General features: G+C 71.7%; 48 protein-coding genes (2 of these 48 running past the window's edge). 31 read left to right on the top strand and 17 right to left on the bottom strand.

From position 1 onward, the window contains the following. Both AB0L21_RS00280 and AB0L21_RS00285 read right to left on the bottom strand, forming a co-directional pair. A protein-coding gene (locus tag AB0L21_RS00280; protein ID WP_365781337.1) for a YhgE/Pip domain-containing protein crosses the window boundary here: on the bottom strand, positions 1 to 1554 show its 5' portion. Its footprint begins 531 nt before the window's first position; 1554 of the gene's 2085 nt are visible here — the first part of the coding sequence; its start codon is at positions 1552 to 1554; its stop codon lies beyond the left edge, outside the window. Then, positions 1526 to 2332 carry an ATP-binding cassette domain-containing protein gene (locus AB0L21_RS00285; RefSeq protein ID WP_365781643.1) on the bottom strand — a complete coding sequence of 269 codons (807 nt, stop codon included), beginning with the start codon at positions 2330 to 2332 and terminating at the stop codon, positions 1526 to 1528. Before AB0L21_RS00285 ends, AB0L21_RS00280 begins: the two co-directional genes overlap by 29 nt. A 222-nt stretch (positions 2333 to 2554) precedes the next feature. Here AB0L21_RS00285 and AB0L21_RS00290 point away from each other — a divergent pair, with 222 nt between their 5' ends. The 3 genes from AB0L21_RS00290 to AB0L21_RS00300 all read left to right on the top strand — a co-directional run bounded on the left by AB0L21_RS00290 (position 2555) and on the right by AB0L21_RS00300 (position 4789). Continuing rightward, positions 2555 to 3142: an SAV_6107 family HEPN domain-containing protein gene (locus tag AB0L21_RS00290; RefSeq protein ID WP_365781340.1), complete on the top strand. Its 588-nt coding sequence runs from the start codon at positions 2555 to 2557 to the stop codon at positions 3140 to 3142. Positions 3143 to 3262: 120 nt separating this feature from the next. Beyond that, positions 3263 to 4090 carry a methyltransferase gene (locus AB0L21_RS00295; protein ID WP_365698652.1) on the top strand — a complete coding sequence of 276 codons (828 nt, stop codon included), beginning with the start codon at positions 3263 to 3265 and terminating at the stop codon, positions 4088 to 4090. Between the two features lie 315 nt (positions 4091 to 4405). Further along, entirely contained in the window at positions 4406 to 4789 is a 384-nt protein-coding gene (locus AB0L21_RS00300; RefSeq protein ID WP_365698653.1) for a DUF3040 domain-containing protein, read from the top strand. Between the two features lie 391 nt (positions 4790 to 5180). Here AB0L21_RS00300 and AB0L21_RS00305 read toward each other — a convergent pair whose 3' ends face one another. The 4 genes from AB0L21_RS00305 to AB0L21_RS00320 form a co-directional block, all read right to left on the bottom strand. Further along, positions 5181 to 7562, bottom strand: a complete 2382-nt coding sequence (locus AB0L21_RS00305) for a DUF3488 and transglutaminase-like domain-containing protein (RefSeq protein WP_365781342.1) — start codon at positions 7560 to 7562, stop codon at positions 5181 to 5183. Beyond that, positions 7559 to 8920: a DUF58 domain-containing protein gene (locus tag AB0L21_RS00310; protein ID WP_365698655.1), complete on the bottom strand. Its 1362-nt coding sequence runs from the start codon at positions 8918 to 8920 to the stop codon at positions 7559 to 7561. Before AB0L21_RS00310 ends, AB0L21_RS00305 begins: the two co-directional genes overlap by 4 nt. Further along, positions 8920 to 9966: a MoxR family ATPase gene (locus AB0L21_RS00315; protein WP_365698656.1), complete on the bottom strand. Its 1047-nt coding sequence runs from the start codon at positions 9964 to 9966 to the stop codon at positions 8920 to 8922. Before AB0L21_RS00315 ends, AB0L21_RS00310 begins: the two co-directional genes overlap by 1 nt. A gap of 247 nt (positions 9967 to 10213) precedes the next feature. Continuing rightward, a complete protein-coding gene (locus AB0L21_RS00320; RefSeq protein WP_365698657.1) occupies positions 10214 to 10762 on the bottom strand; it encodes a carbonic anhydrase in 549 nt (182 codons plus the stop codon). A gap of 419 nt (positions 10763 to 11181) precedes the next feature. Between AB0L21_RS00320 and rsmH the strand changes: the two genes are divergently transcribed. The 16 genes from rsmH to AB0L21_RS00400 all read left to right on the top strand — a co-directional run bounded on the left by rsmH (position 11182) and on the right by AB0L21_RS00400 (position 29317). After that, on the top strand, positions 11182 to 12138 hold the full coding sequence (gene rsmH / locus AB0L21_RS00325) for a 16S rRNA (cytosine(1402)-N(4))-methyltransferase RsmH (RefSeq protein WP_365781344.1): 957 nt from the start codon (positions 11182 to 11184) through the stop codon (positions 12136 to 12138). Between the two features lie 67 nt (positions 12139 to 12205). Beyond that, positions 12206 to 12784 (top strand): septum formation initiator family protein, encoded by a 579-nt coding sequence (locus tag AB0L21_RS00330; RefSeq protein WP_365781346.1) that lies wholly within the window; start codon positions 12206 to 12208, stop codon positions 12782 to 12784. A 313-nt stretch (positions 12785 to 13097) separates the two neighbouring features. Beyond that, the gene (locus tag AB0L21_RS00335) at positions 13098 to 15062 is read left to right on the top strand and encodes a penicillin-binding protein 2 (protein WP_365698660.1); all 1965 of its coding nucleotides are present in this window, start codon (positions 13098 to 13100) and stop codon (positions 15060 to 15062) included. Between the two features lie 31 nt (positions 15063 to 15093). Then, a complete protein-coding gene (locus AB0L21_RS00340; RefSeq protein WP_365698661.1) occupies positions 15094 to 16749 on the top strand; it encodes a UDP-N-acetylmuramoyl-L-alanyl-D-glutamate--2,6-diaminopimelate ligase in 1656 nt (551 codons plus the stop codon). Positions 16750 to 16777: 28 nt separating this feature from the next. Beyond that, positions 16778 to 18193: a UDP-N-acetylmuramoyl-tripeptide--D-alanyl-D-alanine ligase gene (murF, locus tag AB0L21_RS00345; RefSeq protein WP_365698662.1), complete on the top strand. Its 1416-nt coding sequence runs from the start codon at positions 16778 to 16780 to the stop codon at positions 18191 to 18193. Beyond that, the gene (gene mraY, locus AB0L21_RS00350; RefSeq protein ID WP_365698955.1) at positions 18193 to 19281 is read left to right on the top strand and encodes a phospho-N-acetylmuramoyl-pentapeptide-transferase; all 1089 of its coding nucleotides are present in this window, start codon (positions 18193 to 18195) and stop codon (positions 19279 to 19281) included. The genes murF and mraY overlap by 1 nt, the downstream gene beginning before the upstream one ends. Continuing rightward, the gene (gene murD / locus AB0L21_RS00355) at positions 19263 to 20705 is read left to right on the top strand and encodes a UDP-N-acetylmuramoyl-L-alanine--D-glutamate ligase (protein WP_365698663.1); all 1443 of its coding nucleotides are present in this window, start codon (positions 19263 to 19265) and stop codon (positions 20703 to 20705) included. Before mraY ends, murD begins: the two co-directional genes overlap by 19 nt. A 68-nt stretch (positions 20706 to 20773) precedes the next feature. Beyond that, positions 20774 to 22141: a putative lipid II flippase FtsW gene (gene ftsW, locus AB0L21_RS00360; RefSeq protein ID WP_365781348.1), complete on the top strand. Its 1368-nt coding sequence runs from the start codon at positions 20774 to 20776 to the stop codon at positions 22139 to 22141. Positions 22142 to 22147: 6 nt separating this feature from the next. Then, entirely contained in the window at positions 22148 to 23236 is a 1089-nt protein-coding gene (gene murG, locus AB0L21_RS00365; protein ID WP_365698665.1) for an undecaprenyldiphospho-muramoylpentapeptide beta-N-acetylglucosaminyltransferase, read from the top strand. A gap of 29 nt (positions 23237 to 23265) precedes the next feature. Next, complete coding sequence (locus tag AB0L21_RS00370) at positions 23266 to 24060, top strand: FtsQ-type POTRA domain-containing protein (RefSeq protein WP_365781645.1); 795 nt, start codon at positions 23266 to 23268, stop codon at positions 24058 to 24060. A 279-nt stretch (positions 24061 to 24339) separates the two neighbouring features. After that, on the top strand, positions 24340 to 25548 hold the full coding sequence (gene ftsZ / locus AB0L21_RS00375; RefSeq protein WP_365698666.1) for a cell division protein FtsZ: 1209 nt from the start codon (positions 24340 to 24342) through the stop codon (positions 25546 to 25548). Beyond that, positions 25545 to 26276, top strand: a complete 732-nt coding sequence (gene pgeF, locus AB0L21_RS00380) for a peptidoglycan editing factor PgeF (RefSeq protein ID WP_365781350.1) — start codon at positions 25545 to 25547, stop codon at positions 26274 to 26276. Before ftsZ ends, pgeF begins: the two co-directional genes overlap by 4 nt. A 5-nt stretch (positions 26277 to 26281) precedes the next feature. Further along, a complete protein-coding gene (locus tag AB0L21_RS00385) occupies positions 26282 to 27001 on the top strand; it encodes a YggS family pyridoxal phosphate-dependent enzyme (protein WP_365698957.1) in 720 nt (239 codons plus the stop codon). A 128-nt stretch (positions 27002 to 27129) separates the two neighbouring features. After that, positions 27130 to 27771: a cell division protein SepF gene (sepF, locus tag AB0L21_RS00390; protein ID WP_365698668.1), complete on the top strand. Its 642-nt coding sequence runs from the start codon at positions 27130 to 27132 to the stop codon at positions 27769 to 27771. A 60-nt stretch (positions 27772 to 27831) separates the two neighbouring features. After that, on the top strand, positions 27832 to 28122 hold the full coding sequence (locus tag AB0L21_RS00395) for a YggT family protein (RefSeq protein ID WP_059248823.1): 291 nt from the start codon (positions 27832 to 27834) through the stop codon (positions 28120 to 28122). A 55-nt stretch (positions 28123 to 28177) separates the two neighbouring features. Continuing rightward, positions 28178 to 29317 carry a DivIVA domain-containing protein gene (locus AB0L21_RS00400; protein ID WP_365698669.1) on the top strand — a complete coding sequence of 380 codons (1140 nt, stop codon included), beginning with the start codon at positions 28178 to 28180 and terminating at the stop codon, positions 29315 to 29317. 177 nt (positions 29318 to 29494) lie between these two features. On the opposite strand, the gene ileS is transcribed toward AB0L21_RS00400, so the two are convergent. Then, the gene (ileS, locus tag AB0L21_RS00405) at positions 29495 to 32638 is read right to left on the bottom strand and encodes an isoleucine--tRNA ligase (RefSeq protein WP_365781352.1); all 3144 of its coding nucleotides are present in this window, start codon (positions 32636 to 32638) and stop codon (positions 29495 to 29497) included. A gap of 606 nt (positions 32639 to 33244) precedes the next feature. Here ileS and AB0L21_RS00410 point away from each other — a divergent pair. From AB0L21_RS00410 to AB0L21_RS00435, 6 genes are all read left to right on the top strand, one after another. Beyond that, the gene (locus tag AB0L21_RS00410; protein ID WP_365781354.1) at positions 33245 to 34483 is read left to right on the top strand and encodes a TraR/DksA C4-type zinc finger protein; all 1239 of its coding nucleotides are present in this window, start codon (positions 33245 to 33247) and stop codon (positions 34481 to 34483) included. A gap of 67 nt (positions 34484 to 34550) precedes the next feature. Then, entirely contained in the window at positions 34551 to 35201 is a 651-nt protein-coding gene (gene lspA / locus AB0L21_RS00415; protein ID WP_365781355.1) for a signal peptidase II, read from the top strand. Positions 35202 to 35270: 69 nt separating this feature from the next. Further along, positions 35271 to 36215, top strand: a complete 945-nt coding sequence (locus AB0L21_RS00420; RefSeq protein WP_059248819.1) for an RluA family pseudouridine synthase — start codon at positions 35271 to 35273, stop codon at positions 36213 to 36215. Continuing rightward, entirely contained in the window at positions 36206 to 36679 is a 474-nt protein-coding gene (locus AB0L21_RS00425) for a GNAT family N-acetyltransferase (protein ID WP_365781356.1), read from the top strand. Before AB0L21_RS00420 ends, AB0L21_RS00425 begins: the two co-directional genes overlap by 10 nt. 134 nt (positions 36680 to 36813) lie before the next feature. Next, on the top strand, positions 36814 to 38400 hold the full coding sequence (locus AB0L21_RS00430) for a Na+/H+ antiporter (RefSeq protein ID WP_365781358.1): 1587 nt from the start codon (positions 36814 to 36816) through the stop codon (positions 38398 to 38400). 93 nt (positions 38401 to 38493) lie between these two features. After that, complete coding sequence (locus tag AB0L21_RS00435; RefSeq protein ID WP_365781360.1) at positions 38494 to 39234, top strand: SDR family oxidoreductase; 741 nt, start codon at positions 38494 to 38496, stop codon at positions 39232 to 39234. A gap of 12 nt (positions 39235 to 39246) precedes the next feature. Here the strand turns inward: AB0L21_RS00435 and AB0L21_RS00440 are convergent, their stop codons facing one another. Next, positions 39247 to 40353 carry a mechanosensitive ion channel domain-containing protein gene (locus AB0L21_RS00440; RefSeq protein WP_365698677.1) on the bottom strand — a complete coding sequence of 369 codons (1107 nt, stop codon included), beginning with the start codon at positions 40351 to 40353 and terminating at the stop codon, positions 39247 to 39249. A 105-nt stretch (positions 40354 to 40458) separates the two neighbouring features. Between AB0L21_RS00440 and AB0L21_RS00445 the strand changes: the two genes are divergently transcribed. Then, positions 40459 to 41031: a dienelactone hydrolase family protein gene (locus tag AB0L21_RS00445; RefSeq protein WP_365698678.1), complete on the top strand. Its 573-nt coding sequence runs from the start codon at positions 40459 to 40461 to the stop codon at positions 41029 to 41031. 18 nt (positions 41032 to 41049) lie between these two features. Here AB0L21_RS00445 and AB0L21_RS00450 read toward each other — a convergent pair whose 3' ends face one another. The 4 genes from AB0L21_RS00450 to AB0L21_RS00465 form a co-directional block, all read right to left on the bottom strand. Continuing rightward, positions 41050 to 42720: an alkaline phosphatase D family protein gene (locus AB0L21_RS00450; protein ID WP_365781362.1), complete on the bottom strand. Its 1671-nt coding sequence runs from the start codon at positions 42718 to 42720 to the stop codon at positions 41050 to 41052. An 80-nt stretch (positions 42721 to 42800) separates the two neighbouring features. Continuing rightward, positions 42801 to 43613 (bottom strand): DsbA family protein, encoded by an 813-nt coding sequence (locus tag AB0L21_RS00455; protein ID WP_365698680.1) that lies wholly within the window; start codon positions 43611 to 43613, stop codon positions 42801 to 42803. 66 nt (positions 43614 to 43679) lie between these two features. After that, the gene (locus AB0L21_RS00460; protein WP_365781364.1) at positions 43680 to 44360 is read right to left on the bottom strand and encodes a hypothetical protein; all 681 of its coding nucleotides are present in this window, start codon (positions 44358 to 44360) and stop codon (positions 43680 to 43682) included. 68 nt (positions 44361 to 44428) lie between these two features. Further along, complete coding sequence (locus tag AB0L21_RS00465) at positions 44429 to 45769, bottom strand: DUF2252 domain-containing protein (protein ID WP_365698682.1); 1341 nt, start codon at positions 45767 to 45769, stop codon at positions 44429 to 44431. Positions 45770 to 45991: 222 nt separating this feature from the next. Between AB0L21_RS00465 and dnaE the strand changes: the two genes are divergently transcribed. Next, complete coding sequence (gene dnaE / locus AB0L21_RS00470) at positions 45992 to 49531, top strand: DNA polymerase III subunit alpha (protein WP_365781366.1); 3540 nt, start codon at positions 45992 to 45994, stop codon at positions 49529 to 49531. Between the two features lie 81 nt (positions 49532 to 49612). Here dnaE and AB0L21_RS00475 read toward each other — a convergent pair whose 3' ends face one another. Continuing rightward, complete coding sequence (locus AB0L21_RS00475) at positions 49613 to 49780, bottom strand: hypothetical protein (protein WP_365698684.1); 168 nt, start codon at positions 49778 to 49780, stop codon at positions 49613 to 49615. A gap of 225 nt (positions 49781 to 50005) precedes the next feature. On the opposite strand from AB0L21_RS00475, the gene AB0L21_RS00480 reads away from it, so the two are divergent. The 4 genes from AB0L21_RS00480 (at position 50006) to AB0L21_RS00495 (ending at position 53909) form a co-directional block, all read left to right on the top strand. Then, the gene (locus AB0L21_RS00480) at positions 50006 to 51229 is read left to right on the top strand and encodes an NYN domain-containing protein (RefSeq protein ID WP_365781368.1); all 1224 of its coding nucleotides are present in this window, start codon (positions 50006 to 50008) and stop codon (positions 51227 to 51229) included. 59 nt (positions 51230 to 51288) lie between these two features. Next, positions 51289 to 52302 carry an ABC transporter ATP-binding protein gene (locus AB0L21_RS00485; protein WP_365698686.1) on the top strand — a complete coding sequence of 338 codons (1014 nt, stop codon included), beginning with the start codon at positions 51289 to 51291 and terminating at the stop codon, positions 52300 to 52302. A 124-nt stretch (positions 52303 to 52426) separates the two neighbouring features. Then, entirely contained in the window at positions 52427 to 53248 is an 822-nt protein-coding gene (locus AB0L21_RS00490) for an ABC transporter permease (protein WP_365698687.1), read from the top strand. Between the two features lie 34 nt (positions 53249 to 53282). After that, entirely contained in the window at positions 53283 to 53909 is a 627-nt protein-coding gene (locus AB0L21_RS00495; protein WP_365698688.1) for an AAA family ATPase, read from the top strand. An 87-nt stretch (positions 53910 to 53996) separates the two neighbouring features. Here the strand turns inward: AB0L21_RS00495 and ybaK are convergent, their stop codons facing one another. The 4 genes from ybaK to AB0L21_RS00515 all read right to left on the bottom strand — a co-directional run. Beyond that, positions 53997 to 54497: a Cys-tRNA(Pro) deacylase gene (gene ybaK, locus AB0L21_RS00500; protein WP_365698689.1), complete on the bottom strand. Its 501-nt coding sequence runs from the start codon at positions 54495 to 54497 to the stop codon at positions 53997 to 53999. Between the two features lie 18 nt (positions 54498 to 54515). Further along, positions 54516 to 55256, bottom strand: a complete 741-nt coding sequence (locus tag AB0L21_RS00505; RefSeq protein WP_365698690.1) for an LON peptidase substrate-binding domain-containing protein — start codon at positions 55254 to 55256, stop codon at positions 54516 to 54518. A gap of 11 nt (positions 55257 to 55267) precedes the next feature. Next, entirely contained in the window at positions 55268 to 56341 is a 1074-nt protein-coding gene (locus AB0L21_RS00510; protein ID WP_365781370.1) for a hypothetical protein, read from the bottom strand. A 223-nt stretch (positions 56342 to 56564) separates the two neighbouring features. Next, positions 56565 to 57671: the 3' portion of an oxidoreductase gene (locus AB0L21_RS00515; RefSeq protein WP_365698692.1), read on the bottom strand. The gene runs 471 nt beyond the window's last position; only the last 1107 of its 1578 coding nucleotides appear in the window; the start codon falls outside the window, past its right edge; the stop codon is at positions 56565 to 56567.

Below are 57671 nucleotides of genomic sequence, written 5' to 3' on the forward strand. Positions count from 1 at the left end.
CAGCATGTAGGCCACCATCGCGCCGACCCACAGGGACAGCGGGATGAAGTAGGGGGCGAAACCGGTGCCGTAGTTCGGCGCCTTGTGCAGGTCGTGGGAGGCCAGCTGGACCGGGTCGGCCATCACGCCGGTGCGCCGGTCGCGGTCCTGCCTGTCGTAGTCCGGGATCTTCTTCGCGCCCGAGTGCAGCCCGCCGGCGAGCTTCCCGGAGCCGTCGGACAGCTTGTAGAGGCCGCCGTTGAGGGTCTCGGCGCCCGACTTCGCGGTGCCGATGCCCTTGTCCAGGGTGACCGCGCCGGTGTGGGCGGTGCCCAGTCCGGTGTGCAGCTTCTCGGCACCGGCGGCGACCTTGTGCGCGCCGGTGTTCAGCTTGTCGATCTTCTTGACGGCGTCCTCGACGTCCTCGGACAGGTGCGGTGCGCGCTCGGCCAGGGCGTCGGCCTGCTTCTGGAGCGCGCCCAGGTTGTCCCGCATCGTCTTCAGGTCGCCGTCCTGGTCCGCGATCAGCGTGTTGAGGTCGTCGGCGACGGTGGCCACCTCGGCGGCGGCCGTCCTGGCCCGCTTCAGTTCGGGGCAGGCCGGGTCGGGGAGCGTCGCGCTCTCGCAGCGTTCCTTGTACACCTCGTCCAGGACGGCGGAGGAGGCGTGCGCGGTCTTCGCGGCGCCCGGCGCGAGCTTGACCAGCACGTCGAGGTTGTCCTTGACCGCCTTGGCCGAGTCGGAGACCAGCCGGGCGGTGTCCCCGATGGTCTTCTCGTTGTTCTTCAGGAACGGGCCCGCCTCGGCGTAGACGCCGTTGACCTTGTCGGCGAGCGCCTGGTTGCCGTCGGCGACCTGCCGCGAGCCCTCCTGGAGGTCACCGGAGCCGGTGTCGAGCTTCTCCAGGCCCTTGGCCAGCTCGCCGCTGCCGCTCTTGGCGTCCTTCAGCCCGTCCGCGAGGTCCTTGGAGCCCTTCTCCGCCTTCCCGATCCCGCTGTTCAGCTTGTCGGCGCCCCGGGCGGCCGTGACGGTCTTGTCGTGGATGTCGGAGAAGGACACGAAGATCCTGTCCAGGAAGCTACGGGAGGCCTTGGTGGAGGCGGCCGAGCGCACCTCGTTGAAGACCGTGCGGGAGATCTGGCCGACGATGTAGTTGTTCGCGTCGTTGGTGCGCACCTGGAGGGCGCCGGTCTCCGGAGAGTCGCCGGAACTGGACGCGATCCGGCTGCTGAAGTCGGCCGGCATGGTCAGCGACAGGTAGTAGGTGCCGTCCTCGACGCCCGCGCGGGCCTGCTCGTCGCTCACTTCGTGCCACTCGAAGGTCCGGCTGTCGCGCAGTCCGTCGACGATGTCGTCACCGGCTGTGATCTTCTTCCCGCCCGCCGTGGCGCCCTTGTCGTCGTTCACCAGGGCCACCGGGATGCGGTCCAGACGGCCGTACGGGTCCCAGAACGACCACAGGTACAGGGCGCCGTAGAGCAGGGGCAGCACGAGCAGCGCGACGAGGGCGGCGCGGGGGAGCTTCCCGCGCCCGAAGCGCCTCAGCTCAAGCGCGGCCAGCCTCGGTGAGCGCATCACCGGCGTCCTCCTTCTCCGGCTCGGCGTTCTTCGGGCCGGCGTTCCCCGGCTCGGTCTTGTCCGGCTCGGTCTTCTCCGGCTCGGTCTTCTCCGGCTCGGTCGAGACGGCGACGCAGTCCGCGGGAGCGGTGCGGCACACGGCCACGACCGTCGTGCCCGCGCGCGTGAGCGACCGCAACAGGCCCCAGACCTCGGTGCGTTCGGCGTCCGAGAGCTTCATGTCGACGTCGTCCACCCCGAGCAGCCGGGGCCGGCCGAGCAGGGCCAGCGCGAGGGACAGGCGCAGCTCCTGCGGCCGTTCCAGGTCGCGTACGGCCGTCCGGGAGCCCTTCGGGAGCGTCTCCAGGTCGAGCCCGGCGGCGGCCAGGGCCGCGTCGACCCGCAGCCGCGCCTCGTACGCGCGCTGGGCGCGGGGGCGCAGCAGTTGACGCAGGGAGTCACCGAACCGGTGCTGCAACAGCGCCCGTTCGCGCAGGTGCTCCCCGACCGTGAGGGCCGGCTCCAGGTCGGTCACACCGGTCACGTTGGCCACCGCGCTGACACGGCGCAGGGCCGCCATCTGACGGGGGAGTTTGAACCCGGCGACGGTGGCCACTCCCTCGGTGGGCTTCATCCGTCCCGTGAGTGCGAGCAGCAGACACGTGCGGCCGGAGCCGGACGGTCCCTCGATCGCGATCAGCGAGCCGGGTTCCGCGTCCAGGGCGACGCCGCGGAAGGCCCACCCCCGCGGCCCTTTGAGCCCGAGCGCCTCGGCCCTGACGTCGGCGCCGGCCATGCCGCCCGGGTCGACGGTTCCGTCCGCGCGGACCGTTGCGTGTGCGTCGTCCACAAGCTCCCCTGCCGGTGTAGGCCGTAATTGAACTGACTGGTCAGTGCAAAAATACGCCCGAACCTACGATCGAGGCAAAAGCCCAGGTCAGACCGGATTGTCAGTGGCATACCGCACGATGGGCACATACGGCATTCGTGCCGTCACCCAGACGACAGGAGGTTCGTCATGGCCCACTCGTCCGCAGCCGCCGCCCGCCGGCGCCGCGCCACCGGCCCTGCCCCCTCACTGACCGGCCCGGCGAGCGACGTGCACCCCGTGCTCCGCCGGGCCACGGCCCCGCCCGCCGCCCTCGACCTGCTCGCCCAGGCCCGTGCCGGACTGGAGGAGGCCACCGTCCTGGACACGCCGAACGAGCGCTATGCGACGGCCCACCTCGCCGCCCTGCGCACCGCCGCCGCCGTGCTCGCCGCCCGGGGCCGGCCCGAGACCTCCCCGCGCCGCCGGGCCCGGATCCGCAGCGCCTGGGAGGTGCTGCCCGAGATCGCCCCGGAGCTGACCGAGTGGAGCGCGCTGTTCGCCTCCGGCGCCGCGCGCCGCGCCCGCGCCGAGGCGGGCATCCAGGGAGCGGCCGGGCAGCGGGACGCCGACGACCTGATACGCGACGTGGGGATGTTCCTCCGCATCGTGGAGCGGATGCTGGTCCTCCAGCCGGTCCTGCCCCAGCCCCGCCAGGACACCGCCGGCGACACCGGTGCCGTCGACGGCGGCGGGGACGGTCCGAGGAGGGGAGGCGGTCTGCCGGACGCGGGCTGACCACGGGACCGTCCGCCGGGAAGGCGCACGTGGTCGGCGCCGTCGCGGTGACCAGGCGCGGCGCGCAGGCAATAGGGTGGACTTCGCCTGAAGTCCCGCCCCGCCGAGGAGTCAACTGCCGTGTCGGACCCGATGCGCCCGCCCGTCTCCCACCACCACCCTCAGACGACGTCGCTGCGCTCCGACCCCTCCCGTCCTCGCGCCTCTCTCCGTACGGCCGTGGTCGGGGAGGTCCTGCAGGACGCCCTCGACCGCCGGGTCAAGGCCACGGGCCGGGACTCGCTGGACGTCCTGGACACCGGAGGCGGCAGCGGCAAGTTCGCCGTGCCCCTCGCCCGCCTCGGCCACCGCGTCACCGTGGTCGACCCCAGCCCCAACGCCCTGTTCGCGCTGGAGCGCCGCGCCGCCGAGTCCGGTGTCGCCGACCGGGTCAGGGGCGTCCAGGGAGACGCGCACGGTCTGTTCGACGTGGTCGAGCGCGGCGGCTACGACGCCGTCCTGTGCCACGGCGTCCTGGAGTACCTGGACGACCCGGCCGAGGGCATCCGGAACGCGGTCGCCGCGCTGCGTCCCGAGGGCGTCCTCAGCCTGCTCGCGGCCGGTCTCGGCGGTGCCGTGCTCGCCCGCGCCCTGGCCGGCCACTTCACCGAGGCCCGGCAGGCGCTCCAGGATCCCGACGGCCGCTGGGGCGCCGGCGACCCGATGCCCCGTCGCTTCACCGCCGAGCAGCTCACCGCGCTGGTCGAGGGTGCGGGCCTGCGGGTCGGCGCCGTGCACGGCGTGCGCGTCTTCGCCGATCTGGTGCCCGGGGTCCTCGTGGACACCGAGCCCGGTGCCCTCGACGCGCTGTTGCAGCTGGAGGCCGTGGCGGCCGAACTGCCCGCGTTCCACTCCGTCGCCACCCAGCTCCACGTGCTCGGTGAGACGACCGGTGCCGGCCGGGCCTGAGATCACAACGGGTACCGGAGCGCATCACCGGGATGCGGGCGCAGTGCCGTGACGCGCCGCTGATCAGCGCCTCGGCCGCAGATGGAGTACGCCACAAGCCCCCCGATCGAGGGGTTTGCGCCGTATGATCGAGGTACACCGTCCGGCATGACGGGTCGGCCGCCGGGGAATGGAAGCCTCAGCGAGCCGGACGGCCATGACGGGCTCCGGTTGGCCAATTGGCGTAGAGGGGCGGGTTTCACGGGGGCGATTCCCTGCCTATCCTGAAGGGACCCCCCGGGTCGCCCCCGGCGACTGCACGATGAGGAGGACTCCGTGCCGCTCTCTGAGCACGAGCAGCGAATGCTTGAGCAGATGGAGCGAGCGCTGTACGCCGAAGACCCCAAGTTCGCGTCGGCGCTTGAGGGAAACGGGCTGCGGACGTACACCCGGCGGCGGGTCTACCAGGCGATCGCAGGCTTCCTCGCGGGTATCGCGCTCCTCATGGCCGGAATGGTCGCGCAGCTGATCTGGGTCAGCGTGGTGGGTTTCCTCGTCATGCTGGGCTGTGCCGTGCTCGCCGTCACCGGCTGGCGCAAGGCACCGAAGCCGGGTGAGCAGCCCCCGGGCACCCCGCGCCGCCAGGCGCGGCCGAAGCGCTCCATGATGGACCGGATCGAGCAGCGCTGGCAGCGCCGCCGGGACGAACAGGGTCACTGACCGCTCCGCGCCTCCCGGCGCCGGACGAGCAGACATACGTGAGGGGCGGCCACCAGCCGGTGGCCGCCCCTCACGCATGCTCAGCCGCCCTCACGGTGCACGCGTGCCCCAGCGGGGCTGCCGTGCCGCGTCGCTCGGCCGCACTGGCGCGCGCTCAGCCCGCCCCGCTGCCGCACTGCCGTGCCGCGTCGCTCCGCCGCACTGCGAGCCCCAGCCGGGCTGCCGTTCCGCGCCGCTCCGCCGTACCGCTCAACCTCGCTGCGTGTCCCAGCCGCACTGCCGCGCCGCATCGCTCGGCCGCACTGCGTACCCCCGCCGGGCTGCCGTGCCGCGTCGCTCGGCCGCGCTGGCGCGCGCACAGCCCGCCCCGCTGGCGCGCTGCCGTGTGCGTTCAGCCTCGCTGGTCGGACGGCCGGCGCAGTGTAGGGCGGGCCGCCGCGGCCCGGGTGCGCAGGGCCGACCAGCGGGCCGACACCGTCCACAGCACCCGGACCGAAGAGGGGGGCAGGAACCGTGCCCGCAGCCGCGTCCCGGTGCTCACCGTGGCCCGCAGCCCCTCGATCACCCGGCGCACGTCCTGGGCCGTCCCCGCCGCCGGGCGCGGCCGGGGCGCGTAGAGCACCTGCTCCACCGCGTCCGCCACCCGGTGCACGGCGGCCCCGGTCGCCGGATCGAGATGGCCGAGCCGGACGATCCGGTCGGCGGCCTTGCGCAAAGTCAGCGACTCGTCCGGCGCGATGCCGTGGTCCCAGGCGCTGTCGGTCAGCTCCTGCCAGGCCGCCAGGGTGTGCGCCGCCCCGCCCCCCGCCGTCCGGGCGTGCCCGCCCAGCCGGCGCCCGCGCATCCGCTCCCGCCACAGCAGCGGCGACAGCGGCACCGCCAGGACCAGCAGCGCGCCCAGCCCGATCAGCGGCCACCGCCACCAGCCGTCGCCGCCGTCCTCGTGGTGCGGGACCGCCGCCGCGGACGGACTGCCGCAGGCCTGGAGCTTGCGCAGCTCACCGGCGCAGCTCTCGCTCGGCGAGGCCGCCGCCGAGGGCGCCGAGGACGCGCCCTTGGACGGCAGCGCCTCCTGAGGCAGCGAGCTGCCGGGCGTGTCCGACTGGGTGTACGACGGCGTGGTGCCCCGGGTGGGGGTCGGTTCGAAGCGGGTCCAGCCCACCCCCTCGAAGTACAGCTCGGGCCACGCGTGCGCGTCCTTCTGGTTCACCGCGACCGTGCCGTCGGCCTGGGGGGTGCCAGGCGCGAAGCCCACCGCGACCCGGGCCGGGATGCCGAGGGTGCGGGCCATCGCCGCCATCGCGAAGGAGAAGTGGACGCAGAAGCCCTGCTTCTTCTTCAGGAAGTTCGCTATGGCGCCGGGACCGCGGCCCACCTCCACCGAGGTGTCGTACTGGAAGCCCCCGTTGACCGCGAACCAGTCCTGGAGCTTGACGGCTTCCTCGTAGTGACTGCTCGCGTCCGCCGTGATCTCCTGCGCGGTGCGGGCCACCACCTTCGGAAGCGACGACGGCACCTTGGTGTACTCGCGCCTCAGGGCGGCCGGCGGCTGCGGCGCGCCGGCCAGCTGCTCCGCCGTCGGCTGCACGTCCAGGCTGGTCACCTGGTAGGTCTCGCCGCGCGTGGTCTGGCCGCGGTCGCCGACGAGGGTCATCCCGACGGGCTCGTACCGCCACCGGCCGCTGATCTTCACATCGCTCGGCGGGTAGGGCATCGGCAGCCAGTCCTGCGCGTACCAGTCCGCCGCCGTGACGGTCGTCGTCACCTTGCCGCGCTTGACGTCCGAGCCCAGGCCGATGGGGGTGGGGAGCTTGTCCGGCACGCCGACGATGTGCCGCTGGGCCGGCTTCCAGGTGGTCCCGTCGAAGTCGTCGAGGGAGACGATCCGCAGGTACAGGTCGGAGATGTCGTTCGTGTCCGTCCGCAGCGTCAGCACCTGGCGGTCGTCGTTCGTGTTCAGGTTGTCGCGCAGCGACACCAGCGGGTTGACCGCGGAGATCGTGCCCCCGTTGCCGTTGCCCACTCCCACGCCGGTGCCCGCGGCGTCCAGCAGGCCGCCGTCGATCGTGGGCAGGGCGAGCGGCACCACCAGGGCCACGCCGAGCGCGACCGCGCCGATCCGGCGTCCGGTGCGCACCGGAGCCACGGCGCCCTCCGGGCCGCCCGGGGTGCGGGGCGCGCCGCCGAAGACCCGGCCCCACTGGGCGAGCCGGTCCCGGCCCTCCGCGAGCAGCAGCATCAGATAGCCGGCCGCCGCCACCAGGAACCACAGCCAGTCCGCGCCGCCGCCGGACAGGCCCGCGGCCACCGAGTACAGCGCGAGCAGCGGCAGCCCGGCCGGGGCCGCGCTGCGGAGGGTCACCGCGAGCGTGTCCACCAGCAGGCCGATCAGCAGCGCGCCGCCGATCAGCATCAGCCTGATGCCGTCGGTGACCGGCGCCGGTGTCGCGTACCGGCTGACGTCGTCCGTGCCCTGCTGGAGCAGGTCGGCGAAGTACCGGAAGGTGTCCGGGCCGGGGATCAGCCCGGCGAGCGCGTGCCCCCGGGCGAAGACCAGGGTCAGCAGTACCAGGGTGACCAGCGCCTGTGCCGCCACGGTCAGTGTCCGGCCCAGCGGCACCCGCCGGGCCGCCGCGCCCACCCCGGTCTGGATGGCCACCAGCGGGACCAGTTGCAGCAGCCAGGTCGGCTCGGTGACCAGCGGCAGCAGCGCGCAGGAGGTCATCAGGGTGGCCGCCGCCGCGCACAGTGCCAGTCGTGCCCGCCCGCTCATCCCCGTGCCTCCCCGGTCACGGCGGTCAGCCCGGAGCGCTCCCGGTCCGCCTGCCGCCACAGTTCGTCCAGCGAGGCTCCGCGCGGCACGCTCAGCGCCGTCCAGCCCGCCTCGCGCAGCATCCGCAGCCGCTCCTCGTGCCGGTCGCCCGGCCGGGGCACGTCGGTCGCCTCCCGGGTCCAGGTGTCGGGGTCCAGGACGAAGGCGACGGCGCCGCCGCTGCGCCGGCTCATCTTGGCGACCGTCGTGGCCTGCTCCTCGTCCAGGTCGCCGAGGAAGGCGATCAGCAGACCCTCGTTGCCGCCGCGCAGCACGTCGTACGCCCGGGACAGCCCGGTGCCGTCGGAGTGGTCGATCACCGCGAGGGTGTCCATCATCAGTCCGGCCGCGTCCGCCGTCTCCTGGCCGGTGCCCGCGAACCCGTCGGCACCCTCGCCGGGCACCGCGCTGCCGCTGTCGGTCAGCAGCCGTACCGAGAAGCCGCGCTCCAGCATGTGCACCAGCACGGAGGCGGCACCGGAGACGGCCCACTCGAAGGCCGAGTCCGGGCCCGCGCCCTCGTAGGCGCCGCCGCGGGTGTCCAGGAGCACGGTGCACCGGGAGCGCCGGGGCTGCTCCTCGCGGCGCACCATCAGCTCGCCGTAGCGCGCGGTGGACCGCCAGTGCACCCGGCGCAGGTCGTCGCCGTAGCGGTAGCCGCGCGGGATGACGTCGTCCTCGCCGGCGAGGGCCAGCGAGCGCTGCCGCCCGTCGCCGTACCCCTTGGCCTCGCCGCCGAAGCGGACCGGGGACAGCGGCTCCACGCGCGGGATGACCGTCAGGGTGTCGTACGTCGAGAAGGAGCGGGTCAGCTCGCACATGCCGAAGGGGTCGGTGAGCCGCAGCTGGAGCGGGCCGAGCGGATAGCGGCCCCGCAGGTCGGAGCGGACCCGGTAGGACACCTCACGGCGGCCGCCCGGCTCGACCCGGTCCAGCACGAAGCGGGGCCGCGGCCCGAGGACGTACGGCACCCGGTCCTGGAGCATCAGCAGCCCGGTGGGCAGCCGGGAGACGTTGTCCATGCGCAGGTGGACCCGCGCCTCGCTGCCGGCGGGGACGCGCGCGGGGGCGAGGCGGCGGCTCGCGGCCACCCGGTAGCGCGTGCGGTACAGCACGGCCGCGCAGATCAGGGGCAGCACGGCGAGCAGCAGGCCGACCCGCAGCAGCTCGCTCAGGCCCAGCACGAACGAGCAGATCGCGGCGGCGATCCCGGCCGCGAGAAAGGAGCGGCCCCGGGTGGTGAGACCCGCCAGGGCCGTACGGATCCCGCCCGCCTCCCCGCGGTCGGCCTCCGCCGGCCCGGCCCCCCAGGAACTCATCACAGGCCCCGCGGGGGCTGCTGGGGATAGGCCGGGACGTTCCGGCCCAGACCGCCGAAGCCGTTCTGCGGCGCGGGGGCCTGGGCGGTGGGCACCGGGGTGTGCTGGAGGATCTCCAGCACCACCTGCTCGGCCGTGCGGCGGTTCAGCTGGGCCTGCGCGGTGGGCAGCAGACGGTGGGCGAGGACGGCGACGGCGAGCGCCTGCACGTCGTCCGGCAGCGCGTACTCCCGGCCGGCCAGGGCCGCGGACGCCTTGGCCGCGCGCAGCAGGTGCAGGGTCGCGCGCGGGGAGGCGCCGAGTCTGAGGTCGGGGTGGGTGCGCGTGGCGGCGACCAGTTCGACCGCGTAGCGCCGGACCGGCTCGGCGACGTGCACCCCGCGCACCGCCTCGATCAGCTTCACGATCTCGTGCGCGTGCGCCACCGGCTGGAGGTCCTCCAGCGGGCTGACGCCGCCGTGGATGTCGAGCATCTGCAACTCGGCCTCCACGCTCGGGTAGCCGACGGAGACGCGGGCCATGAAGCGGTCGCGCTGGGCTTCGGGCAGCGGGTAGGTGCCCTCCATCTCGACCGGGTTCTGGGTGGCCACCACCATGAAGGGGCTGGGCAGTTCGTACGTCTGCCCGTCGATGGTGACCTGCCGCTCCTCCATCGACTCCAGCAGCGCGGACTGCGTCTTGGGCGAGGCGCGGTTGATCTCGTCGCCGATCACGATCTGCGCGAAGATGGCGCCCGGTTTGAACTCGAAGTCCCGGCGCTGCTGGTCCCAGATCGACACGCCCGTGATGTCCGAGGGCAGCAGGTCCGGTGTGAACTGGATGCGCCGCACCGAGCAGTCGATGGACCGCGCCAGCGCCTTGGCGAGCATCGTCTTGCCCACCCCGGGGACGTCCTCGATCAGCAGGTGGCCCTCGGCGAGCAGCACGGTCAGCGCGAGCCGTACGACCTCGGGCTTGCCCTCGATCACGCCCTCCACCGAACCGCGTACCCGCTCCACCGTTGCGGTCAGATCAGTGAAGCTCGCTCGATCGTCATAGGTCGTCACCCGGCCCTCCTCGGCCCGTTCTTTCCGGGCCGACGCTCTCGTGCGAAACCGGCCCACCCCGAAACACGGACACCACGCGGGAAAGGTTCCGCGTGACGTCACACCCCGCATTCTTGCTGCCGTTACCGATTCGTGTCACTCGCCTGTGGACAACTGCCCCCACAATGCCGGTCTTACGGATTTTCGACCGCGTTTTCGATACGGGGGCGGCGGGATGTGTTCCGGGGCGGTGGGCCGGTGCCCCGGATCAGGCCGGGTCGACCTCGCGCAGCAGACCGGTGCGCACGTCGAAGACGAAGCCGCGGACGTCGTCGGTGTGCAGCAGGAACGGCGAGGTGCGCACCCGCTGCATGGACTGGCGCACGTCCTGGTCCACGTCCCGGAAGGACTCCACCGCCCAGGACGGCCGCTGGCCGACCTCCATCTCCAGCTCGGTGCGGAAGTCCTCGGTGAGGGCCTCCAGGCCGCAGCCGGTGTGGTGGATGAGCACGATGCTGCGGGTGCCGAGCTTGTGCTGGCTGATGGTCAGCGACCGGATGACGTCGTCGGTGACCACACCGCCCGCGTTGCGGATCGTGTGGCAGTCGCCGAGCTGCAGGCCGAGGGCCTTGTGCAGGTCGAGGCGGGCGTCCATGCACGCGACGACGGCGACGTGGAGAACGGGGCGGGCGTCCATGCCGGGGTCCGTGAACGCTTCGGCGTACCGCCGGTTGGCCTCCACGAGGCGGTCGGTCACGGTGTCGCCGGCCGTTATGGCGCCTTCGGATCCAGTGGGCACTGCTGCAGAAGTCGTCATGATGACGACGTTACTGGTCACGCGAGGTTCCGGCGTGCTGTGAGAGGGGACAAAAATCGTCATCGTGGCGTGTTGTGAGCTAACCCACACGGAGGGCAAACCCGACCGGACGGATGAATCCGTTCGAATGACCGCCCCGCTCCGCGCGCGGTGCGCGACGCGCAGGCCGGTTGATTGACCGCGAGACAGGGTGGACTAAAGTGGCGCGAAGCGGGAGGCGTGGCTCTTCCTGCTGGTGAAACCCCCGGAGACCCCGGCATGTGCCCGGACCGTCTCCCCACGCGCGCGGCGCGTACGTACGGCTCGGCCTCCTCCCGCTCCCGGTCGGCTGACGCTTCCGGCGCCGGCAGGCCGCCCCTTCACGAGCTGGCGGGGACCCGTGGCGGTGCGTATCCTGCGCCGGATCCTGAGAGGCCCCCTTGAGCCAGAGTCGACACGTCCCGGTGATGCTCCAGCGGTGCCTGGATCTGCTGGCGCCCGCCCTGGAGCAGCCGGGCGCGGTGGTCGTCGACTGCACCCTCGGCCTCGGCGGGCACAGCGAGGCACTGCTCGGCCGGTTCCCCGAGGCGCGGCTGATCGGCCTCGACCGGGACAAGGAGGCGCTGCGCCTGTCCGGTGAGCGGCTGGCTCCCTACGGGGACCGCGCCACCCTCGTGCACGCCGTGTACGACGAGCTGCCCGAGGTGCTGGACCGGCTCGGCATCGCGCGCGTGCAGGGCGTGCTGTTCGACCTCGGCGTCTCCTCCATGCAGCTGGACGAGGCCGACCGGGGCTTCGCCTACGCGCAGGACGCGCCCCTGGACATGCGCATGGACCAGACGACCGGGATCAGCGCCGCCGAGGTCCTCAACACCTACCCGGCCGGCGAACTCGTGCGGATCCTGCGGGCGTACGGCGAGGAGAAGCAGGCCAAGCGGATCGTCGCCGCGATCGTCCGGGAGCGCGAGAAGGAGCCGTTCAGCAACAGCGCGCGGCTCGTGGACCTCATCCGGGACGCGCTGCCGCAGGCCGTCAAGCGCACCGGCGGCAATCCGGCCAAGCGCACCTTCCAGGCGCTGCGCATCGAGGTCAACGGCGAACTGTCCGTCCTGGAGCGGGCGATCCCGGCCGCCGTGAAGGCCCTGGACGTCGGCGGGCGCATCGCCGTGCTGTCGTACCACTCGCTCGAAGACCGGCTCGTCAAGCAGGTGTTCGCGGCCGGGGCCACGTCCACCGCGCCGCCCGGGCTGCCCGTCGTGCCCGAGCGGTACCAGCCGCGGCTCAAGCTGCTCACCCGTGGTGCCGAACTTCCCACCGAGGAAGAGATCGCCGAGAACCGCCGGGCCGCACCGGCCAGACTGCGGGGTGCCGAGCGCATCCGGGAGGACGTCGAGTGAGCGAGACGGGTCGGAAGGGTTCCCCCGCCCACCGGGGGAGCGGTGTCCCGCACGCACCGGGGGAGCAGTGAGCAGGAAACCCGAACTGAAGGGGAGGGCCGCCCGGCTCGCCCGGCTCTTCCCGGCCGGTCGCGCCCGGGCGGCCCGCACCCCGTTCGTCCTGCTCGTCGTCGTGCTCCTCGGCGGCGGCCTCATCGGGCTGCTGGTGCTGAACTCCGCGCTCAGCGAAGGCTCGTTCAAACTCGCCGACCTGCAGAAGCAGACGCAGAACCTCACCGACGAGGAACAGGCACTCCAGCGGGACATCGACGCCTATTCGTCCCCGGACGCCCTGCAGCGCCGCGCCCGCGAACTCGGCATGGTCCCCGGCGGTGACCCGGCCTTCCTCGGCCCCGACGGCACCGTCAAGGGCGTCCCCGGCGTCGCCGCCCCCGCGCCCGCGGCCCTCACGGCCCCGGCCGGCCCCGGCCCGCTCACCCCGGCCGCCTCCGAGCCGATGACCCCGGCCGACGCCGCTGTCTCCACCGTCCCGCCCATCGCCCCGGCCCCCGCCGTGCCGCCCCAGCCCCCGGGCGACCCGGCAGCCGCGCCCCCCGCGGCGCCCGCCACCCTCCAGCCCATCCCCACCCCTACCCCCGGCAGGTGACGGAAGTGTCCGACAGGGAACCGCCGCGCCGCCGTGTGCCCGGGCCCGCGTACCCCGGCCCGCCGGCGCCGGGCGGACACCGCTCCCCGCGCCCGCCGCTGTGCGCCATCCGATGCCGGCCGGCCCGGAACGCGCCGCGCTCCGGTGACCGCGGTGGCGGCGGCCGGTCCGGATGTCAGGGACGGCCGGCCCCGCGCGCGAGGCGGCGATGTCCGGTCGTCCGGCGGCGAGCGGCCCGGACTCGTGCCCCGGCAGGCGCGATGACGCCGTTCTCGATCCCCCAGCCCACCCCTACCCCCGGCAGGTGACGGAAGTGTCCGACAGGGAACCGCCGCGCCGCCGTGTGCCCGGGCCCGCCAAGCCTCCCCGGCCCCGGGGTGCCGTCCGGCGGCAGCCCGGGCCCGGTGCCCGGCCGGTCCGCCGCTCCGGCGGGGCCCGGCCCCCGGTGTCGCGCCCCCTCCGGCTCGGCAGCCCCCGGCCCCGGCTGCGCCTGGTCAGCCTCGCCCTGACCCTCGTGCTGCTCGCCTTCGTGGTGCGGCTGCTCCAGGTCCAGGCCGTCGACGCGAGTTCCTACACGGCGCGGGCCGAACAGAACCGGTACGTGGTGCACACACTGGCCGCCGAGCGCGGCGAGATCACCGACCGCAACGGCGTCGCCCTCGCCGTCAGCGAGGACGCGTACGACATCACGGCCGACCCGACGATGTTCAGCCGCGCGCAGCTGAAGATCTCCGACGGTCCGGAGCAGGCCGCCGCGCTGCTCGCCCCGATCCTCGGCCAGGACCAGGCCACGCTCGTCAAGAAGCTGCGCCCCGCCAACGAGAACTCCCGCTACACCCGGCTCGCCACCCGGCAGACCCCGCAGGTCTGGAAGCAGATCAAGGACCTGAAGACCGCGCTCACCAACAAGTCGGAGACGGACCGCGCCACCGTCAACGTGCTGGCCGGTGTCTTCGCGGACCCCAGCAGCCAGCGCGTGTACCCCAACGGCGATCTGGCCGCCGGGATACTGGGCTGGGTCAACGCCGACGGCCGGGGCGGCGGCGGCATCGAGCAGCAGCTGAACAAGCAGCTCAGCGGGAAGGACGGCAAGGTCCGCTACGCCCAGGCCGGCGGGCGCCAGGTGCCGACGGCCGGGTCCACCGAGACCCCCGCCGTGCCCGGCTCCGACGTCGAGCTGACCATCGACCGCGACATCCAGTGGGCCGCGCAGAACGCGATCAGCGAGCAGGTGAAGACGTCCAGGGCGGACCGGGGCTACGTCATCGTCCAGGACACCCGCACCGGCCAGATCCTGGCCATGGCCAACTCGCCCGGCTTCGATCCCAACGACCTGTCGAAGGCCGACGGCGACGCCATGGGCAACGCGGCCGTCCAGGACGCCTACGAGCCCGGCTCCACCGCGAAGGTGATGTCGATGGCGGCCGTGCTGGAGCGGAACGTCGCGACCCCGCTCACCCATGTCGTCGTACCCAACCGGCTGCACCGCGGCGACCGGCTCTTCCAGGACGACATCGACCACGCCACCTGGTACCTGACCCTCAACGGCGTGCTCGCCAAGTCGAGCAACATCGGCACCATCCTGGCCACCGGCGAACTCGGCAAGACCCAGCCCGAGACCAACAAGGTCCTCTACTCGTACCTGCGCAAGTTCGGCATCGGCAGCCCCACCGGCCTCGGCTTCCCCGGGGAGACCGCCGGCATCCTCGCGCCGCCGCAGAAGTGGTCCACCTCGCAGCAGTACACGATCCCTTTCGGCCAGGGCTTCTCCATCAACGCGATGCAGGCCGCCTCCGTGTACTCGACCATCGCCAACGGCGGCGTCCGCGTCCAGCCGACCCTGGTGCGCGGCACCAAGGGCGCCGACGGCCGCTTCACCCCGGCGCCGAAGCCCGAGCAGACACGGGTCGTCAGCGAGAAGACCGCCAAGAGCCTCGCGCGGATGCTGGAGTCCGTCGTCGACGACGGGCAGGGCACCGGCATCAAGGCCCGCATCCCCGGGTACCGGGTCGCGGGCAAGACCGGCACGGCCAACCGCGTGGATCCGGTCACCGGCCGCTACCACGGCTACACCTCGTCCTTCGCCGGCTTCGCCCCCGCCGACAACCCGCGGATCACCGTCTACTGCGCCATCCAGAACGCCACCTCGGGCAGCTACTTCGGCGGCCAGATCTGCGCCCCCATCTACAAGCAGGTGATGGAGTTCGCCCTGAAGACCCTCCAGGTCCCCCCGACCGGCGCGAAGGCCGCCAGCCTGCCCGTCGACTACAAGCCCTGATCAGCACCTCGGAAACACCAGGAACCAGCTCGTGACAACGATCACCCCGGACCCCGGGAACCAAGGCGCCCACAGGCCCTCACTTCGCTCCGGAGCGGGTGCGCCCGGTACGCTCACCGCCGTGCCACACGCTGATCAGTCCCAGACCACCCAGAAGGGCCAACCCGTGACATATCCGGGACTGCCCCGGCCGACGACGCTCCCCGCCACACCCCTCGCGGAGCTCGCCGGCCAGCTGGGTGTCACCGCGCCGGAAGCCGCCGCCGAGGTCACGGGGATCACCCACGACTCGCGCGCCGTCCGCCCCGGTGACCTGTACGCCGCCCTCCCGGGCGCCCGGCTGCACGGCGCCGACTTCGTCACCCAGGCCGCGAGCCTGGGCGCCGTCGCCGTGCTCACCGACCCCACGGGCGCCGAGCGCGCCGCCGCGTCCGGGCTGCCCGTCCTGGTGGTCGAGGACCCGCGCGGCCGGATGGGAGAGCTGGCGGCCACGATCTACCGCCACCCGGGCCGCGACCTGCTCCAGATCGGCATCACCGGCACCTCCGGCAAGACCACCACCGCCTACCTGGTGGAAGGCGGCCTGAAGACCGCCCGTTCGACCGGTCTCATCGGCACCGTCGAGATCCGCGTCGGCGACGAGCGCATCAAGTCCGAGCGCACCACCCCCGAAGCCACCGACCTCCAGGCCCTGTTCGCCGTCATGCGCGAAGGGGGCGTCGACGCGGTCGCCATGGAGGTGTCCAGCCACGCCCTGGTCCTCGGCCGGGTCGACGGCTGCGTCTTCGACATCGCCGTCTTCACCAACCTCAGCCCGGAACACATGGAGTTCCACTCCGACATGGAGGACTACTTCCGGGCCAAGGCGCAGCTGTTCACGCCGAAGCGCAGCAAACTCGGCGTGGTCAACGCCGACGACGAGTACGGCCGCCGGCTCGCGAAGGAGGCGACCGTGCCGGTCGTCACCTTCTCCGCCGAGGGCCACCCCGACGCCGACTGGCGCGCCGAGGACGTCCAGGTCGGCCCCATGGACTCGACGTTCACCGTCCTCGGCCCGGGCGGCGAGCGCGTACACGCCAAGTCGCCGCTGCCGGGCCCCTTCAACGTGGCGAACACCCTCGCCGCCATCGTCGCCCTCGCCGCGGCCGGCCTCGACCCGCAGACCGCCGCCGACGGCATCGCCGCCGTCCCGGGCGTCCCGGGCCGCCTGGAGCGCGTCGACGCCGGCCAGCCCTACCTCGCGGTGGTCGACTACGCCCACAAGACCGACGCCGTCGAGTCGGTGCTCAAGGCGCTGCGCAAGGTCACCAAGGGGCGGCTGCACGTCGTCCTCGGCTGCGGCGGCGACCGTGACCAGACCAAGCGCGCCCCGATGGGCGCCGCCGTGGCCCGGCTCGCCGACACGGCCGTACTGACCTCCGACAACCCCCGCTCCGAGGACCCGCTCGCGATCCTCGCGACCATGCTCCAGGGCGCGGCCTCCGTGCCCGCGCACGAGCGTGGCGAGGTGCTCCTCTTCGAGGACCGGGCCGCCGCCGTCGCCGCCGCCGTGGGCCGCGCCCAGGCCGGCGACACGGTGCTGGTCGCGGGCAAGGGCCACGAGCAGGGCCAGGACATCGCGGGTGTGGTCCGTCCCTTCGACGACCGCCAGGTCCTTCGCGAAGCTATCCAGAAGACCCAGGGATGAAAATCCAGAAGACCCAGGGGATGAACTTGTGATCGCCCTCTCCCTCGCCGAGATCGCAGCAGTCGTCGGCGGGCAGACGCACGACATACCGGATCCTTCCGTGCAGGTCACGGGGCCGGTCGTCCGGGACTCCCGCGAGGTGGTGCCCGGCAGCCTGTTCGCCGCCTTCGTCGGCGAGCGCGTGGACGGCCACGACTACGCACCGCAGGTGGTCGAGGCCGGCGCGGTCGCCGTGCTGGCCTCCCGCCCGGTCGGCGTCCCCGCGATCGTCGTCGAGGACGTCCAGACGGCCCTCGGCGCCCTCGCCCGGCACGTCGTACGCCGGCTCGGCGCGACCCTCGTCGCCCTGACCGGCTCGGCCGGCAAGACCAGCACCAAGGACCTCATCGCCCAGGTGCTCCAGCGCAAGGCGCCGACGGTGTTCACACCCGGCTCGCTCAACAACGAGATCGGGCTGCCGCTGACCGCCCTGTCCGCCACCGAGGAGACACGGTTCCTCGTGCTGGAGATGGGTGCCCGCGGCATCGGGCACATCCGCTACCTCACCGGCCTCACCCCGCCGAGGATCGGCCTGGTGCTCAACGTCGGCACCGCCCACATCGGCGAGTTCGGCGGACGCGAGCAGATCGCCCAGGCCAAGGGCGAACTCGTCGAGGCCCTTCCCGCCGCGGAGGAGGGCGGTACGGCGATCCTCAACGCCGACGACCCGCTGGTGCGGGCCATGGCCTCCCGTACCAAGGCGAAGGTGGTCCTTTTCGGAGAGTCGGCCGAAGCGGACGTACGGGCCGAGAACGTACGACTCACGGACAGCGGACAGCCCTCGTTCAGGCTTCACACACCCTCCGGTGCAAGCGATCTGACGATGCGCCTGTACGGTGAGCACCACGTGTCGAACGCGCTCGCCGCGGCCGCCGTCGCCCATGAGCTGGGCATGTCCGCGGAAGAGATCGCCACCGCGCTCTCCGAGGCGGGCTCCCTCTCCCGCTGGCGCATGGAGGTCACCGAGCGCCCGGACGGCGTGACCATCGTCAACGACGCCTACAACGCCAACCCCGAGTCCATGCGGGCCGCCCTCAGGGCGCTCGCGGCCATGGGCAAGGGGCGCCGCACGTGGGCGGTGCTCGGCAAGATGGCCGAGCTGGGGGACGAGGCGCTCGCCGAGCACGACGCCGTCGGACGGCTCGCCGTCCGGCTCAACGTCAGCAAGCTCGTCGCCGTCGGGGGGATTGAGGCCTCCTGGCTGCAATTGGGCGCATATAACGAGGGTTCGTGGGGTGAGGAGTCGGTGCACGTGTCCGACGCACAGGCGGCGATCGACCTGTTGCGCAGCGAGTTGCGCCCGGGGGACGTCGTGCTGGTGAAGGCGTCCCGGTCGGTGGGTCTGGAGAGCGTCGCCCAGGCGCTCGTCGAGACCGGTGCCGGGCGTGGGGTTGATGCCCGATGATGAAGCAGATCCTGTTCTCGGGCGTCATCGGCCTCTTCCTGACGCTGATCGGCACCCCGCTGCTGATCAAGCTTCTCGCCCGCAAGGGGTACGGCCAGTACATCCGTGACGACGGCCCGCGCGAGCACGCCAGCAAGCGCGGCACGCCGACCATGGGCGGTATCGCGTTCATCCTGGCGACCGTCGCCGCCTACTTCCTGTCCAAGGTCCTCACCAGCTGGACCACCGACAAGACGGCCAGTCCGACCCTCTCCGGCGTCCTGGTCCTGGGCCTGATGGTCGGCATGGGCCTGGTCGGCTTCCTCGACGACTACATCAAGATCGTCAAGCGGCGCTCGCTGGGCCTGCGGGCCAAGGCGAAGATGGCCGGCCAGCTGATCGTCGGCATCGCCTTCGCGGTGCTGTCGCTGCAGTTCGCCGACGCGCGCGGCAACACCCCGGCGTCCACGAAGCTGTCGTTCATCACCGACTTCGGCTGGTCGATCGGCCCGGTGCTGTTCGTCGTCTGGGCGCTGTTCATGATCCTCGCGATGTCGAACGGCGTGAACCTCACCGACGGTCTGGACGGTCTGGCCACCGGCGCCTCCGTGCTCGTCTTCGGCGCCTACACGTTCATCGGCGTCTGGCAGTTCCAGGAGTCCTGCGCCAACGCGGGCACCCTGACCAACCCGGGCGCCTGCTACGAGGTGCGCGACCCGCTCGACCTCGCGGTCGTCGCCTCCGCGCTGATGGGTGCCTGCCTCGGCTTCCTGTGGTGGAACACCTCGCCGGCGAAGATCTTCATGGGCGACACCGGCTCGCTCGCCCTCGGCGGTGTCCTCACCGGCCTGGCCATCCTCTCCCGCACGGAGCTGCTGGTGGCCATCATGGGCGGCCTGTTCGTCCTCATCACCATGTCGGTCGTCATCCAGGTCGGCTCCTTCCGGCTCACCGGCAAGCGCGTCTTCCGGATGGCACCGCTCCAGCACCACTTCGAACTCAAGGGCTGGTCCGAGGTCCTGGTGGTGGTCCGATTCTGGATCATCCAGGGCATCTGTGTGATCGTCGGACTGGGCCTCTTCTACGCGGGATGGGCAGCGGACAAGTGACCTCCTCGGTGCCTTCTGGGCCTTCCGACTTCCAGGGCAAGCGCATCACCGTCGCCGGGCTCGGCGTCTCCGGCGTCCCGGCGGCGAAAGTGCTGCACGCGCGCGGGGCGATCGTCACGGTCGTCAACGACGGCGACGACGCACGCGCGCGGGAACAGGCCGCGGAACTGGAGGCGCTCGGCATCACCGTGCGCCTCGGCGACGGCGAGACCCTGCCGGAGGGCACCGAGCTGATCGTCACCGCGCCCGGCTGGAAGCCCGACAAGCCGCTGTTCCTCGCCGCCGGGAAGGCCGGTGTGCCGGTCTGGGGCGACGTGGAGCTGGCCTGGCGGCTGCGCGGCCCCGACGCGGCCCCGTGGCTGGCCGTGACGGGCACCAACGGCAAGACCACGACCGTCCAGATGCTCGCCTCCATCCTGAAGGCGGCGGGCCTGCGCACGGCCGCCGTGGGCAACATCGGCGTCTCCCTGCTGGACGCGGTCCTCGGCGAGGAGCGCTACGACGTCCTCGCCGTGGAGCTGTCCAGCTACCAGCTCCACTGGGCGCCCTCCCTGCGCGCGCACTCCGCGGTGGTCCTCAACCTCGCGCCGGACCACCTGGACTGGCACGGCTCCATGGAGGCGTACGCGCGCGACAAGGGCCGTATCTACGAGGGCAACAAGGTCGCCTGCGTCTACAACGTCGCCGACAAGGCCACCGAGGACCTGGTGCGCGAGGCCGACGTCGAAGAGGGCTGCCGCGCCGTCGGGTTCACGCTCGGCACGCCCGGGCCCTCCCAACTCGGCGTCGTGGACGGCATCCTGGTCGACCGGGCCTTCGTGGAGAACCGGCAGAAGAACGCGCAGGAGCTGGCCGAGGTCTCCGACGTCGACCCGCCCGCGCCGCACAACATCGCCAACGCCCTTGCCGCCGCGGCCCTCGCGCGTGCCTTCGGCGTGCCCGCGAGCGCCGTACGGGACGGTCTGCGGGCCTTCCGGCCGGACGCCCACCGCATCACGCACGTCGCCGACATCGACGGTGTCGCGTACGTGGACGACTCCAAGGCGACCAACACCCATGCCGCGGAAGCCTCGTTGGCGTCATATGAACCGATCGTATGGATTGCGGGCGGTCTGGCGAAGGGCGCGACCTTCGACGAGCTGGTCGCCAAGTCGGCAAAGCGACTTCGCGGTGTCGTCCTGATCGGTGCCGATCGCGCCCTGATCCGGGACGCCCTCGCGCGACACGCGCCGGAAGTACCCGTGGTCGACCTCGACCGGACCGACACTGGGGCGATGCTCCAGGCGGTGACGGAAGCGAAGCGGCTGGCTCAGCCCGGCGACACGGTGCTGCTGGCCCCGGCCTGCGCCTCCATGGACATGTTCACCAACTACAACCAGCGCGGTGACGCGTTCGCGGCGGCGGTCCGCGAACTCGGCGCCTGACCCCGGCCGCCTGCCGGGCGGAACTTGGGAGGGACGCGTGGGACGGTCGACGTTCAGCGGAGGCGCCGATGCCCAGTAGCCGTACCGGCCGGCCACCCGTGCAGCGGGCGTCCCGGCGCCCGCGTTCCGCCGTTCCCCGGCCCCCGCGCGAGAACCCCGTACAGCGGCTCTGCACGCGCGCGCGCAGGGCCTGGGACCGGCCGCTGACCGCCTACTACCTGATTCTCGGCGGCAGTGTGCTGATCACCGTGCTGGGCCTGGTGATGGTCTACTCGGCCTCCCAGATCACCGCGCTCCAGCTGTCGCTGCCCGGGTCGTACTTCTTCCGCAAGCAGTTCCTCGCCGCGCTCATCGGCGGCGCACTGCTGTTCGCCGCCTCCCGCATGCCGGTGAAGCTGCACCGGGCACTGGCCTACCCGATCCTCGCCGGCGCCGTCTTCCTGATGGCCCTGGTGCAGGTGCCCGGGATAGGGATGGCGGTCAACGGCAACCAGAACTGGATCTCCCTCGGCGGTTCCTTCCAGATCCAGCCCAGCGAGTTCGGCAAGCTCGCCCTGGTGCTGTGGGGCGCGGACCTGATCGCGCGCAAGCAGGAGAGGAAACTGCTGACGCAGTGGAAGCACATGCTGGTGCCGCTGGTCCCGGTGGCCTTCCTGCTGCTCGGGCTGATCATGCTCGGCGGTGACATGGGCACCGCGATCATCCTCACGGCGATCCTCTTCGGCCTGCTCTGGCTGGCGGGCGCGCCGACCCGGCTGTTCGCCGGCGTGCTGTCCGTCGCCGGCCTGATCGGTGTGACGCTCATCAAGACGAGCCCCAACCGGATGGCCCGCCTCGCCTGCATCGGCGCCACCGAGCCCAAGGCCGGGGTCGCCGACTGCTGGCAGGCCGTGCACGGCATCTACGCCCTGGCCTCCGGCGGACTCTTCGGTTCCGGACTGGGTGCGAGTGTGGAAAAATGGGGCCAACTCCCGGAAGCCCACACCGACTTCATCTTCGCCGTCACCGGTGAGGAACTGGGCCTGGCGGGGACGCTGTCGGTGCTCGCCCTCTTCGCGGCTCTAGGCTATGCGGGTATCCGCGTGGCCGGACGCACGGAGGACCCCTTCGTGAGGTATGCCGCGGGAGGCGTGACCACCTGGATCACCGCCCAGGCGGTGATCAACATCGGTGCGGTGCTCGGTCTGCTGCCGATCGCCGGTGTCCCCCTCCCGCTGTTCTCCTACGGAGGGTCCGCCCTGCTGCCGACCATGTTCGCCATCGGGCTGCTGATCGCCTTCGCGCGCGACGAGCCCGCTGCGCGGGCAGCGCTTGCGATGCGGCAACCTCGCTTTGGTAGAAAGCGGGCGGGAGGCCCCGGTGCCGAGCGGGGGCCTCGGAGATGGAACACGATGCGACGGCGTGCCTCGGCGGCGCGCTCGTCCGGAGAGCGGTGAATTTCGGTGCATGTCGTACTCGCCGGTGGGGGGACCGCCGGCCACATCGAGCCCGCGCTCGCCCTCGCGGACGCCCTGCGCAGGCAGGACCCGACCGTGGGGATCACGGCCCTGGGCACGGAGCGCGGCCTGGAGACCCGGCTCGTCCCGGAGCGCGGTTACGAGCTGGCGCTGATCCCTGCGGTGCCGCTGCCCCGCAAGCCCACCCCCGAGCTGATCACCGTCCCGGGCCGGCTGCGCGGCACGATCAAGGCCGCCGAGCAGATCCTGGAGCGCACCAAGGCGGACTGCGTGGTCGGCTTCGGCGGCTATGTCGCCCTGCCCGGCTATCTGGCCGCCAAGCGCCTCGGCGTGCCCATCGTGATCCACGAGGCCAACGCCCGCCCGGGCCTGGCCAACAAGATCGGCTCGCGGTACGCGGCCCGGGTCGCCGTCTCCACCCCGGACAGCAAGCTGCGTGACGCCCGCTACATCGGCATCCCGCTGCGCCGCTCCATCGCCACGCTGGACCGCGCCGCCGTCCGGCCCGAGGCCCGCCATCGCTTCGGTCTCGACCCCAACCTGCCCACACTGCTCGTCTCCGGCGGCTCGCAGGGCGCCCGGCGGCTGAACGAGGTGACGCAGGCGGTCGCCCCCTGGCTCCAGCAGGCCGGCATCCAGATCCTGCACGCGGTCGGCCCGAAGAACGAACTGCCGCAGGTGCACCAGATGCCGGGAATGCCGCCCTATATCCCGGTAAGTTACCTGGACCGGATGGACCTCGCGTACGCGGCGGCCGACATGATGCTCTGCCGCGCGGGCGCGATGACCGTCGCCGAACTCTCCGCCGTCGGACTCCCGGCCGCGTACGTCCCGCTGCCCATCGGCAACGGCGAACAGCGGCTCAACGCCCAGCCGGTGGTCAAGGCCGGCGGCGGACTCCTCGTCGACGACGCGGACCTGACCCCCGAGTGGGTGCAGCAGAACGTGCTGCCCGTGCTCGCCGACCCGCACCGGCTGTACGAGATGTCCCGCGCGGCAGGCGAGTTCGGCCGCCGGGACGCCGACGACCTGCTCGTCGGCATGGTGTACGAGGCGATCGCCTCGCGCCGATAGGACCGTATGACGAAAGGGCAGTGAGCAGCGTGGCCGGACCCTCCACCGCCGAGCGCGGTGAACGCCAGCAGGAGTCGTCCGGCCCGCCGCTCGTCCGCGGGCTCAACCGGCGCCGCCTTCGTGCGATCGTCGCCCTGGTCGCCCTTCTCGTGCTCCTCGGAGCCGGTTCGGCCTGGGCGTTGTACGGCTCCACGTGGCTGCGCGTCGAGCACGTCTCGGTGTCGGGCACGCGCGTGCTGACCCCGGCCGAGGTGCGTGAGGCGGCGGCCGCGCCTGTCGGAAAACCGATGATTTCCGTCGACACGGATGTCATCGAAGCCCGACTTCGTCGGAAATTGCCCCGAATTGACACGGTAGATGTGGTTCGTTCCTGGCCGCATGGAATCGGCCTGAAAGTGATCGAGCGCACTCCGGTTCTGCTGATCCGAAAGGGCGCGAACTTCGTCGAAGTCGACGACGACGGTGTCCGGTTCGCCACGGTCGCGCAGGCGCGAAATGGCGTTCCGATGCTGGAGTTGTCCGCGTCCCGGACGGGTTCGGGCGCCGCCAGCTTCCGGCGCTTCGGCGTCGACCGGCTGGTGCGCGAGGCGGTCCGGGTCGCGGGGGATCTGCCGGCCGCCGTGGCGAAGAGCGCCCGGGCCGTCCACGTGCGCACCTACGACGACATCACGCTGGAGTTGGCCGACGGCCGCACCGTCGCGTGGGGCAGCGGCGAACAGGGCCGCGCCAAGGCACGGGCCCTCACGGCTCTCATGAAAGCATCTCCCGGCGCGCGGCACTTCGACGTCAGCGCCCCCACCGCCCCTGCGTCATCGGGGAGTTGACGCACATTCGCGCAGGCCAGCACCCTGGTTGGGCACTGCTACGGCTGATCACATAGGGTGAAAAGAAAAACGGGAGGTTCGGCGTGTTCGTTGAACGGGCGCGGCTTGTCGACTTAGTGTCCTGTTCAGAAGACTCCAGGGAACAGACACACTGGTAACCCTAAACTTCAGGGTTAGGGTTCGGGTCGGCGCTACGGACCGTCCCATTCGGCATCCGTCGTCCCGGCGCGGGGCACCGCACGGCGGCGACAACGTAATTCGAGGCGAGAGGCCTTCGACGTGGCAGCACCGCAGAACTACCTCGCAGTCATCAAGGTCATCGGTGTCGGCGGCGGTGGTGTCAATGCCATCAACCGGATGATCGAGGTCGGTCTCAAGGGCGTCGAGTTCATCGCCATCAACACCGACGCACAGGCGCTGTTGATGAGCGACGCCGACGTCAAGCTCGACGTCGGCCGCGAACTCACCCGCGGACTCGGCGCCGGAGCCAACCCGGCCGTCGGCCGCAAGGCCGCCGAGGACCACCGCGAGGAGATCGAGGAGGTCCTCAAGGGGGCCGACATGGTCTTCGTGACGGCCGGTGAAGGCGGCGGCACCGGCACCGGCGGCGCGCCCGTCGTGGCCAACATCGCGCGCTCGCTCGGCGCCCTCACCATCGGCGTGGTCACCCGCCCGTTCACCTTCGAGGGACGGCGCCGCGCGAACCAGGCCGAGGACGGCATCGCAGAACTCCGCGAAGAGGTCGACACCCTCATCGTCATCCCGAACGACCGGCTGCTGTCCATCTCGGACCGCCAGGTCTCGGTCCTGGACGCCTTCAAGTCCGCCGACCAGGTCCTGCTCTCCGGTGTTCAGGGCATCACCGACCTCATCACCACCCCCGGTCTGATCAACCTGGACTTCGCCGACGTCAAGTCGGTCATGTCCGAGGCCGGTTCGGCCCTCATGGGCATCGGCTCGGCCCGCGGCGACGACCGCGCGGTGGCCGCGGCCGAGATGGCGATCTCCTCGCCGCTGCTGGAGGCGTCCATCGACGGCGCCCGGGGCGTGCTGCTCTCCATCTCCGGCGGCTCCGACCTCGGCCTGTTCGAGATCAACGAGGCCGCCCAGCTGGTCAGCGAGGCCGCCCACCCCGAGGCCAACATCATCTTCGGCGCGGTCATCGACGACGCCCTCGGCGACGAGGTCCGGGTCACCGTGATCGCGGCCGGCTTCGACGGCGGCCAGCCGCCCGCCCGCCGGGACAACGTCCTCGGTACGGCCTCCGGATCGGCCCCCGCCCGCCGTGACGAGCCTGCTCCGGCCCGGCCGAGCGAGCCGAGCCGTCCGTCCTTCGGCTCGCTGGGCAGCGTCAAGCCGAAGGAGGAGCCGGAGCCGGCGCCCGAGCCGGTGGCCGAGATCCCGGTCGCCCCGCCGGTGACGCCGGCGCCCCGGACCTACTCGGACAGCGCGGCCGAGGAACTGGACGTCCCGGACTTCCTCAAGTGATAGGACAGCGCGAGAGCGTGAGCGGCGCGCACTTCGCCTTCACCGACCGGTGGGGCGGGGTGAGCGCCGCTCCGTATGAGGAGCTGAACCTCGGCGGCGCGGTCGGTGACGCCCCCGAGGCGGTACACGGCAACCGGGAGCTGGCGGCCAAGTCGCTCGGCCTGGACCCCGGCCGGGTCGTCTGGATGAACCAGGTGCACGGCGCCGACGTCGCCGTGGTGGACGAGCCGTGGGGCGTGGGGAGTCCGGTGCCGGAGGTCGACGCGATCGTCACCGCCCGGCGCGGACTGGCCCTCGCCGTCCTCACCGCCGACTGTGTGCCGGTGCTGCTGGCCGACCCGGTCGCCGGGATCGCCGCAGCGGCCCACGCCGGCCGGCCCGGCATGGTCAAGGGGGTCGTTCCCGCCGCCGTACGGGCCATGGTCGAACTCGGCGCCGAGCCGGCCCGGATCGTCGCCCGCACCGGCCCGTCCGTGTGCGGCCGGTGCTACGAGGTGCCGGAGGCGATGCGCGCCGCGGTGGCCGCCGTCGAGCCGGCGGCGCACGCCGAGACGAGCTGGGGCACGCCGGCGGTCGATGTGAGCGCCGGGGTGCACGCGCAGCTCGACCGGCTCGGGGTGTGCGACCGGGCGCAGGCGCCGGTGTGCACGCTGGAGTCGGGCGACCACTTCTCGTACCGCCGTGACCGCACCACCGGGCGGCTCGCGGGCTATGTCTGGCTGGACTGATGGGCATGACGGACCGTAAGACCGAACTCGCCGCGAATCTGGCGAAGGTGGAGGAACGCATCACCGCCGCGTGCGTGGCGGCCGGGCGCGCGCGGGAGGAGGTGACCCTGATCGTGGTCACCAAGACCTACCCGGCCGGCGATGTGCGGATCCTGTCGGAACTCGGTGTGCGCCATGTCGCCGAGAACCGCGACCAGGACGCGGCCCCGAAGGCCGCCGCCTGTGCGGATCTGCCCCTGAAATGGCACTTTGTCGGTCAGTTGCAGACCAACAAGGTGCGTTCCGTGGTCGGTTACGCCGATGTCGTGCAGTCCGTCGACCGTTCCCGGCTCGTCGCCGCGCTGTCGAAGGAGGCGGTGCGGGCGGGGCGCGAGGTGGGCTGTCTCATCCAGGTCGCGCTCGACGCCGGCGCGAGCGGCAGGGGCGAGCGCGGGGGCGTGGCCCCGGAAGGAATCGAAGAGTTGGCCGACCTCGTCGCCGGCGCGCCCGGGCTGCGGCTCGACGGACTGATGACCGTCGCTCCGCTCACCGGGGAGTACGCGGGACGCGAACAGGCGGCGTTCGAGCGCCTGATGGTTTTGTCGACTGACCTGCGCCGAGCTCATCCGGCTGCAACCATGGTGTCGGCAGGGATGAGCGCGGACCTCGAACAGGCCGTGGCCGCCGGGGCGACACATGTGCGCGTCGGCACCGCGGTACTCGGAGTCCGCCCTAGGCTCGGGTAACGTCGCCAGGAAGTCGGACCACAGCAGAAAATATGGTCAATGCGCGCCAAGGCGGGCACAACGACCACGTGGATCGCGGGCACTTGGCAGTCGTCAGTCGATCCACCACAGAGCGGAGGACTCAGAGCATGGCCGGCGCGATGCGCAAGATGGCGGTCTACCTCGGCCTCGTGGAGGACGATGGGTACGACGGCCGCGGATTCGACCCCGACGACGACTTCGAGCCCGAGTTGGACCCGGAGCCCGAGCGGGACCACCGACGGCACGAACCGTCGCACCAGTCACACGGCGCACACCAGTCCCAAAGGGACGAAGACGTGCGAATCGTACAGCCGCCCGCGCCTCGCGAACCGATGGCCCGTTCGACTTCGCTCGCCGCGGAATCCGGACGTCCGGCGCGGATCGCGCCCGTGGCATCCATCACACAAGAACGTCAGTCCCTGGAGAAGAACGCGCCGGTGATCATGCCCAAGGTCGTGTCGGAACGAGAGCCTTACCGGATCACCACGCTTCACCCGCGGACCTACAACGAGGCCCGTACCATCGGGGAACACTTCCGTGAGGGCACCCCGGTGATCATGAATCTGACTGAGATGGATGACACAGACGCCAAGCGACTTGTCGACTTTGCGGCCGGTTTGGTGTTTGGTCTTCACGGCAGTATCGAGCGGGTGACGCAGAAGGTGTTCCTGTTGTCTCCTGCTAACGTCGATGTCACGGCGGAGGACAAGGCCCGCATCGCAGAGGGCGGGTTCTTCAACCAGAGCTGAGACGTATGACCGGATCGAAGCACGGAAGAGCACGGAACAGGGGAGAGGGAAGCACAGGCCATGAGCGTGTTCGCGCAGGTGATCTACATCGCGCTGATGGTGTTCCTCGTCGTGCTCATCTTCCGGCTGGTCATGGACTACGTTTTCCAGTTCGCCCGCTCGTGGCAACCCGGCAAGGCGATGGTGGTCGTACTGGAGGCCACCTACACTGTCACCGATCCACCGCTGAAGCTTCTGCGGCGGTTCATCCCGCCGCTGCGTCTCGGGGGCGTGGCGCTCGACCTGTCCTTCTTCGTACTGATGATCATCGTCTACATTCTCATCTCCATTGCGCAGAGCTTCGTGAGATGAGGGTGGGGGACGATCCGGTCTTGCCGACTGCCGATGACTACGTTGAGGTGAAGAGATGCCGTTGACCCCCGAGGACGTGCGGAACAAGCAGTTCACGACCGTCCGCCTCCGAGAAGGCTATGACGAGGACGAGGTCGATGCCTTCCTCGACGAGGTCGAAGCCGAACTGACCCGTCTGCTCCGCGAGAACGAGGACCTGCGCGCCAAGCTGGCCGCGGCCACCCGCGCCGCCGCGCAGAACCAGCAGAACGCGCGCAAGCCCCCGGAGCAGGACCAGCAGCAGCACCAGCAGCACCAGCAGCAGGGCATGCGAGGTCCCGGCGCTCCGGTGCCCGCCGGGATATCGGGCCCGCCGCAGCAGCAGATGGGTGGCCCCATGGGTGGTCCGCCCCAGCTGCCCAGCGGTGCTCCGCAGCTGCCCGCCGGTCCCGGCGGTCAGGGCGGCCCGCAGGGTCCCGGTCCGATGGGCCAGGGTCCGATGGGTCAGGGCCCGATGGGCGGCCAGCCGCCCATGCAGCAGCAGATGGGCGGCCCGATGGGCGGTCCCATGGGTGGCCCCATGGGCGGTCCGATGGGCGGCCCCGGTCAGGGCCCCGGTGGCGACAGCGCCGCCCGTGTCCTCTCGCTGGCTCAGCAGACCGCCGACCAGGCGATCGCCGAGGCCCGCTCCGAGGCCAACAAGATCGTCGGCGAGGCCCGCAGCCGCGCCGAGGGTCTGGAGCGTGACGCCCGTGCCAAGGCCGACGCCCTGGAGCGGGACGCGCAGGAGAAGCACCGCGTCGCCATGGGCTCCCTGGAGTCCGCCCGCGCCACGCTGGAGCGCAAGGTCGAGGACCTGCGCGGCTTCGAGCGCGAGTACCGCACGCGCCTGAAGTCGTACCTGGAGTCGCAGCTGCGTCAGCTGGAGACCCAGGCCGACGACTCGCTGGCCCCGCCGCGCACCCCGGCCACCGCGTCGCTGCCGCCGTCCCCGGCGCCCTCCATGGCCCCGGCCGGCGCGAGCGCCCCGTCCTACGGCGGCAACCAGACGATGGGCGGCAACCCCTCGCCGTCCGCCCCGTCGTACGGCGGCCAGCAGCAGATGACCCCGGCCATGACCCAGCCCATGGCCCCGGTCCGCCCGCAGGGCCCGTCCCCGATGGGTCAGGCTCCCTCGCCGATGCGTGGGTTCCTGATCGACGAGGACGACAACTGAGCACCGGGCACCAGCACCAGTACGACGACGGCGTCGGCAGCGTCTGATAGGGCGGGCCCCCTGGACTTCGGTCCTGGGGGCCCGCCCTTTTTACGCGGGTTGCGCGACGACGGACCGCGTGGAAGAAGGGCCCGGCCTCCGTGAGGGAGACCGGGCCCTTCTCGGACCGCTCGGCGCTTACGCCTTGCGCAGCCGGAACGTGAGGGACAGCCCCTCGTCGGTGAACGGCTCACCGAAGCTGTCGTCGCCCTCACCCTGCTGGAAGTCGGTCGACAGGACCTCGTCGGCGATCAGCCCCGCGTGCTCGATGAGGGCAGCCACCACGGCCGGGTCCGTGGAGGTCCAGCGCAGGGCGATCCGGTCGGCGACGTCCAGCCCGCTGTTCTTGCGGGCCTCCTGGATCAGCCGGATCGCGTCACGGGCCAGGCCCGCCTGCCGCAGCTCCTCGGTGATCTCCAGGTCCAGCGCCACCGTGGCACCGGAGTCGGAGGCGACCGACCAGCCCTCGCGAGGGGTCTCCGTGATGATCACCTCGTCCGGAGCGAGGGTGACCGTCTCACCGTCGACCTCCACGGAGGCCGTGCCCTCGCGCAGGGCGAGAGACAACGCGGCGGCGTCCGCGGCGGCGATCGCCTTCGCCACGTCCTGCACCCGCTTGCCGAACCGCTTGCCGAGCGCCCGGAAGTTGGCCTTCGCGGTCGTGTCGACCAGGCTGCCGCCGACCTCGCTGAGCGACGCCAGCTTCTCGACGTTCAGCTCCTCCGTGATCTGCGTGTGCAGCTCCGGGTTCAGGGCCTCGAACCCGGTCGCCGCGATCAGCGCCCGGGACAGCGGCTGACGCGTCTTGACACCGGACTCCGCGCGCGTGGCACGGCCCAGCTCCACCAGCCGGCGGACCAGGACCATCTGCTTCGACAGCTCCGGGTCGATCGCCGACAGGTCCGCCTCCGGCCAGGTGGCCAGGTGCACGGACTCCGGCGCGCCGGGGGTGACCGGAACGATCAGGTCCTGCCACACCCGCTCGGTGATGAACGGGGTGATCGGCGCCATCAGCTTGGTGACCGTCTCCAGCACCTCGTGCAGCGTGCGCAGCGCGGCCTTGTCACCCTGCCAGAAGCGGCGGCGCGAACGGCGGACGTACCAGTTCGACAGGTCGTCGACGAACGCGGACAGCAGCTTGCCGGCGCGCTGGGTGTCGTACGCCTCCAGCGCCTGCGTCACCTGGTCGGTGAGCGCGTGCAGCTCGGACAGCAGCCAGCGGTCCAGCACCGGACGCTCGGCCGGCGCCGGGTCCGCCGCGGACGGCGCCCAGTTCGACGTACGGGCGTACAGGGCCTGGAAGGCGACCGTGTTCCAGTAGGTCAGCAGCGTCTTGCGGACGACCTCCTGGATGGTGCCGTGGCCCACCCGGCGCGCGGCCCACGGGGAGCCGCCGGCCGCCATGAACCAGCGCACCGCGTCCGCGCCGTGCTGGTCCATGAGCGGGATCGGCTGCAGAATGTTGCCCAGGTGCTTGGACATCTTGCGGCCGTCCTCGGCCAGGATGTGGCCCAGGCAGACGACGTTCTCGTACGACGACTTGTCGAAGACGAGCGTGCCGACGGCCATCAGCGTGTAGAACCAGCCACGGGTCTGGTCGATCGCCTCGGAGATGAACTGCGCCGGGTACCGGCTCTCGAACAGCTCCTTGTTCTTGTACGGGTAGCCCCACTGCGCGAACGGCATCGAGCCCGAGTCGTACCAGGCGTCGATGACCTCCGGCACGCGCGTGGCCGTCGCGCCGCAGCCCTCGTGCGGGCAGGCGAAGGTGACCTCGTCGATGTACGGGCGGTGCGGGTCCAGGCCGGACTGGTCGGTGCCGGTCAGCTCGCTCAGCTCGGTGAGGGAGCCGACGCAGGTGAGGTGGTCCTCCGCGCAGCGCCAGATCGGCAGCGGGGTGCCCCAGTAGCGGTTGCGGGACAGCGCCCAGTCGATGTTGTTGTCCAGCCAGTCGCCGTACCGGCCGTGCTTGACCGTCTCCGGGAACCAGTTGGTCTTCTCGTTCTCCTGGATGAGCCGGTCCTTGATGGCCGTCGTGCGGATGTACCAGGAGGGCTGGGCGTAGTAGAGCAGCGCGGTGTGGCAGCGCCAGCAGTGCGGGTAGCTGTGTTCGTACGGCAGGTGCTTGAAGAGGAGGCCGCGCTGGTTCAGGTCATCGGTGAGCTTTTCGTCCGCCTTCTTGAAGAAGACGCCGCCGACCAGGGGGACGTCCTCCGCGAAGGTGCCGTCCGGGCGGACCGGGTTCACGACCGGCAGGCCGTAGGAGCGGCAGACCTTGAGGTCGTCCTCACCGAAGGCCGGGGACTGGTGGACCAGACCCGTACCGTCGTCGGTGGTGACGTACTCGGCGTTCACGACGAAGTGCGCCGGCTCCGGGAACTCCACCAGCTCGAACGGACGTTGGTACGTCCAGCGCTCCATCTCGGCGCCGGTGAAGGTCTGGCCCGTGGTCTCCCAGCCCTCGCCGAGCGCCTTGGCGACGAGCGGCTCGGCGACGACGAGCTTCTCCTCGCCGTCGGTGGCGACGACGTAGGTCACGTCGGGGTGCGCGGCGACCGCCGTGTTGGACACCAGGGTCCAGGGGGTCGTCGTCCACACCAGGAGCGCGGCCTGGCCGGCGAGCGGACCGGAGGTGAGCGGGAAACGGACGTACACCGACGGGTCGACGACCGTCTCGTAGCCCTGCGCCAGCTCGTGGTCGGACAGGCCGGTGCCGCAGCGCGGGCACCAGGGGGCGACCCGGTAGTCCTGGGTGAGGAGCCCCTTGTCGAAGATCTGCTTCAGCGACCACCACACCGACTGCACGTAGTCGGGGTCCATGGTCCGGTAGGCGTCGTCCAGGTCGACCCAGTAGCCCATGCGGGTCGTCAGCTCGGCGAACGCGTCCGTGTGCCGGGTCACGGACTCGCGGCACTTGGCGTTGAACTCGGCGATGCCGTAGGCCTCGATGTCCGGCTTGCCGGAGAAGCCCAGCTCCTTCTCGACGGCCAGCTCGACGGGCAGGCCGTGGCAGTCCCAGCCCGCCTTGCGGGCCACGTGGTAGCCGCGCATGGTGCGGAAGCGGGGGAAGACGTCCTTGAAGACGCGGGCCTCGATGTGGTGGGCGCCGGGCATGCCGTTCGCGGTGGGCGGGCCCTCGTAGAACACCCATTCCGGGCGGCCCTCGGACTGCTCCAGGCTCTTGGCGAAGATCTTCTGCTCGCGCCAGAAGTCGAGCACGGCGTGCTCAAGAGCGGGCAGGTCGACCTGTGCGGGCACCTGGCGGTACGTCGGCGCTGTCATCTGCGAGCATCCTCCAACGGACTTGCTGCCTTCCGTCGGAGGGACGAGAGCCTTCGTTCCTGTCTACGCCGTGTGCGGCGCGCTCCCGCGGTACCACCCTCCTTGGCCCCCCGCCGCGCCGTACGCGCCGGTGAGCCCCCTCATTGGGGTCGCGAAGCCGGTTCTACTCGCCGCCGCCCTGCGGCTGCGGCTTTCTTCCGGCGGCTCCGGGGTGATCTTCACGTCGCGCTCGCCCCCGGGCTCACACCGCCCCCGGGTCGCTCTGGGCTGCCTACGCCGCTACTCGTCCCCATCCACGCTTCTCGCTCCGCCCAGTGTACGGCGCCGCGCGGACAGCGGCGGACCGGTTTTCCGCGCGGCGCCGTCGCGGGCCGTACGGCCTGGCCGTATGACCCGAACGGCGAGGGGAGCGGGTGCCGGGGACGGCACGGCACCGGCCCGGCGGATTACCCGGCGGGGAGCTGGGCACAACGGATGCATGCCCGTGGCTCGGGGGGTGCGGGCGGGCGAATCGGGCGGTGTGCCCCGTTGCCGCGGGACTCAAGTCGATTTATCGTCCCAGCACGATTCGCGAGCAAGATCACAATATGTGAAGGGGCCGCGGCCATGGTGGCGAAGAAGACCGCCGTACAGCAGCCGGCGACCGGGAAGACCGGCGCGAGGCCTGCCACCGAGAAGACGGCCCCGGGCAGGACGGCCGCCACGAAGACGGCTGCCAAGAAGCCGGTGGCCGAGAAGGCGGCGCCCGTCAAGGCGGCTGCCACGAAGACGGCTGCCACGAAGGCGGTGGCTACGAAGGCGGTGGCTACGAAGGCGGTGGGCACCAAGGCGGTCGTCCGCAAGAAATCGGCCGCTACGGGGAAGGTCGCGAAGAAGACGGCTGGGAAGAAGGCGGTTGAGGAGAAGGCTGCCGAGAAGAAGGCGGCTGTGAAGGAAACGGCCGACAAAACGGTCGCGAAGGAGACCGCGGGCACCAAGGCGGTCACCAGGAAGTCGGCTGCCAAGGAGACGGCGGCTGACAGGACGGCCGCCGGCAGGACGGTCGGCAAGAAGCCGGCCGCGAAGGAGACGGCCGTGAAGGACGCGGCGGCCGGGAAGACGGCCGTGGCGGACAAGGCCGCGATGAAGAAGACGGCCACGAAGAGGTCGGCCGCCAAGGAGACGGCCGCGGCGGAGAAGTCCGCGATGGAGGAAACGGCCGTCGAGGAGACGGCCGCCGAAGAAGCGGTCGGCGAGAAGGCCGTCGCCAAGAAGGCCGCCACCAGGAAGGCCGCTGCCAAGAAGGTCGCGGTGAAGGAGACGGCCGACAAGAGCACGACCAAGGACGCGGGCGCGGCGCGGGCCGCGAAGCAGACGGGAGCCACGACGGTGGTTGCGAAGAAGACTCCTGGCACGGCCACGGCGGAACAGACCGCCGTTCCCAAGGCGCGGCTCGGCGCGGTGGAGCCCGGCGAACTGGCGGTACGCCCCGGCGAGGATCCCTGGACCCCGGAAGAGGTCGACGAGGCCCGCGCGGAGCTGCAGTCCGAGCTGGAGCGGCTGCGGGAGGAGATCAGCTCGTCCGAGGCGTCCCTGGTCGGTCTGATGCGGGACTCCGGGGACGGTGCCGGCGACGACCAGGCCGACACCGGTACCAAGAACATCACGCGCGAGCACGAGCTGGCGCTGGCCGCCAACGCGCGCGAGATGCTGATCCAGACCGAGCGTGCCCTGGAACGGCTCGACGCGGGCACCTACGGCCTGTGCGAGAACTGCGGCGACCCCATCGGCAAGGCCCGGATGCAGGCGTTCCCGAGGGCCACGCTGTGCGTGGAGTGCAAGCAGAAGCAGGAACGCCGCTCCTGAGCGTGAGGGGCCCTCAGGGCGTGCCGTAGTCTCGTCCTCAGTCAGGCACCTAGGTTGAGGGACTCACGTGGCAGAGGCGGAGCGGATCATCGGTACGCCGGACACCCCGGACGACGGCGGCGAGCACACGGCGGCGGCCGGAGCACCCGCCGGCGCCGGCGCGGCCGGTGCGTCCGGGGAGGCCGGCGCGTTCGGCGCGGGCGAGCAGGGGACCCCGGCGCGGCGGACCGGCCGCGGGCGCCGGATCGCCGTGCTGTTCGCGGTGGCCGCGTTCGCGTACGCCCTCGACCTGATCAGCAAGATGCTCGTCGTGTCCCGCCTGGAGGGCCACGCGCCCATCCAGGTCGTCGGGGACCTGCTGGAGCTGCACGCGATCCGCAACCCGGGTGCCGCCTTCGGGTTCGGCGCGGCCTTCACGGTGATCTTCACGCTGATCGCCGCGGCCGTGATCGTCGTGATCATCCGCCTGGCCCGCAAGCTGTACAGCTTCCCCTGGGCGGTCGCGCTCGGCCTGCTGCTCGGCGGCGCGCTCGGCAACCTCACCGACCGGATCTTCCGGGCGCCGGGCGTCTTCGAGGGCGAGGTGGTGGACTTCATCGCGCCGAAGGGTTTCGCGGTGTTCAACCTCGCCGACTCGGCGATCGTGTGCGGCGGCATCCTGATCGTGCTGCTGTCCTTCCGCGGCCTGGACCCCGACGGCACGGTCCACAAGGACTGATCCCGGGGTCCGCCCGGGTTTTCCACAGGCTCGTGCGGAGGCGTCCGGCCCGTCCGGCATACTCGACGGGTGAGCACGATTCCCGAGATCCGTACCCTGCCCGTGCCCGACGGCCTGGAGGGCGAGCGCGTCGACGCCGCCATCTCCCGCATGTTCGGCTTCTCCCGCACGAAGGCGGCGGAGCTGGCCGCGGCCGGCAAGGTCCAGGTCGACGGCGCGGTGGTCGGCAAGTCCGAGCGGGTGCGCGGCGGCGCCTGGCTGGAGGTCGAGATGCCGCAGGCGCCCGCGCCGGTGCAGGTGGTCGCCGAGCCGGTCGAGGGCATGGAGATCGTGCACGACGACGACGACGTGGTCGTGATCGTCAAACCGGTCGGCGTGGCCGCGCACCCGTCGCCGGGCTGGTCCGGCCCGACCGTCATCGGCGGTCTCGCCGCCGCCGGATACCGGATCTCCACCTCCGGCGCCGCCGAGCGCCAGGGCATCGTGCACCGCCTGGACGTCGGCACGTCGGGCCTCATGGTGGTCGCCAAGTCGGAGTACGCGTACACGTCGCTCAAGCGCCAGTTCAAGGAGCGCACGGTCGACAAGCGCTACCACACCCTGGTCCAGGGCCACCCTGACCCCACGAGCGGCACCATCGACGCCCCGATCGGCCGCCACCCGAACCACGACTACAAGTGGGCGGTCACGGCCGACGGCAAGCCCTCGGTGACCCACTACGACCTCATCGAGGCCTTCCGCGCCGCCTCCCTGCTGGACGTCAAGCTGGAGACGGGCCGCACCCACCAGATCCGCGTCCATATGGCCGCCCACCGCCATCCGTGCGTCGGCGACCTCACCTACGGCGCCGACCCGACCCTCGCCAAGCGGCTGCGCCTGACCCGCCAGTGGCTGCACGCCGTGCGCCTCGGTTTCGAGCACCCCGGCGACGGCTCCTGGGTGGAGTTCGAGAGCGACTACCCCGAGGACCTCCAGAAGGCACTCGACCAGGTCCGGGAGGAGACATGGGCGTGAGCCCCGCCTGCACCGTCCGGGTCGCCGAGGACCCCGCCGACCGCGAGGCGTGCTTCGCGGTCCGCAAGGAGGTCTTCGTGGCCGAGCAGGGAGTGGCCGAGGACATCGAGTACGACGCCTACGACGCCGTGGCCCTGCATGTGCTGGCGGTCCGCGAGGACGGGGTGCCGCTGGGCACCGGGCGCCTGCTGTACGGCGAGGCGGCGGTCGCGAAGACCGGCGGGGACCCGGCGGTGGGCTCCCTGGGCCGGCTCGCCGTCTGCCGGGCGGCCCGTGGGCTCGGGGTCGGCGCGGCCCTGGTGCGCGCCATCGAGGACGCGGCACGCGCGCGCGGCCTCACGGCGGTGGACCTGCACGCACAGACCCACGCCCTGGGTTTCTACGAGCGGCTCGGCTACGAGGCGTACGGCCCCGAGTTCCCGGACGCGGGGATACCGCACCGGGCGATGCGCCGGGCCCTGTAGCCAGGGAAGCCGCTGCCGGTCGCGCGGCTCTCCTGCGGGGTGCGCGGGCGTCGAAGGCGTCGGTACGCCGGGCCGCGGACGTCGTGGCAGGCTTGAGGTCTGCCGTGTGATCGTCGACTCCCGGAGCGCCGTCCGTGGATCAGCTGGCTCTGTTGTTCGTCCTGCTGCTGGGGGCCCTGGTGAGCGTCCCGGTCGGGGACCGGTTCGGGGTGCCGGCGCCGGTGCTGATGACCCTGTTCGGCGGGGTCCTGGCAGTGGCCGAATTCGTGCCCAACGTGGACATCCCGCCGGACCTGATCCTGCCCGGGCTGCTGCCACCGCTGCTCTACGCCGCCGTACGCCGGACCTCCTGGCGGCAGTTCGCGGCCAACCTCCGCCCGATCTTCCTGCTGGCCGTGGCCCTGGTGTTCGTGACGACGGTGTGCGTGGCGTTCGTCGCCAACGCCATCGTGCCGGGGCTGCCGATCGCCGCCGCCGTCGCGCTGGGTGCCCTGATCGCGCCGCCCGACCCGGTCGCCGCTACCAGCGTCGCCGGCCAGCTGGGGCTGCCGCGCCGCCTGGTGTCGATCCTGGAGGGCGAGGGCCTCTTCAACGACGTCACCGCCATCGTGCTGTACCACGTGGCCATCGCCGCGGTCGTGAGCGGCACGTTCTCGCCCTGGCGGGCCGGTCTGGACCTGGTGCTGTCCGCCGTCGTCGCGGTGGCCGTGGGACTGGCGCTGGGCTGGGGCGCGAACAAGCTGATGGACCTGCTCGGTGACCCGACCCTGCAGATCGGCATGACCCTGCTGGTGCCGTACGCCTCCTATGTGCTCGCCGAGAAGCTGCACGGCTCCGGGGTGCTCGCGGTGCTCACCACGGCGCTCTTCCTGGCCGAGTACGCCACCGACGCCGACGACGTGATGACCCGGCTCGCCGGACACACCTTCTGGGACATCATCGACACGCTCGTCACCGGCGTCGCCTTCGGACTCATCGGACTGGAGCTGCACAACGCCATCCGCACGGCCCAGGGGCGGTGGGGCGAGATGCTCGGCTGGGCAGCGGCCGTCGTGGGCGTGGTGGTCGTCGTACGGCTGTTGTGGCTGCTGCCGGCGACCTGGCTGACCAAGCGGCTGCACGCCCGCCGGGACTACGACGAGGAGATCCCGGTGAGCTGGCGGGAGACCGTCGTGATGTGGTGGTCCGGGATGCGCGGGGTGGCCTCGGTGGCGCTGGCGCTGGCCGTGCCGCTCAGGACGGACGCCGGGGCACCCTTCCCCGACCGGGACGAGATCGTCTTCATCGCCTTCGGAGTGATCGTCGCCACGCTGGTGGTGCAGGGGCTGACGCTGCCGTGGCTGGTGAAGCGGCTCGGGGTGCGGGCCGACTCCGAGCGGGAGAAGGAGTTCGAGAAGGAGCTGGCGGTGCGGGCCGCGAAGGCGGCGAAGCGGCGGCTGCGGGAGATCGAGCAGGTGGAGGAACTGTCCGAGGAGCTCTCCGAGCAGATGCTGCGGCGGGCCTTCGACATCGGCATCCGGATCAGCCCGGACATGGGGGAGGAGGAGCGGCGGGAGGCGCATCATCAGCGGGCCAAGCGGCTGAAGCGGGTGCGGCGCATCCAGAACGAGATGCTGAGCGCCGCGCGCCACGAGGTACTGGCGGCGCGGAGCGAGCCGGGGGCGGATCCGGAGATCGTGGACCGGGTGCTTCGGCATCTGGACGTGCGGAGTATGCGGTGAGTGCTGCGCACAAGCCCCCGGCCAGTCATACGAATGTGCCGACCCTGTGGACAACTCCCGGCATCGCCCGCCCCTCGCTCCTACTCTCGGATCATGACTCGCAACATCGTGATCAGTGGCGGCGGTACGGGCATCGGGCTGGCGGCGGCGCGTGCGTTCGCGGCGGACGGGGACCGGGTGCTGTTGCTCGGGCGGCGCGCGGACGTGCTGGAGAAGGCCGGTGTGCCCGGGGCGCTCACCTACGCCGCCGACCTCTCCGAACCGGGTGACGTGCGCGGTGTCGCGGGCTTCGTCGCCGACGAGCTGGGCACTGTGGACGTGCTCGTGAACAGTGCCGGAGGAGCCGGACACCTGGAGCCCCCGGCCGGCAGCGACGATCCCCTCGACCGGGTCGCCCACAACTGGACCGTCAACTTCCGGCAGAACACCCTGACCGCGGCGCTCCTCACCGAGGCGCTGAAGGACCGGCTCGCCGAACCCGGCGGGCGGGTGCTGTTCCTGAGCTCCATCGCCGCCTACCGAGGCTCGGGCACGGGTGCCTACGCGGCGGCCAAGGCCGGGCTGCACCCCTACGCCCACGACCTGGCCCGGGAGTTGGGCCCGCGCGGCATCACCGTGAACGTGGTCGCCCCCGGCTATGTCGAGGACACCGAGTTCTTCGGCGACACCATGGACGGGGCCCGGCGGGAGAAGCTCGTCGCGGACACCTCGACCGGCCGCGCCGGCATACCGGGGGACGTCGCCGAGACCCTGCACTGGCTGGCCTCGTCCTCCGCCGGTCACATCACCTCACAGATCGTCCAGGTCAACGGAGGTGCCGAACGGGGTCGTTGAGCGGCGCGGCGGTCACCCCCGGCCGGTGCGCGGGAACTCGTAGGCCCGGCGCAGGGAGGCGCCGTCGGGGGAGGGGACACGGGACGGCGGCAGCACCGACTCGGCGGTGTTCACGCGAGGCAGCGCGTAGGGGTGCTCAGCCGACAGCCAAGTGATCATCTGCTCGCGGACCGTGACCCGCACCGTCCAGATGTCGTCGGCGTCCTTGGCCGTCACCAGCGCGCGCACCTGGATGGTGTTCGGCGTGGTGTCCGTCACCTGGAGGTTGCACGCGCGGCCGTCCCAGGCCGGGCACGCGCGCAGGATGTCCCGCAGCTTCTCGCGCATCGCCTCGACCGGCGCGCTGTGGTCGAGATGCCAGTAGACGATCCCGGTCATCTGCGGGGTGCCACGGGACCAGTTCTCGAAGGGTTTGGAGGTGAAGTACGACACCGGCATGGTGATCCGGCGCTCGTCCCAGGTCCGGACCGTCAGAAAGGTCAGGGTGATCTCCTCGACGGTGCCCCACTCGCCGTCGACCACGACCGTGTCGCCTATGCGCACCATGTCGCCGAAGGCGATCTGCAGCCCGGCGAACATGTTCGAGAGCGTCGACTGGGCGGCGACACCGGCGATGGCGGCGATGATGCCCGCCGAAGCCAGCAGGGAGGCGCCCGCCGCGCGCATCGCCGGGAATGTCAGCAGCATCGACGAGACGGCCACGACGATGACGATCGCGGACACCACCCGCATGATCAGCTCCACCTGCGTGCGCACCCGGCGCACCCGGGCCGCGTCGCGGTGGACGCGGGCATAGCGGGTGTAGGTGGTCTCGACGATCGCCGCGGCGATCCGGATCACCAGCCAGGCGGCCGACCCGATCAGCACCAGCGTCAGCGTCCGGCCGATGCCGACCTGGTGCCGCTCCAGCAGCTTCGCCTGGTCGTACGACCCGCGCAGCAGGGCGGCGCACAGCACGAGCTGATAGGGGATGCGGGCACGACGGAGCAGCCCCCACAGGGGGGTGTCGTGGTCGCGTTCGTCGGCCTTGCACAGCAGCCGGTCGGTGCCCCAGCCGATGGCCAGGGTCAGCAGCACCGTGCCGCCGAGCACGATCAGGGGGCGGAGTACGTTCTCCATGCCTCCGCTCCTAACCGGCGCGCGCAGGGCATGAACATGTGAGTTCTGCGCGTGCCTGGGTACGGCGGCACCGGCACTCTCGTAGCCGGCTGGCACCATGGCCTCATGAACATCATGCTCTTTCACTCGACCTACGGGCTCAGGCCCGCGGTGCGCGAGGCCGCGGACCGGCTGCGCGCGGCGGGCCACGAGGTGTGGACGCCGGACCTCTTCGAGGGGCGCACGTTCGACACCGTCGAGGAGGGCATGGAGTTCAAGGAGCGGATCGGCAAGGAGGAGCTGCTCAAGCGGGCCGTGCTGGCGGCGGCGCCGTACTCGGACCGGGGGCTGGTGTACGCCGGGTTCTCGCTCGGCGCCTCCATCGCCCAGACCCTGGCCCTCGGTGACGACAAGGCGCGCGGGCTGCTGCTCCTGCACGGCACGTCGGACATCGCGCCGAACGCGCACGTGGACGAGTTGCCGGTGCAGCTGCACGTGGCCGAGCCGGACCCGTTCGAGACCGACGACTGGCTGAGCGCCTGGTATCTGCAGATGGGCCGGGCGGGCGCCGATGTGGAGGTCTACCGGTACGCCGGGGCCGGGCACCTCTACACCGACCCCGGGCTGCCGGACTACGACGCGGAGGCCGCCGAGGCCACCTGGCGGGTGGCGCTCGGCTTCCTCGAATCGCTCGGCTGAGCGGTTGCGCCGGGGCGGTTACACCGGGTCGTAGGTCCGCTCGACCCGCTGCGTGCCGCTGCGGGTGCGGTAGGAGCGCACCCAACTGGAGGTGGCGTTCGCGTCGGTGCGGTCGGACAGGACGTAGTAGTCCATCTGCGCGCGGTCCGCGGTGATGTCCAGCACGCCGTAGCCGTGCCGGTCGGTGTCCACCCAGTGGACGTGCCGGTTGGCGGCCTTGATGACGGGCGCGGCGACCGCGGAGACCGTGCCCTCGGGCACCTTCACGATGTCGTCCAGGTTGTCGGAGGTCACCGAGGTCACCACGAACTCGGTGGCCGCCGACGCCGACAGCGGGTAGGTGCCCGCGTCCACCGGGACGTCGTTGGCCCAGGCCATGTGGATGTCACCGGTCAGGAAGACGGTGTTGCCGATGGCGTGGGAGCGCAGGTGGGCCAGCAGTTCGCGCCGGTCGTCGGTGTAGCCGTCCCACTGGTCGGTGTTGGCGGCGATGCCCTCCTGCGGCAGTCCGAGCAGCTTGGCGAGCGGCTTGAACAGGTCGGCGGAGAGGGAGCCGAAGGAGAACGGCGAGATCATCACCGAGTTGCCGACCAGCCGCCACCTGGTGTCGGAGGCCTTCAGACCGGCCTTCAGCCAGTCGAGCTGGGCGCGTCCGGTGAGCGTGCGGTCCGGGTCGTCCACCGAGCCGCTGGCCGTGGACGCCTGCTGGGAGCGGAAGGAGCGCAGGTCCAGCAGGGAGAGGTCGGCGAGCTTGCCGAAGCGCAGCCGGCGGTAGGTGGTGCCCGCGACGGCCGGGCGGACCGGCATCCACTCGAAGTACGCCTGCTTCGCCGCGGCCTGACGGGCCGTCCAGGTGCCCTCGGCGCCCTCGGTGTGGTTGACGGCGCCGCCCGACCAGGCGTTGTCGGCGAACTCGTGGTCGTCCCAGATCGCGATGACCGGCGCCTTCACGTGCAGGGCCTGGAGGTCGGGGTCGGTCTTGTACTCGGCGTGCCGGATCCGGTAGTCGGCGAGGGTGAGGATCTCGCCCGCGGGCTCGTGCGGGCGGACGACCTTGCCCCGGGCCCCGTACTCGCCGGACTTGTACTCGTAGATGTAGTCGCCGAGGTGCAGCCAGGCGTCCAGGTCGTTGCGGGCGGCGAGGTGGCGGTAGGCGGAGAAGTAGCCGGCCTCCCAGTTGGCGCAGGAGACCACGCCGAAGCGCAAGGAGGAGACGTCCGCGTCCGCCGCCGGCGCGGTGCGGGTGCGCGCCACCGGGGAGTCGGTGCCGCCGGCCGAGAAGCGGAACCAGTAGTCGGTGGCCGGCTCCAGGCCGCGGATGTCGGCCTTCACGGTGTGGTCGGAGGCGGCCGTCGCGGTGGTGGAGCCCTTGGCGACGACGCTGGTGAACGCCTTGTCCCTGGCGACGGCCCAGCTGACCTCGGTGTCCGGGCCGAGCCCCGAACCCGGTATCGCCTCCGGCGTCGGGGTCACCCGGGTCCACAGCAGCACGCCGTCGGGCAGCGGGTCGCCGGAGGCGACGCCGTGCAGGAAGGCGGGGGCGTCCGTGGCGGCGCGGGCCGGCAGCGCGGCGGCCAGCGGGCCGGCCAGGACAGCGGTCGCCGCCGCGGCCTTGACGACCGTACGGCGGCGGGGCGAAAGCGAACCGAGGCCCTGGGAGGCCTCGGATGATCTGTATCGACTGGTCACGGACGATCAGGTTACTGATCGGTACGCGCGAGAGCGGGCGAACTCGCAAAAGTTCGCCCGCTCTTTGACCGGTTGTCGGCTCAGCCCTTGAGGGCCGCCTCCAGAGCGGTGTTGAACTCGGCGACCGACATGGGCGCGTTCTTGCCGTCGGAGCCCGTCAGCGTCTTGCCGTCCATCTTCAGGGTCGGAGTGCCCGAGATGCCGTCCTTGTCGAAGATCTTGGACTCCTCCAGCGCCCACCTGTCGTAGGTGCCGTCCTTCACGGCCTTCTGGAACGCCGCGTTGCCCTTCAGTGCGGGGACCGTGTCAGCGATCTTGATCAGATAGCTGTCGTCCTTGAACTTGTCGGTGGTCTCCTCGGGGTGCCACTTCTTCGAGTACATCGCGGTCTTGTACTCGAGGAAGGCCTCGGGGCTGACGTTGAGCGCGGCGCCCAGCGCGCTGAGCGCGTTCTTGGAGCCCTCGCCGGTCAGGTTCTTGTCGAGGAAGGTGGCACCGACGTACTGGATCTTGAACTTGCCCGCGTCGAGGTCCTTCTTGACGGTCGGGCCGACCGCCTGCTCGAACTCGGCGCAGACCGGACAGCGCGGGTCCTCGTACATCACCAGGGTCTTCTTGGCGCTGCTCTTGCCGAGGACGATCGTCGTGCCGTCCGTGCCCGTGGTGTTGGCCGGCTTGACGAGCTTGTCGTTCTTCGCGGCCTCCCAGTACGCGGGCTTGTTGGCCTGCACGACGGCGTAGCCTATGCCGCCGGCCGCGGCCAGGACGGCCACGACCGAGGCTGCCACGATGAGCTGCCGCCTGGCCTTGTCGCGCTTGGCCTGCCGCTCGCGCTCCTGGCGCAGCCGCTCCCGGGCCGCCATCTTCGCCGACTGGCTGTTCCGCTTGCTCATATGGGTGATCTCCATGTGGGACGCGCACACGTCGTACGCGGGATACGTGTGGGGGACTGATCGTGCTCAGGCGAATGCCGGTGAGCACGGCGGTCCACGCCGTCCCAGGGAGTGTGTGAGGAGCCGGTCGCGGGCGGCGGCGCGGCGCGGGGCCGGGCGGGGCAGCCGGCGGGTCGGCAGCGGCCGTGCGGCGACCGCGGCCACCGCCAGCAGCAGCGGCCGGAACGTGGTGGCGGCGACCGCCCGCAGCAGCTGGGTCAGGGCCCGCTCGCCCCGGCGCAGCCAGGCGGCGGCGAGCAGCCCCACGCCGATGTGCGCGGCGAGCAGCAGCCAGGCGGCGGCCGGGCTGGCGTGGGCGAGCAGCGCCCCGGCGCGGTCGGGACCGCTGGTCATCTGGGCCAGGGGGGTGCCCACCCGGCCCTGGCACAGCACGTCCAGGCCGACCGCGCGCAGCGGACCGGCGACCGGGCCGCCCACGCGGCCGTAGCAGGCGTGCTGGCCCGTGGTGAACACCGTGTCGGCGGCCAGCTCCAGCGGGATCAGCAGGGCCGCGATCCGGCCGAAGCCGCGCTCACGGCCCGCCAGCGCGTACGCGGTGACGAACACTCCGGCGGTGACCGCGCCCACGGTCGCCAGCGGCAGCGGAGCACGGGACAGCAGCACGTGCGACGCGGTGCTGAGCGTCACGACGAAGGCCGTGAACAGTGCCGCGCGCACGGCTCTGAGCTGGGTCCCGGATATGTCCATAGCGAAAGGAGAGTCTGTCACGTACGCGGGTAAGGCGCCCCTAAAGGGTGCCTGTGAATCCGCGGAGCCTACAGCCCCGGAATCCGGCCGTTGCGGAACAGGTCGACGAAGATCTGGTGATCGGCACGCGCGCGTGCGCCGTAGCTGTGCGCGAAGTCCACCAGCAGGGGCGCGAAGCCCTCCTCGTCGGCCGCGAGCGCCGCGTCGATGGCCCGCTCGGTGGAGAACGGCACCAGGGACTCGCCGGAGGTGTCGTCCGCCGCCGCGTGCATGGTGGCGGTGGCCCGGCCCAGGTCGGCGACGACGGCCGCGATCTCCTCCGGGTCGTCGATGTCGTCCCAGTCCAGGTCCACGGCGTACGGCGAGACCTCGGCGACCAGCTGGCCCGCGCCGTCCAGCTCGGTCCACCCGAGCCACGGGTCGGCGTGCGCCTGCAGGGCGCGCTGGGAGATCACCGTGCGGTGGCCCTCGTGCTGGAAGTACTCCGCGATGGCCGGATCCGTGATGTGCCGGGAGACGGCCGGGGTCTGGGCCTGCTTGATGTAGATCACGACATCGTTCTCCAGGGCGTCGCTGTGGCCCTCCAGGAGGATGTTGTACGACGGCAGGCCCGCCGAGCCGATGCCGATGCCCCGGCGGCCCACGACGTCCTTCACCCGGTAGGAGTCCGGGCGGGCCAGGGAGGAGTCCGGCAGCGTCTCCAGATAGCCGTCGAAGGCCGCGAGGACCTTGTAGCGGGTGGCCGCGTCCAGCTCGATGGAGCCGCCGCCCGGCGCGAAGCGGCGCTCGAAGTCGCGGATCTCGGTCATCGAGTCGAGCAGGCCGAACCGGGTCAGCGAGCGGGCGTCACGCAGCGCGTCCAGCAGCGGACCCTGCGCGGTGTCCAGCGTGAACGGCGGCACCTCGTCCCGTTTGGCGCCCGTGGCCAGGGCGTGGATGCGCGCGCGGTAGGCGGCGGCGTACACCGTCACCAGCTCGGTGATCTGCGCGTCGCTGAGGGCCTTCGCGTACCCGATGAGCGCGACCGACGCCGAGAACCGCTTCAGGTCCCAGGTGAACGGGCCGACGTAGGCCTCGTCGAAGTCGTTGACGTTGAAGACGAGGCGGCCGTTGGAGTCCATGTACGTGCCGAAGTTCTCCGCGTGCAGATCGCCGTGGATCCACACGCGCGAGGTGCGCTCGTCCAGGTACGGGCCGCCGCGCTTCGAGCCGAACTGAGTGTTCGCAGTCAGGTCGTGGTAGAAGAGGGCCGCCGTGCCCCGGTAGAACGCGAAGGCCGAGGCCGCCATCTTCCGGAACTTCACCCGGAACGCGGCCGGGTCGGCGGCCAGGAGCCGGCCGAAGGCGGTGTCGAAGACGGCGAGGATCTCCTCGCCGCGCTGCTCCTCGTCGAGCTGGGGGACCGACATCGCGGGGTGCCTCCTGGTGCGTTACCTGTACGACAGCGTTTCTGCCGTCTCCAACGCACGAAGGTACGCCGGAGTGCCCGCCCCTCGCCCGACCACCACCCCTCGTCGAGGCGCTTCGCGCCAAGTCTTCATCTCGTTGTCAGTGGCGAGGCATAGACTTCGACGCTGACCCCAGAACTGTCCGCCAGCCCGTCGCCGAGTGTTTCCCCCGGAGGCCTCACCGTGTCAAAGCCGCCCTTCACGCACCTGCACGTCCACACCCAGTACTCGCTGCTGGACGGTGCCGCGCGGCTGAAGGACATGTTCAACGCCTGCAACGAGATGGGCATGACGCACATCGCCATGTCCGATCACGGCAACCTCCACGGGGCGTACGACTTCTTCCACTCCGCGAAGAAGGCCGGAATCACCCCGATCATCGGGATCGAGGCGTATGTCGCCCCCGAGTCCCGGCGGAACAAGCGCAAGATCCTCTGGGGCCAGCCGCACCAGAAGCGGGACGACGTCTCCGGTTCCGGTGGTTACACCCACAAGACGATGTGGGCCGTGAACAAGACCGGCCTGCACAACCTCTTCCGGCTCTCCTCCGACGCCTACGCCGAGGGCTGGCTGCAGAAGTGGCCCCGGATGGACAAGGAGACCATCGCCCAGTGGTCCGAGGGCATCGTCGCCTCCACCGGCTGCCCCTCCGGCGAGGTGCAGACCCGGCTGCGCCTCGGCCACTTCGACGAGGCGCTGAAGGCCGCCGCCGACTACCAGGACATCTTCGGCAAGGACAAGTACTTCCTGGAGCTGATGGACCACGGCATCGAGATCGAGCGCCGGGTCCGCGACGGCCTGCTGGAGATCGGCAAGAAGCTCGGCATCCCGCCGCTGGTCACCAACGACTCGCACTACACGTACGCGCACGAGGCGGGCGCCCACGACGCCCTGCTGTGCATCCAGACCGGCAAGAACCTCTCCGACCCGGACCGCTTCAAGTTCGACGGCACCGGCTACTACCTGAAGTCCACGGACGAGATGTACGCCATCGACTCCTCGGACGCCTGGCAGGAGGGCTGCGCCAACACGCTCCTCGTCGCCGAGATGGTGGACACCACCGGCATGTTCGAGAAGCGCGACCTCATGCCCAAGTTCGACATCCCCGAGGGCTACACCGAGGTCACCTGGTTCCAGGAGGAGGTCCGCCGCGGCATGGAGCGCCGCTACCCGGGCGGCGTCCCCGAGGACCGCCAGAAGCAGGCCGAGTACGAGATGGACGTCATCATCCAGATGGGGTTCCCGGGCTACTTCCTCGTGGTCGCCGACTTCATCATGTGGGCCAAGCGCCAGGGCATCGCGGTCGGCCCCGGCCGGGGCTCCGCGGCCGGCTCGATCGTCGCCTACGCGCTCGGCATCACCGACCTCGACCCGATCCCGCACGGCCTGATCTTCGAGCGGTTCCTCAACCCCGAGCGCATCTCGATGCCCGATGTCGACATCGACTTCGACGAGCGCCGGCGCGTCGAGGTGATCCGGTACGTGACCGAGAAGTACGGCGCCGACAAGGTCGCCATGATCGGCACCTACGGCACCATCAAGGCCAAGAACGCGATCAAGGACTCCGCGCGCGTGCTGGGCTACCCGTACGCGATGGGCGACCGCATCACCAAGGCCATGCCCGCCGACGTCCTCGGCAAGGGAATCCCGCTGTCCGGCATCACCGACCCCAGCCACCCGCGCTACAGCGAGGCCGGCGAGGTCCGGGGGATGTACGAGAACGAGCCGGACGTGAAGAAGGTCATCGACACCGCGCGCGGTGTGGAGGGCCTGGTCCGGCAGATGGGCGTGCACGCCGCCGGCGTGATCATGTCCAGCGAGACCATCACCGAGCACGTCCCGGTCTGGGTGAGGCACACCGACGGCGTGACCATCACCCAGTGGGACTACCCGAGCTGTGAGTCGCTCGGCCTGCTGAAGATGGACTTCCTGGGTCTGCGCAACCTCACGATCATGGACGACGCCGTCAAGATGGTGAAGGCCAACAAGGGGATCGACATCGACCTCCTGAGCCTCCCGCTCGACGACCCCACGACCTTCGAGCTGCTCCAGCGCGGCGACACCCTCGGCGTCTTCCAGTTCGACGGCGGTCCCATGCGGTCCCTGCTGCGGCTGATGAAGCCGGACAACTTCGAAGACATCTCCGCCGTGTCGGCCCTGTACCGGCCGGGCCCGATGGGCATGAACTCCCACACGAACTACGCGCTGCGCAAGAACGGGCAGCAGGAGATCACGCCGATCCACCCCGAGCTGGAGGCGCCGCTCAAGGAGGTCCTGGACGTCACCTACGGCCTGATCGTCTACCAGGAGCAGGTGCAGAAGGCCGCCCAGATCATCGCGGGCTACTCGCTCGGTGAGGCCGACATCCTCCGCCGCGTGATGGGCAAGAAGAAGCCGGAGGAGCTGGAGAAGAACTTCGTCATCTTCCAGGCCGGCGCCCGCAAGAACGGCTACAGCGACGAAGCCATCCAGGCGCTCTGGGACGTGCTGGTCCCCTTCGCCGGCTACGCGTTCAACAAGGCGCACTCCGCGGCGTACGGCCTGGTGTCGTACTGGACCGCGTACCTGAAGGCGAACCACCCCGCCGAGTACATGGCCGCCCTGCTCACCTCGGTCAAGGACGACAAGGACAAGTCGGCGGTCTACCTCAACGAGTGCCGCCGCATGGGCATCCGGGTGCTCCCGCCGAACGTCAACGAGTCCGAGGCCAACTTCGCCGCCCAGGGCGACGACGTGATCCTCTTCGGCCTGTCCGCCGTCCGCAACGTCGGCACCAACGTGGTCGAGTCGATCATCAAGTGCCGCAAGGCCAAGGGGAAGTACGCCTCGTTCCCCGACTACCTCGACAAGGTCGAGGCGGTGGTCTGCAACAAGCGCACCACCGAATCGCTGATCAAGGCCGGCGCCTTCGACTCGATGGGCCACACCCGCAAGGGCCTCATGGCGCAGTACGAGCCGATGATCGACAACGTGGTCGCGGTCAAGCGCAAGGAGGCCGAGGGGCAGTTCGACCTCTTCGGCGGGATGGGCGAGGAGACCACCAGCGAGCCCGGCTTCGGCCTCGACGTGGAGTTCACCGACGACGAGTGGGACAAGACCTATCTGCTCGCCCAGGAGCGGGAGATGCTCGGTCTGTACGTCTCCGACCACCCGCTCTTCGGCCTGGAGCACGTGCTGTCCGACAAGGCGGACGCGGGGATCGCCCAGCTCACCGGCGGTGACTACGGGGACGGCTCGGTGGTGACCATCGGCGGCATCATCTCGGGCCTGCAGCGCAAGATGACCAAGCAGGGCAACGCCTGGGCCATCGCCACCGTCGAGGACCTGGCGGGCTCCATCGAGTGCATGTTCTTCCCGGCCACCTACCAGCTGGTGTCCACCCAACTGGTCGAGGACGCCGTGGTGTTCGTCAAGGGCCGCCTCGACAAGCGCGAGGACGTGCCGCGGCTCGTCGCCATGGAGCTGATGGTCCCGGACCTGTCCAACGCGGGCACCAACGCGCCGGTGGTGCTCACCATCCCGGCCGTGAAGGTGACCCCGCCGATGGTCAGCCGCCTCGGCGAGATCCTCAGCCACCACAAGGGCGACAGCGAGGTCCGGATCAAGCTCCAGGGGCCGCGGAAGACCACCGTGCTCCGCCTGGACCGGCACCGGGTCAAGCCCGACCCGGCGCTGTTCGGCGACCTGAAGGTCCTGCTCGGCCCGTCCTGCCTGGCCGGCTGAGGCCCGGCGGAGGACGTCAACGTGAAGGGGCGCACCCTCGACGGGTGCGCCCCTCACCTATGCCCGGGCTTCAACTGCCCTTTAGTTGTGGCCGAAGCTCTTCTGCTTCTTGCGAGCGGCCTCCGAGGGGCTGCCCGGGGCGTGCGCGATGGGCGGCTCGTGCTCCTCCGCCTGCGGACGCTGCGCGTGCTCGGACTGCGGAGCGCGGTTCTGCGGGCCGGACTGCTTGCGGTTCTTGTTCTTGGCCATGGTGATCTGCCTCCTGTGGGGGATCTAGGGGCCAGGGCCGGGACCAGATTCACATACGCTGACATCAAGCGCATGTCGGATAATTACCGTGTGTGACAGGGGTGGTGGGCGGACCGGAACCGCAAACGCCACGCCGAAGATCGAGTTCGGGCCGTTAACCCCCGCGTGGTCGGGCAGACTCGAAGGAAGTCCGAAGCAAAACCTCCCGGGAAGAGGGTGAGTCGCGTGGACCGCTGCATCGTCCTGGTGGACGCCGGGTATCTGCTGGGAGCCGCCGCCAGCCTCCTCGCCGGTGAGCCCTCGCGGTCCCGGATCACCGTCGACCACGCCGCGCTGATCCAGGCGCTGCGAGAACGCGCGGAGTCCGACACCGAGCGCCCCCTGCTGCGCATCTACTGGTTCGACGGCGCCCCCGACCGGGTCCCCCAGCCGGAGCATCGCCGGCTGCGCGTGATGCCCCGGGTCACCGTCCGGCTGGGCGCCCTCACCCGCAGCGACGGACGCTGGGCCCAGAAGGGCGTCGACGCCGCCATGCACGCCGAGCTGACCGAGCTGGCCCGCAACCGCGCCTGCTCCGACGTCGTCCTCGTCACCGGCGACGGCGATCTGCTGCCCGGCATGATGGCCGCCAAGGAGCACGGCGTCGCCGTCCACCTGTGGGCCGTCCAGGCCGCGGACGGCGACTACAACCAGTCCGAGGACCTGGTCGCCGAGGCCGACGAGCGGCGCGTGCTGGACCGCGCCTGGATCACCCAGGCCGTCCGCGCCAAGGAGCTGACCGGCGTCTGCGCCCCGCCGCCCGCGCCCCGCCCCGAGATCGCCGCGATCCTCTCCGCGCCGCTGCCCGAGTCCGCGCTCACCACGGCCACCGAGCGGCCCGCCGAACAGCCCGCCCACCCGCCTGCCGCCGCCGCGGCCGAGAACGGCACCCAGGAGCGGGTGACCGCCCCCAGGGGCGTTCCCACCCCCAAGGACCTGGCCGCGCTGCGCGCACCCGGCACCCAGTCCGTGCAGCACCCGGCGACCGCGACCCTGCGCTGGTCCTCCGACAAGGGCTGGGTCGACCGGCCGGGCGTGGTCGCCGAGCCCCCCGAGGCCGCCTCCATGCCGACGCTGGCCCAGCTCACCACCGCCGAGCAGCGGTGGGCCGACCGGGAGGAGGACATCACCACCGTCGGCGGCGACCCGTACGAGGTCGGGCAGGTCTTCGCCCGCCGCTGGATGTCCCGCCTCGGCGACCAGAGCCATCTGCAGCGGCTGTCGCAGATGTACCCGCGCATCCCGCACCGGATCGACGGGGAGCTGCTGCGCTACGCGGCACGGTTCGGGCTGCTCGCGCACAAGGACGACCAGATCGACGAGCACGACCGTTACGCCATTCGGGCGGGGTTCTGGCGGGAGATCGACGTGCCGGCGGCGGCCGAACAGCAGGCGCCCGCCGCCGACTGAATGCCCGGAGCCGCCCCCAAAGGCGAGTAAAGGCCCCCGACCCCGTACTCTCGTCCCTTGTGAGCACGCGCGCGGGACAGGCACTTCGGTACGACGAGGTCGTACGCGTGCGCGGGCTCGGCAAGACCTACCCGGCGGTGAAGGGCCGGCGGGGCGCGCCGGGCACCCCCGAGGTGCGGGCCACCGACGGCGTGGAGCTGGACGTGCGGCGCGGTGAGGTCTTCGGGCTGCTCGGCCCGAACGGCGCCGGCAAGTCCACCCTCGTACGGCAGCTCACCGGGCTGCTGCGGCCGGACACGGGCAGCGTCGAGATACTCGGCCACGACATCGTGCGCCACCCCGAGCGGGCCGCCCGGCTCCTCGCCTACCTGGGCCAGGAGTCCACCGCCCTGGACGAGCTGACCGTCTCCCTCGCCGCCGAGACCACCGGACGCCTGCGCGGTCTGGACGTCCGGCGGGCCAGAGCCGAGCGGGACGCCGTCCTGGAGGAGCTGGGGCTGACCCCGATCGCCGGACGGGCGCTGAAGAAGCTGTCCGGCGGGCAGCGGCGGCTCGCCTGCTTCGCCGCCGCGCTGGTCGGGGAACGGCCGCTGCTCGTGCTGGACGAGCCGACCACCGGCATGGACCCGGTGGCCCGGCGCGCGGTCTGGGCGGCCGTGGACCGGCGGCGGGCCGAGCGCGGTACGACCGTGCTGCTGGTCACCCACAACGTCATCGAGGCCGAGACGGTCCTGGACCGGGTCGCCGTGCTCGACGAGGGCCGGGTCATCGCCTGCGACACCCCCGCCGGACTCAAGGCACAGGTCGCCGGCGAGGTGCGGGTCGAACTGGTGTGGCGGGAGCGGGCACCGCTGGAGGTGCCCGAGGTCGCCGTGCTGCGCGAGCGGGCCGTGGAGTCCGGCCGGCGCTGGACGCTCCGGCTCGCGCCCGAGGAGGCCCGCGCCGTCGTCGCCACGGTGACCGGCGGGACCGCCTTCGCCGCCCTGGACGACTTCACGCTCGCCACGCCCAGCCTGGAGGACGTCTACCTGGCGCTGGGCGGCGCGGCCCGGCAGGGGCTGGTGAAGACGTGAGCGCACCGGCCGCGGAACGCGTACGGGTCGGCGCGACCGCCGTAGCGAAGAGGCGCGCTGGAGCGATGGCCGTAGCGAAGAGGCCCGCCGTGGCGACTGCCGTGGGGAAGAGGAGCAGCCCGTCGTGAGTGTCGTACCCGCCGAGGTTCTGCCGGGCGGTGCCCGGGCCGTGCCGGACACGGCGGCCGGTGCGGCCGAGCTCGGGCCTCCCGCGCGGCTGTGGCCGTCGCTGGTGGCCGTCTACCGGGCGCAGTTGTCCCGGGCCCGGGTGGCGCGGATCCCGCTGCTGTTCGTGGCGACCTTCCAGTCCATCGGCATCGCCGTGATGATGCGCGGCGTCGTCGACAGCGGCCATGAGGCCCAGTCCGTGGTGGCCGGGTCCTCCGTGCTGGTCGTCGCGTACGTCGCGCTGAACCTGCTGTCGCAGTACTTCGGGCAGCTGCGGGCCAGCGGCGGGCTCGACCACTACGCCACGCTGCCGGTGCCGCCGGCGGCCGTGGTGCTGGGTGCGGCGGCGGCGTACGCCTCCTTCACCGTGCCGGGGACCTTGGTGACGGCCGTCTTCGGCTGCGTGCTGTTCGGGCTGCCGCTGTCCAACCTGTGGATCCTGGTGGCCGTCATCCCGCTCGCGGGGGCCGCGCTGGCCGGGCTGGGCGCCGCCTGCGGGCTGCTCGCGTCCCGGCCGGAGCTGGCCACGCTCCTCGGGCAGCTCGGCATGTCGGCCGCGCTGCTGCTGGGCGTGCTGCCGGCCGACCGGATGCCGGGGATCGTACGGCTGGCCCGTGATCTGCTGCCGTCGACCTATGGCGTGGAGGCGTACGCGCGGACCTTCGGGGCGGACCCCGACTGGGCCGTCGTCCTCGTCGACCTGGGGGTGTGCGCGGGTGTCGGTGTGGTCTCGCTGGCCGTGGCGACCTGGGCGTACCGCAGGGCCGCCGTCCGGTGACGCGGCCCACAGGACGACCTGGCACGATGGTCGGGTGACCGCACCGCTGACTCCGCCTCCTCCGCCGCACGAGAACTCCCCGCACCAGCTCTGGCAGGCGCCGCCGCCGGCCGGGGCGCCGGGCGCGGGCGCGTACGAACAGGACGGCCCCGGGATGAAGACGGAACTGCGGGAGGCCGCCGTGATCGCGGTGGCGGTGACGCTCGGCGGGGTGCTGCTGGGGCTGCTGTGGTGGTGGCTGGCGCCGCACGTGCCGCTGATCGGTGACGAGGTCGACAAGAACTGGGTCGTCTACGTCAAGGACAGCGAGGGCGAGCAGGCGGTCGGGGTGGACGGAACGTTCACTCTGCTGGGGCTCGCCTTCGGGCTCGTCAGTGCCGTGGTGGTGTTCGTGCTGCGGCGGCGCGGCGGTGTGCCGGCCGTGGTGGCACTCGGCCTCGGCGGGCTGCTCGGATCCCTGCTGGCCTGGCGGCTCGGGGTGTGGCTGGGGCCCGAGTCCGACGTGCTCGCGCACGCGCGGGCCGTGGGCAAGGGGGTGACGTTCCCGGCGCCGCTGGAGCTGTCGGCGAAGGGAGCGTTGCTGGCGTGGCCGTTCGCCGGGCTGCTGGTGCATCTCGGACTGACCGCGCTGTTCGGGCCCCGGGACCCCGAGGTGCCGTAACCAGGGCTCCGCCCCCTGGACCCCCGGACCCGTGCCCGTCCACCACCCGTCTCGGCCGGCTGACAGGCGCGGCGGAGGACGTACGCGTCAGCCGCGTCCGATCGGCGCCAGCACCGCCTCCGTCAGCTTCGCCAGGTCCTCCGGCGCCAGCTCGACCTCCAGGCCCCGGCGGCCCGCCGAGACGCAGATCGTCGCATGGGACTCCGCCGAGTCGTCGATGACCGTCGGGAGCTTCTTGCGCTGGCCGAGCGGGGAGATGCCGCCGCGGACGTAGCCCGTGGTGCGTTCGGCGAGGGTCGGGTCGGCCATGGTCGCCCGCTTGCCGCCCACCGCCGCCGCGAGGGCCTTCAGATCCAGCGAGCCGGCCACCGGGACCACACCGACCACCAGGGAGCCGTCGACGTCGGCCACCAGGGTCTTGAAGACGCGGTCGGGGGAGACGCCCATCGCCTCCGCCGCCTCCTCGCCGTAGGACGGGTGGGAGGGGTCGTGGTCGTAGGCGTGGACCGTGAAGTCCACGCCCGCCGCCGTCAGGGCCACCGTCGCGGGCGTTCCCCCGGACTGCTGCTTCTTCGACTTCTTCGCCATCGGGGTGTCGGGCTTCCCTCAGTTCAGACTCGTCGGCGCCCGCGTCAGCTCGAACGCGGGCAATGACGGCAGGCTACGGATGATGGACGTCTCGGCGCGAAGGAGTTTCAGCTCGTCCCGGAGCCGGGAGGCCGTGTCCGGGGCCTGGAGCAGACGCTGCTTGGTCGGTGTGTCGTGCACCATCGCCGCGGCCACCAGGTACGACACCACGCCCGGGTCGTCCGGCAGGTCGGCACCGGTGGACAGTGAGCGCTCGCGGGCGCCCGCCAGGCGCTTCTGGTACTGGCGGAAGGAGCGCAGGACGCCCTCGGCCAGCGCGCCGGCCTCGTCCCCGGGCTCCTCCGGCAGCTCCTCCAGCTCGGCGGTCAGGAACGGACCGGACGCGTCCACGGACAGCAGGCGGACGCGGGTCGTGCCCGTCGCCAGGACCTCGAAGGTGCCGTCGGAGCGTTCCCGGATGGTCGCCGCGTCCGCCACACAGCCCACCCCGTGGAAGGCCTTGAGCGGGTCGGGGCCGAAGCCGGCGGCCGGGCCCCGGTCGGGCTGGGCCGTGGGGTCCGGCATGCCCGGGGCGCTCGGCGCGACCTCGTGGCCGTCGCGGATGGCGACGACGGCGAAGCGGCGCGGCTCCTCCTCGGGCGTCTTCGACAGCGTGCGCATCATGGCGCGATAACGCTCCTCGAAGACGTTCAGCGGCAGCACGAGCCCCGGGAACAACACCGAGTTCAGCGGAAAGAGCGGGAGACGGACGGTGGTCACGGCGCCCCAGCCTAGTGGTCGGCGGCGCGGGCGTGTCCGCCGTGCTCGCCGAGGGGGTCCCGGGACGCCGTCAGCAGCCCGGCCGGGGCGGGCCGCGGACCCGCCGTCTCCAGGTGTTCGCGCACCCTCAGGAAGTGGCCGAGCGGGTCGTCCGAGAGCCGGTCCCAGGGGAAGGAGGTGGCGTACGGGCCGATCAGGCGCAGCTGGGTGCGGGCGTCCTCCCAGCGGTCCAGCCGCAGCAGGAGGTACAGCAGTTTGTTGCGGACCTCGGCGGGCCACGGGTCGGCCTCCGGGAAACGCCCGGACAGCTCGATGGCGCGGTCGGCCGCCGCGTCCAGCCGGGCGCGCGGCACCTCGGCGTCGCAGCCGTCGGTCAGATAGCCGAAGGCCGCCCGGGCGGGCAGCGCCTGGACGAGCGAGTCGGCCGGGGCGTCCTGCGCGGCCCGGTCGGCGAAGTCGAAGCACTCCCGGTGGGAGCCATGAGGAGTGTGGGGGGCGTCTCCCCACAGGACGCAGCAGAAGGCGGCCAGGTAGCGCAGGGCGGCCACGTGGCAGCCGTAGTGGTGCGGGGCGCGCCGGACGGCCGCCTCCCACAGCTCCTCGAAGTAGCGGTGCCCGGCCCGCGACCCGCGCGCGTGGTCGAGCGCGATCCGCCAGGGCACCGGGTCGCGGTCGTCGGCGCGGGCGGCGGCGGTGATGAGCGGGCTCACCTCGCGCAGCAGCTCGGAGCGGGCCGGCGAGGGCCAGGCGCGGTCCACCGCCAGCTGGGCCCCGAGCAGCAGCACGCCGGGGTCGTCGGGGGCGACGGCGCGCCACTCCTCGTACCACTCGGGGCGCGAGCGGGCGAAGGCGGCCAGGCGCCGCACGTACCGGTCCCGGTTCTCCCACTCGGCCGCGGTGCGGGTGGCGGCGAGCAGGCCGGCCGCGGCGGCGTACTCGCCCCGGCCGGCCGCGACCAGCGCGGGTGAGAGGCGGTCGTCGGGCGCGTCGAGCACGGCCTCGTCCCCGGCCGACGGGCGGCCGGCCGGGCGCGCGGAGCGTTTGGTCATCCGGGTGGGGCGGATGAACGAGGGCAGCAGAGCCATGGTTCGACCATTGAAAGTCCGCAGGTCGGGGCGGCGCCAGAGGGTCTGGGCAACTCATGGAAAGTTGTACGGCCACAAGTCAAGGACCGGTAAAGGGTGAATGTGTGTTTTGTGCGGAGTGTGTGCGCGAAGGGTGGGTTCCGTCAGCTCTCATGGATGGCGCCGGCCCCGCCGCCGCATTCCGTCGCCGCCCGCTGCATTCCGTCCGCGCCGCCGGGTTCCGTCAGCCCCGCCGCAGCAGCCGGGTCGCGCCCGCCGCCACCGTCGTCGCCAGGACCCAGCCGATCAGGATCAGCGCCGCCGCCAGCCACTGCCAGCCGCCGCGCAGCTGCCACTGGCCGGCCTGCCCCAGGTCGATCACCGGCAGCAGCAGGTCCAGCGTGAACAGCGCCGGGCTCCAGACCGGATGGCCGCCGGAGCTGACCGGCGGATGGTCCGCGCGCGCGAAGGCGAGCGTGCCCGCCGCCCACAGCACCGCCATCCACACCGCGGCCCGGCCCGGGCGGTAGCCGTAGGCGACCGTCCAGTCCTGGAGGTAACCCCAGAACTTGCCGGCCAGCGGCAGCGTCTCGCGCCGCCGGCGCTGTTTGGCGAGCAGCACCTCGCGCGCGTCCTCGTCCTCCCCGGCCGCCCGCAGCACCGCCGCCAGCCGCTCGTACGGCTCGGGGGCGTACTCGGCGGTGGCCGCCGCCACCCAGTCCAGGCGCTGGGTCAGGGGGAACGGGCCCTGCGGCACCAGGCTCTCGTAGGCGAACCCGCCCATGTGCAGATTGCCCGCGTCCGGCCAGCTGCTCGCCCGGTCCACCAGGTTCACGACCCGCGCGCCGGACAGCACCACCTTGCCGCGCTGCGGCTTGTCCCCGAGGAAGCGCAGTTCCGGCGTCTGCACCCGGCGCAGCGACAGTTCCTGGTCGTCGGTGAAGGCGAACCGGGCCCGCTCCAGGTCGACGGCGTCCCCGAACCGCCCGTCGTCCAGGCGCACCCCGCCCCGGGACTCGAACCGCTGGATGCGCGTCCCGCGCGCGGGTGTCGTGCCGCTCAGCAGCGGGTTGCCCACGCCGGCCGGGGTCAGGTACAGGGTGCGCTCGACCGTCAGCTGGGGGGCGTTGAGGGCGAAACGGGCGTAGGGGTTGGCGAGCTTGGCGCCGCGCAGGCTGAGCGAGACGCCGATCTGGGCGCCGCGCAGGCTGAACTCGCCGTGCGACTCCAGCATCTCCGCCTGGAGGTCCTGGCCGACGGTCAGGCCGTCGGCCGCGATGGACCGCCCGCTGCGGTCCCGGTAGGCGACCGCCTGGTTGAGCAGCAGATCGGTGCCGATGTGCGCGTCCGT

The organism is Streptomyces sp. NPDC052721 (assembly GCF_040678315.1).
Lineage (GTDB): Bacteria > Actinomycetota > Actinomycetes > Streptomycetales > Streptomycetaceae > Streptomyces.

Excerpts from the sequence above, each read along its gene's own strand:
- ileS (WP_365781352.1), bottom strand. The coding sequence starts at position 32,638 with ATGACAGCGCCGACGTACCGCCAGGTGCCCGCACAGGTCGACCTGCCC.
- AB0L21_RS00320 (WP_365698657.1), bottom strand. The coding sequence starts at position 10,762 with ATGACGACTTCTGCAGCAGTGCCCACTGGATCCGAAGGCGCCATAACG.
- mraY (WP_365698955.1), top strand. The coding sequence starts at position 18,193 with ATGAAGCAGATCCTGTTCTCGGGCGTCATCGGCCTCTTCCTGACGCTG.
- AB0L21_RS00395 (WP_059248823.1), top strand. The coding sequence starts at position 27,832 with ATGAGCGTGTTCGCGCAGGTGATCTACATCGCGCTGATGGTGTTCCTC.
- ftsW (WP_365781348.1), top strand. The coding sequence starts at position 20,774 with ATGCCCAGTAGCCGTACCGGCCGGCCACCCGTGCAGCGGGCGTCCCGG.
- AB0L21_RS00290 (WP_365781340.1), top strand. The coding sequence starts at position 2,555 with ATGGCCCACTCGTCCGCAGCCGCCGCCCGCCGGCGCCGCGCCACCGGC.
- AB0L21_RS00285 (WP_365781643.1), bottom strand. The coding sequence starts at position 2,332 with ATGGCCGGCGCCGACGTCAGGGCCGAGGCGCTCGGGCTCAAAGGGCCG.
- AB0L21_RS00400 (WP_365698669.1), top strand. The coding sequence starts at position 28,178 with ATGCCGTTGACCCCCGAGGACGTGCGGAACAAGCAGTTCACGACCGTC.
- AB0L21_RS00510 (WP_365781370.1), bottom strand. The coding sequence starts at position 56,341 with ATGGCTCTGCTGCCCTCGTTCATCCGCCCCACCCGGATGACCAAACGC.
- AB0L21_RS00305 (WP_365781342.1), bottom strand. The coding sequence starts at position 7,562 with ATGAGCGGGCGGGCACGACTGGCACTGTGCGCGGCGGCGGCCACCCTG.
- sepF (WP_365698668.1), top strand. The coding sequence starts at position 27,130 with ATGGCCGGCGCGATGCGCAAGATGGCGGTCTACCTCGGCCTCGTGGAG.
- AB0L21_RS00445 (WP_365698678.1), top strand. The coding sequence starts at position 40,459 with ATGAACATCATGCTCTTTCACTCGACCTACGGGCTCAGGCCCGCGGTG.
- AB0L21_RS00460 (WP_365781364.1), bottom strand. The coding sequence starts at position 44,360 with ATGGACATATCCGGGACCCAGCTCAGAGCCGTGCGCGCGGCACTGTTC.
- AB0L21_RS00310 (WP_365698655.1), bottom strand. The coding sequence starts at position 8,920 with ATGAGTTCCTGGGGGGCCGGGCCGGCGGAGGCCGACCGCGGGGAGGCG.
- AB0L21_RS00465 (WP_365698682.1), bottom strand. The coding sequence starts at position 45,769 with ATGTCGGTCCCCCAGCTCGACGAGGAGCAGCGCGGCGAGGAGATCCTC.
- AB0L21_RS00475 (WP_365698684.1), bottom strand. The coding sequence starts at position 49,780 with ATGGCCAAGAACAAGAACCGCAAGCAGTCCGGCCCGCAGAACCGCGCT.
- AB0L21_RS00410 (WP_365781354.1), top strand. The coding sequence starts at position 33,245 with ATGGTGGCGAAGAAGACCGCCGTACAGCAGCCGGCGACCGGGAAGACC.
- AB0L21_RS00425 (WP_365781356.1), top strand. The coding sequence starts at position 36,206 with ATGGGCGTGAGCCCCGCCTGCACCGTCCGGGTCGCCGAGGACCCCGCC.
- AB0L21_RS00385 (WP_365698957.1), top strand. The coding sequence starts at position 26,282 with ATGACGGACCGTAAGACCGAACTCGCCGCGAATCTGGCGAAGGTGGAG.
- AB0L21_RS00435 (WP_365781360.1), top strand. The coding sequence starts at position 38,494 with ATGACTCGCAACATCGTGATCAGTGGCGGCGGTACGGGCATCGGGCTG.
- ybaK (WP_365698689.1), bottom strand. The coding sequence starts at position 54,497 with ATGGCGAAGAAGTCGAAGAAGCAGCAGTCCGGGGGAACGCCCGCGACG.
- AB0L21_RS00440 (WP_365698677.1), bottom strand. The coding sequence starts at position 40,353 with ATGGAGAACGTACTCCGCCCCCTGATCGTGCTCGGCGGCACGGTGCTG.
- AB0L21_RS00455 (WP_365698680.1), bottom strand. The coding sequence starts at position 43,613 with ATGAGCAAGCGGAACAGCCAGTCGGCGAAGATGGCGGCCCGGGAGCGG.
- murD (WP_365698663.1), top strand. The coding sequence starts at position 19,263 with ATGGGCAGCGGACAAGTGACCTCCTCGGTGCCTTCTGGGCCTTCCGAC.